Annotated in this window: 52 protein-coding genes and 1 tRNA gene (1 of these 53 running past the window's edge); 18 read left to right on the forward strand and 35 right to left on the reverse strand. The window is 46.0% G+C overall.

From position 1 onward, the window contains the following. Positions 1–162 precede the first annotated feature (162 nt). The 3 genes from M1P97_RS13925 to M1P97_RS13935 all read right to left on the reverse strand — a co-directional run bounded on the left by M1P97_RS13925 (position 163) and on the right by M1P97_RS13935 (position 2,944). Positions 163–1,383 carry a site-specific integrase gene (locus M1P97_RS13925; RefSeq protein WP_249389397.1) on the reverse strand — a complete coding sequence of 407 codons (1,221 nt, stop codon included), beginning with the start codon at positions 1,381–1,383 and terminating at the stop codon, positions 163–165. A 242-nt stretch (positions 1,384–1,625) separates the two neighbouring features. Continuing rightward, positions 1,626–1,698: transfer RNA gene (locus tag M1P97_RS13930), tRNA-Lys, on the reverse strand. 115 nt (positions 1,699–1,813) lie between these two features. Further along, the gene (locus M1P97_RS13935; protein ID WP_195373226.1) at positions 1,814–2,944 is read right to left on the reverse strand and encodes an AI-2E family transporter; all 1,131 of its coding nucleotides are present in this window, start codon (positions 2,942–2,944) and stop codon (positions 1,814–1,816) included. A gap of 59 nt (positions 2,945–3,003) precedes the next feature. On the opposite strand from M1P97_RS13935, the gene dacB reads away from it, so the two are divergent. After that, the gene (gene dacB, locus M1P97_RS13940; RefSeq protein WP_249389398.1) at positions 3,004–4,479 is read left to right on the forward strand and encodes a D-alanyl-D-alanine carboxypeptidase/D-alanyl-D-alanine endopeptidase; all 1,476 of its coding nucleotides are present in this window, start codon (positions 3,004–3,006) and stop codon (positions 4,477–4,479) included. Between the two features lie 117 nt (positions 4,480–4,596). On the opposite strand, the gene M1P97_RS13945 is transcribed toward dacB, so the two are convergent. From M1P97_RS13945 to queC, 9 genes are all read right to left on the reverse strand, one after another. Then, a complete protein-coding gene (locus tag M1P97_RS13945; RefSeq protein ID WP_195373228.1) occupies positions 4,597–5,343 on the reverse strand; it encodes a LytR/AlgR family response regulator transcription factor in 747 nt (248 codons plus the stop codon). Continuing rightward, positions 5,340–6,434, reverse strand: coding sequence for a sensor histidine kinase (locus M1P97_RS13950; protein ID WP_195373229.1), 1,095 nt, complete (start codon positions 6,432–6,434; stop codon positions 5,340–5,342). The genes M1P97_RS13945 and M1P97_RS13950 overlap by 4 nt, the downstream gene beginning before the upstream one ends. A 36-nt stretch (positions 6,435–6,470) precedes the next feature. Next, on the reverse strand, positions 6,471–7,691 hold the full coding sequence (locus tag M1P97_RS13955; RefSeq protein WP_195373230.1) for an ABC transporter permease: 1,221 nt from the start codon (positions 7,689–7,691) through the stop codon (positions 6,471–6,473). Positions 7,692–7,693: 2 nt separating this feature from the next. Continuing rightward, entirely contained in the window at positions 7,694–8,434 is a 741-nt protein-coding gene (locus tag M1P97_RS13960; RefSeq protein WP_075560142.1) for an ABC transporter ATP-binding protein, read from the reverse strand. Between the two features lie 34 nt (positions 8,435–8,468). Further along, a complete protein-coding gene (locus tag M1P97_RS13965; protein ID WP_249389399.1) occupies positions 8,469–9,680 on the reverse strand; it encodes an efflux RND transporter periplasmic adaptor subunit in 1,212 nt (403 codons plus the stop codon). A gap of 35 nt (positions 9,681–9,715) precedes the next feature. After that, complete coding sequence (locus M1P97_RS13970; protein WP_249389400.1) at positions 9,716–11,071, reverse strand: TolC family protein; 1,356 nt, start codon at positions 11,069–11,071, stop codon at positions 9,716–9,718. Between the two features lie 202 nt (positions 11,072–11,273). Beyond that, complete coding sequence (locus M1P97_RS13975) at positions 11,274–12,059, reverse strand: 3-keto-disaccharide hydrolase (protein WP_195373233.1); 786 nt, start codon at positions 12,057–12,059, stop codon at positions 11,274–11,276. Between the two features lie 89 nt (positions 12,060–12,148). Then, positions 12,149–12,613: a preQ(1) synthase gene (gene queF / locus M1P97_RS13980; RefSeq protein ID WP_075559093.1), complete on the reverse strand. Its 465-nt coding sequence runs from the start codon at positions 12,611–12,613 to the stop codon at positions 12,149–12,151. Between the two features lie 4 nt (positions 12,614–12,617). Next, positions 12,618–13,283, reverse strand: coding sequence for a 7-cyano-7-deazaguanine synthase QueC (gene queC, locus M1P97_RS13985; protein ID WP_249389401.1), 666 nt, complete (start codon positions 13,281–13,283; stop codon positions 12,618–12,620). 236 nt (positions 13,284–13,519) lie between these two features. Here queC and M1P97_RS13990 point away from each other — a divergent pair, with 236 nt between their 5' ends. Then, positions 13,520–14,899, forward strand: coding sequence for an OmpP1/FadL family transporter (locus tag M1P97_RS13990; RefSeq protein WP_075559091.1), 1,380 nt, complete (start codon positions 13,520–13,522; stop codon positions 14,897–14,899). A gap of 223 nt (positions 14,900–15,122) precedes the next feature. On the opposite strand, the gene M1P97_RS13995 is transcribed toward M1P97_RS13990, so the two are convergent. From M1P97_RS13995 to M1P97_RS14015, 5 genes are all read right to left on the reverse strand, one after another. After that, the gene (locus M1P97_RS13995) at positions 15,123–15,464 is read right to left on the reverse strand and encodes a hypothetical protein (RefSeq protein WP_195373236.1); all 342 of its coding nucleotides are present in this window, start codon (positions 15,462–15,464) and stop codon (positions 15,123–15,125) included. Positions 15,465–15,551: 87 nt separating this feature from the next. Next, the gene (locus M1P97_RS14000; RefSeq protein WP_195373237.1) at positions 15,552–16,466 is read right to left on the reverse strand and encodes a ribonuclease Z; all 915 of its coding nucleotides are present in this window, start codon (positions 16,464–16,466) and stop codon (positions 15,552–15,554) included. Positions 16,467–16,770: 304 nt separating this feature from the next. Then, positions 16,771–17,925 carry a cytochrome d ubiquinol oxidase subunit II gene (locus tag M1P97_RS14005; RefSeq protein ID WP_249389402.1) on the reverse strand — a complete coding sequence of 385 codons (1,155 nt, stop codon included), beginning with the start codon at positions 17,923–17,925 and terminating at the stop codon, positions 16,771–16,773. Between the two features lie 11 nt (positions 17,926–17,936). Further along, on the reverse strand, positions 17,937–19,502 hold the full coding sequence (locus M1P97_RS14010; protein ID WP_249389403.1) for a cytochrome ubiquinol oxidase subunit I: 1,566 nt from the start codon (positions 19,500–19,502) through the stop codon (positions 17,937–17,939). Positions 19,503–19,513: 11 nt separating this feature from the next. Beyond that, positions 19,514–19,741, reverse strand: coding sequence for a DUF4492 domain-containing protein (locus tag M1P97_RS14015; protein ID WP_195373240.1), 228 nt, complete (start codon positions 19,739–19,741; stop codon positions 19,514–19,516). A 288-nt stretch (positions 19,742–20,029) separates the two neighbouring features. Here M1P97_RS14015 and M1P97_RS14020 point away from each other — a divergent pair, with 288 nt between their 5' ends. The 5 genes from M1P97_RS14020 (at position 20,030) to M1P97_RS14040 (ending at position 23,868) form a co-directional block, all read left to right on the forward strand. Then, complete coding sequence (locus M1P97_RS14020; RefSeq protein WP_249389404.1) at positions 20,030–21,517, forward strand: Gfo/Idh/MocA family protein; 1,488 nt, start codon at positions 20,030–20,032, stop codon at positions 21,515–21,517. A gap of 21 nt (positions 21,518–21,538) precedes the next feature. After that, positions 21,539–22,393 carry a 3-keto-disaccharide hydrolase gene (locus M1P97_RS14025; protein WP_075559084.1) on the forward strand — a complete coding sequence of 285 codons (855 nt, stop codon included), beginning with the start codon at positions 21,539–21,541 and terminating at the stop codon, positions 22,391–22,393. 164 nt (positions 22,394–22,557) lie between these two features. Continuing rightward, positions 22,558–22,923, forward strand: coding sequence for a DUF6249 domain-containing protein (locus tag M1P97_RS14030; RefSeq protein ID WP_075559083.1), 366 nt, complete (start codon positions 22,558–22,560; stop codon positions 22,921–22,923). Between the two features lie 10 nt (positions 22,924–22,933). Continuing rightward, positions 22,934–23,497, forward strand: a complete 564-nt coding sequence (locus M1P97_RS14035) for an RNA polymerase sigma factor (RefSeq protein ID WP_075559082.1) — start codon at positions 22,934–22,936, stop codon at positions 23,495–23,497. Further along, on the forward strand, positions 23,494–23,868 hold the full coding sequence (locus tag M1P97_RS14040; RefSeq protein ID WP_249389405.1) for a hypothetical protein: 375 nt from the start codon (positions 23,494–23,496) through the stop codon (positions 23,866–23,868). The genes M1P97_RS14035 and M1P97_RS14040 overlap by 4 nt, the downstream gene beginning before the upstream one ends. Positions 23,869–23,944: 76 nt before the next feature. Here the strand turns inward: M1P97_RS14040 and M1P97_RS14045 are convergent, their stop codons facing one another. From M1P97_RS14045 to surE, 6 genes are all read right to left on the reverse strand, one after another. After that, complete coding sequence (locus tag M1P97_RS14045) at positions 23,945–25,021, reverse strand: hypothetical protein (protein WP_195373242.1); 1,077 nt, start codon at positions 25,019–25,021, stop codon at positions 23,945–23,947. A gap of 12 nt (positions 25,022–25,033) precedes the next feature. Then, a complete protein-coding gene (locus M1P97_RS14050) occupies positions 25,034–25,579 on the reverse strand; it encodes a hypothetical protein (RefSeq protein WP_075559079.1) in 546 nt (181 codons plus the stop codon). A 1-nt stretch (position 25,580) separates the two neighbouring features. Further along, on the reverse strand, positions 25,581–26,111 hold the full coding sequence (locus tag M1P97_RS14055) for an RNA polymerase sigma factor (protein WP_195373243.1): 531 nt from the start codon (positions 26,109–26,111) through the stop codon (positions 25,581–25,583). Between the two features lie 134 nt (positions 26,112–26,245). Further along, complete coding sequence (locus M1P97_RS14060) at positions 26,246–26,989, reverse strand: NigD1/NigD2 family lipoprotein (RefSeq protein ID WP_249389406.1); 744 nt, start codon at positions 26,987–26,989, stop codon at positions 26,246–26,248. An 81-nt stretch (positions 26,990–27,070) separates the two neighbouring features. After that, the gene (lpxB, locus tag M1P97_RS14065) at positions 27,071–28,204 is read right to left on the reverse strand and encodes a lipid-A-disaccharide synthase (RefSeq protein WP_249389407.1); all 1,134 of its coding nucleotides are present in this window, start codon (positions 28,202–28,204) and stop codon (positions 27,071–27,073) included. Beyond that, positions 28,201–28,965, reverse strand: a complete 765-nt coding sequence (gene surE, locus M1P97_RS14070; protein ID WP_249389408.1) for a 5'/3'-nucleotidase SurE — start codon at positions 28,963–28,965, stop codon at positions 28,201–28,203. Before surE ends, lpxB begins: the two co-directional genes overlap by 4 nt. Positions 28,966–29,779: 814 nt before the next feature. On the opposite strand from surE, the gene M1P97_RS14075 reads away from it, so the two are divergent. From M1P97_RS14075 to M1P97_RS14110, 8 genes are all read left to right on the forward strand, one after another. Continuing rightward, complete coding sequence (locus M1P97_RS14075; RefSeq protein WP_249389409.1) at positions 29,780–32,950, forward strand: DUF6383 domain-containing protein; 3,171 nt, start codon at positions 29,780–29,782, stop codon at positions 32,948–32,950. A gap of 410 nt (positions 32,951–33,360) precedes the next feature. Next, positions 33,361–34,125: a ParA family protein gene (locus M1P97_RS14080; RefSeq protein ID WP_028727261.1), complete on the forward strand. Its 765-nt coding sequence runs from the start codon at positions 33,361–33,363 to the stop codon at positions 34,123–34,125. 9 nt (positions 34,126–34,134) lie between these two features. Further along, entirely contained in the window at positions 34,135–35,019 is an 885-nt protein-coding gene (locus M1P97_RS14085; RefSeq protein ID WP_195372410.1) for a ParB/RepB/Spo0J family partition protein, read from the forward strand. Between the two features lie 21 nt (positions 35,020–35,040). Beyond that, complete coding sequence (locus M1P97_RS14090; protein WP_229058459.1) at positions 35,041–35,760, forward strand: DUF5683 domain-containing protein; 720 nt, start codon at positions 35,041–35,043, stop codon at positions 35,758–35,760. Between the two features lie 6 nt (positions 35,761–35,766). Further along, on the forward strand, positions 35,767–37,293 hold the full coding sequence (locus M1P97_RS14095; RefSeq protein WP_195372411.1) for a lytic transglycosylase domain-containing protein: 1,527 nt from the start codon (positions 35,767–35,769) through the stop codon (positions 37,291–37,293). Between the two features lie 92 nt (positions 37,294–37,385). Beyond that, complete coding sequence (locus M1P97_RS14100; RefSeq protein WP_195372412.1) at positions 37,386–39,665, forward strand: RelA/SpoT family protein; 2,280 nt, start codon at positions 37,386–37,388, stop codon at positions 39,663–39,665. A gap of 99 nt (positions 39,666–39,764) precedes the next feature. Next, positions 39,765–40,274, forward strand: a complete 510-nt coding sequence (gene fldA, locus M1P97_RS14105; RefSeq protein ID WP_249389410.1) for a flavodoxin FldA — start codon at positions 39,765–39,767, stop codon at positions 40,272–40,274. Positions 40,275–40,317: 43 nt separating this feature from the next. Next, positions 40,318–40,683, forward strand: coding sequence for a DUF2023 family protein (locus M1P97_RS14110; protein WP_075559068.1), 366 nt, complete (start codon positions 40,318–40,320; stop codon positions 40,681–40,683). Between the two features lie 158 nt (positions 40,684–40,841). Here the strand turns inward: M1P97_RS14110 and M1P97_RS14115 are convergent, their stop codons facing one another. The 5 genes from M1P97_RS14115 to M1P97_RS14135 all read right to left on the reverse strand — a co-directional run bounded on the left by M1P97_RS14115 (position 40,842) and on the right by M1P97_RS14135 (position 46,066). Beyond that, complete coding sequence (locus M1P97_RS14115; protein WP_249389411.1) at positions 40,842–43,151, reverse strand: TonB-dependent receptor; 2,310 nt, start codon at positions 43,149–43,151, stop codon at positions 40,842–40,844. A gap of 216 nt (positions 43,152–43,367) precedes the next feature. Further along, positions 43,368–43,718 carry a hypothetical protein gene (locus M1P97_RS14120; protein WP_195372415.1) on the reverse strand — a complete coding sequence of 117 codons (351 nt, stop codon included), beginning with the start codon at positions 43,716–43,718 and terminating at the stop codon, positions 43,368–43,370. Positions 43,719–43,858: 140 nt separating this feature from the next. Next, on the reverse strand, positions 43,859–44,188 hold the full coding sequence (locus M1P97_RS14125) for a DUF6686 family protein (RefSeq protein ID WP_249389412.1): 330 nt from the start codon (positions 44,186–44,188) through the stop codon (positions 43,859–43,861). Positions 44,189–44,308: 120 nt separating this feature from the next. After that, positions 44,309–45,589: a phosphopyruvate hydratase gene (gene eno, locus M1P97_RS14130; protein WP_075560139.1), complete on the reverse strand. Its 1,281-nt coding sequence runs from the start codon at positions 45,587–45,589 to the stop codon at positions 44,309–44,311. A 90-nt stretch (positions 45,590–45,679) separates the two neighbouring features. Then, the gene (locus M1P97_RS14135) at positions 45,680–46,066 is read right to left on the reverse strand and encodes a thioesterase family protein (protein ID WP_195372417.1); all 387 of its coding nucleotides are present in this window, start codon (positions 46,064–46,066) and stop codon (positions 45,680–45,682) included. Between the two features lie 114 nt (positions 46,067–46,180). Here M1P97_RS14135 and M1P97_RS14140 point away from each other — a divergent pair, with 114 nt between their 5' ends. Beyond that, on the forward strand, positions 46,181–47,335 hold the full coding sequence (locus tag M1P97_RS14140; protein ID WP_249389413.1) for a DUF362 domain-containing protein: 1,155 nt from the start codon (positions 46,181–46,183) through the stop codon (positions 47,333–47,335). Beyond that, the gene (locus tag M1P97_RS14145) at positions 47,332–48,096 is read left to right on the forward strand and encodes a DUF6599 family protein (protein ID WP_249389414.1); all 765 of its coding nucleotides are present in this window, start codon (positions 47,332–47,334) and stop codon (positions 48,094–48,096) included. The genes M1P97_RS14140 and M1P97_RS14145 overlap by 4 nt, the downstream gene beginning before the upstream one ends. A 42-nt stretch (positions 48,097–48,138) precedes the next feature. Here the strand turns inward: M1P97_RS14145 and M1P97_RS14150 are convergent, their stop codons facing one another. Genes M1P97_RS14150 through M1P97_RS14160 form a run of 3 tightly spaced genes read right to left on the reverse strand, consistent with a single transcriptional unit; the run spans position 48,139 to position 51,895 of the window. Next, a complete protein-coding gene (locus M1P97_RS14150; RefSeq protein ID WP_249389415.1) occupies positions 48,139–49,869 on the reverse strand; it encodes an ABC transporter ATP-binding protein in 1,731 nt (576 codons plus the stop codon). Between the two features lie 13 nt (positions 49,870–49,882). Further along, positions 49,883–51,679 carry an ABC transporter ATP-binding protein gene (locus M1P97_RS14155; RefSeq protein ID WP_249389416.1) on the reverse strand — a complete coding sequence of 599 codons (1,797 nt, stop codon included), beginning with the start codon at positions 51,677–51,679 and terminating at the stop codon, positions 49,883–49,885. A 12-nt stretch (positions 51,680–51,691) separates the two neighbouring features. Then, positions 51,692–51,895 (reverse strand): hypothetical protein, encoded by a 204-nt coding sequence (locus tag M1P97_RS14160; RefSeq protein ID WP_195372550.1) that lies wholly within the window; start codon positions 51,893–51,895, stop codon positions 51,692–51,694. 102 nt (positions 51,896–51,997) lie between these two features. Between M1P97_RS14160 and M1P97_RS14165 the strand changes: the two genes are divergently transcribed. Beyond that, positions 51,998–53,002 (forward strand): helix-turn-helix transcriptional regulator, encoded by a 1,005-nt coding sequence (locus M1P97_RS14165; protein WP_249389417.1) that lies wholly within the window; start codon positions 51,998–52,000, stop codon positions 53,000–53,002. 5 nt (positions 53,003–53,007) lie between these two features. Here M1P97_RS14165 and M1P97_RS14170 read toward each other — a convergent pair whose 3' ends face one another. The 4 genes from M1P97_RS14170 to M1P97_RS14185 form a co-directional block, all read right to left on the reverse strand. Next, on the reverse strand, positions 53,008–55,563 hold the full coding sequence (locus tag M1P97_RS14170) for a DUF5686 family protein (protein WP_249389418.1): 2,556 nt from the start codon (positions 55,561–55,563) through the stop codon (positions 53,008–53,010). A gap of 61 nt (positions 55,564–55,624) precedes the next feature. Further along, positions 55,625–56,773: a PepSY-associated TM helix domain-containing protein gene (locus M1P97_RS14175; protein ID WP_249389419.1), complete on the reverse strand. Its 1,149-nt coding sequence runs from the start codon at positions 56,771–56,773 to the stop codon at positions 55,625–55,627. Continuing rightward, complete coding sequence (locus tag M1P97_RS14180) at positions 56,770–57,600, reverse strand: alpha/beta hydrolase (protein WP_249389420.1); 831 nt, start codon at positions 57,598–57,600, stop codon at positions 56,770–56,772. Before M1P97_RS14180 ends, M1P97_RS14175 begins: the two co-directional genes overlap by 4 nt. 18 nt (positions 57,601–57,618) lie before the next feature. Next, positions 57,619–57,671: the final stretch of a DUF4374 domain-containing protein gene (locus M1P97_RS14185; RefSeq protein WP_249389421.1), read on the reverse strand. 1,363 nt of this gene lie beyond the right edge of the window; 53 of the gene's 1,416 nt are visible here — the last part of the coding sequence; the start codon falls outside the window, past its right edge — the gene reads right to left on this strand; it ends in the stop codon at positions 57,619–57,621.

Below are 57,671 nucleotides of genomic sequence, written 5' to 3' on the forward strand. Positions count from 1 at the left end.
ATCAACCCATATGGAACTGGGGACTGATTTTTAATCAGTTTTTGACTATATTTGAAAACCGAATCCGGGTTTAAACCCGGATTCGGTTCCTGTAGTTTTGAATTTACACAAAATTGTGGATAGTCCCTCCCAATCCTTTTTCTATATTGGCTGCTACCTTATTTATATTGCCAATTCCGATAAACAGCTATTTACTTTCTGCATATCCTTTAAAATATTCTGATCCAGCACCCGTGCATAGTGTTTTGTTACGCTGGTATCGGCATGACCTAACATCTTGGCTACGTTCTCCATGCTTACGCCATTCGCTAGGCATATAGAGGTGGCGTAGGAGTGCCGGGCTGAATGTGTGCACAGATTTTTCTGTAATCCGCATACATCTGCAATCTCTTTCAAATAACTGTTCATGCGTTGATTGCTTAATACTGGCAATAGTTTTCCGGTACATTCTGCCACATCCTTATACTTTTCAAGAATAGAAGCAGCCACAGGCAAGATAGGAATATTACACATGATTTTTGTTTTTTGGCGGTTCTTTCTTATCCAAAGCTCACCTTTGTTATCTCTTACTAAATGTTCAGGAGATAAATCTTTCACATCGCTGAAAGCCAAACCTGTAAAAATGCAAAAAACAAAAATATCCCGTACTTGCTCTACTCGCTTAATAGTAAACTCTTTGGCGAGAATGATTTTAATTTCATCCATTGTGAGAAATTCAGGATCAGTTTCTTCCAACTTAAAGCGATAGTAAGCGAATGGATCTTTTTTAATCCAATCGTTTTCTAAAGCAATGCGGATAATCTTCTTCAAGTTCTTCAATCGGGTGATAGCGGAGTTCTGCGCACAACCTTTTTCAATCTTCAAGAAAGCGTCAAACTTAGAAATGAAGTTTGCTTCCAAGTTATTCAGGGGAATATCCGATAGCTGATATTCTTTCTTGATGAATTCCTCCAAATATCGGGTAGTGGTTTCATACCGTTGCACGGTCTTACTAACAAAGTCTTTCCCGATCAACTTACGGCTTTGCTCATTATGCTCCCTGAATACCTGCAATAGTGTTTTGTTATCTTCGTCCACACCATAAAACAACTTTTTTACCAGATCGACATTGATAACCTTGTCGGAAGTTTCCAGTTCCCTATAAATTTGGTGTATGCGTGAACGTGTGATTTCTAAGTAGTGGTTCAGTTCCACCGACATACGGTCTTTGCCTTTTGAATTCTCTTTTGCCTGATTCCATAGGTTTACGGGACAGCTTCTTTTGATAGAAATATCTACCATACAACCGTTTACGGTAATTCTCATGCACACGGGTGCTTCACCGTTCTTTAATAGTTTGCCTTTCTTGATGAAGAACAAAACAGAAAATGATTTACGAGCCATTTTTACATCGTTTTTAGAGTTACAAAACTATGTATTCTCTTCCAAAGTAGTGCTGTGCAAAACACTATGAATCAGTGAGAAAGATGCAAATTCGTGGGATTTTTTTCGATTAAATTTTAGTCCCACGATTTATCCACCGATAATATGCTTGAAACGGCTATTTTCTGCCACCTGCTAGAAAAAAGAAATCCCCGATAACACTTGATTATCAGGGATTTGCTTGATTTTTCTTTTGTTTTCAGTGATCCGCCTGGGGTTCGAACCCAGGACCCCATCCTTAAAAGGGATGTGCTCTACCTGCTGAGCTAGCGAATCATCATTTGAATACTCTGTATCGCGGTATGCTTTACTTCTGTATTGCGGGTGCAAAGGTAGGGTTTATTTTTGAATTTGCAATAGTAGGGCTAACTTTTTTTCAAAAAAAGTACATTTATTTTTCTTCTGAAGGTTGATTATCGGCAGGAGGTGGTGGGGTAGTGTCCTCTTCCATTAAGATAAAACGCTTATAATAAGACAGACAGAGGGTTGTGAGCGGCAATGCGATGATCAATCCGATAAATCCCAGTAAAGTTCCCCAAATGGAGAGAGAAAGAAGGATGATGGCCGGATTTAGTCCCATCGCTTTTCCCATTATGCGGGGGGTGAGATATAAATCTTGAATGCACTGTACGATTCCGAGTATCAACAAACCCGATCCGAAAATGAGCCAGAAGTTTTGTCCCGTTTCCGCTGATTTAAGTAGACTGAGGATTACCATTGGTATCAAGCCGATGGCTTGCAGGTAGGGGATCAGGTTGAGGACGCCGATAAATAGTCCCAATGTGACGGCCAGCGGGAAACCTACGATCTTGAAGCCGATAGCCAGCAAGACACCTACGCATAAGGCGATCAACGATTGCCCTCGGAAATAGCGGTTCATACTCTGCTCCACATCATCGGCCAGTCCTTTTACGAAAGTACGCTGGCGGGCGGGAATCAGGTTGATCCAGCCGTTCGCTATCTTTTCGTAATCGAGTAGGATAAATATGAAATATAAAAGTATCACAAAGACGATCGTTATGCTGAACAGGATGGAGAACGTGTTCGACAGGATGTTCCAGACTTTGGGGGCCAACTGTTTGATTGCATTCTGTATGTTTTCGCGGCTGAGGAGTTCCATCAGCTGGTTGATATCGACGTTGTTTTCCAGATATTCGATCCACGATTCGGGAATGAGCGGAATATGCCCTTCACCTGGGTTATGCGTGCGCATCAGGCTGAGTGTCCTGTCTGCCTCCTGGGCCACCGACGGGACAACCAGCGTAGCTGCCAGGCCAATGATCAGCGAAGCGGAAAGGATAACCGCAACGATAGCCAGAATACGGCTTTTCAGTTTGAGCTTGTATTGAAAAAACTTGACGAAAGGCTGCATCAGATAGGCTAGCAACCACGCGATCAGGAAAGGAAGCAACGCGTTTCGCAGGACTGCGATCAGATAGAGCAAACCGCTGATGATAACGATACTGAAAACAATACGGGTTACCCGGTCGAATGTAAATGGTCTTTCAAACAATGAGTTCATATTTTAATTTTTATCTTTGCCTGCAACAAAGATAGAATAAAGTAGAATAGGACAACAAGATGATAAAGAAAATATTATGTGCCGCCCTGATGCTATGCTGCTCTTGGCAGCCCCAGGCACAAACTCCCCAGCCAGTAAAGCAACTATTGAATGCTCCTTACATGAAAGGAGCTACCTTTTCGATTGTGGTGAAAGACCTGCAGGACGGGAAGACTTTGTATAGTTATGATACAGACCGACTGGTGTCGCCTGCCTCAGTGTTGAAGACGGTTGCAACTGCAACGGCCCTGGAGATACTGGGAGAGGATTTTTGCTACGAAACTTCCCTGGAGTATGACGGGACGATAAAAGAAGGTGTGCTCAACGGAAACCTTTATATAAAAGGAGGTGGCGACCCATCGCTTGGCTCGTCCCATTTTGCACCTGACAAAAGTACGTACCGGCCTGCGCAGAATACCTTCATGCCTGAATGGATAGTGGCATTGAAAAAGGTCGGCATACGGAAGATAAACGGGGCGGTAGTGTCCGATGAGAGTATTTTCGATACCGAGGGTTCGTCCATCAAATGGCTGCGTGAGGATATGGGGAATTATTATGCACCGGGAAGCTATGGCCTTTCTGTATTCGACAATATGTATAAGTTAGCGCTGAAGACGGGGGCTCCCGATACCCGTCCGGTGGTAAGGGGAACTGATCCGGCTTTGCCGACCGTTCATTTTGTCAATTACCTGAAAGCTGCTCCGGTAGCTTCAGACAGTGCCTATATTATCGGTGCGCCGCTGTCTGACGAACGTTATTTGTATGGCGTTCTCCCTTCCAACCGTGAAAGTTATATATTGAAAGGGGATATTCCTGATCCGGCCCTGTTCCTGGCTCGCTACCTGACTGCCGGACTCGAACGGGAAGGCATCGAGGTGACGGGTGAACCGAGCTGTTTCCGTATCGAGTCGGAAGCCGGAAAATGGAAGGAGAGTGAAAGGAAAACAATCGTTACTACTTATTCGCCGGCCTTGAAGGAGATTGCGAGTGTCACCAACCATGTCAGCCATAACCTGTTTGCCGATGCGTTGCTCAAGACGGTTGGATTGCAATATCAACCACGGCGGAACGAGGTAATCTCTTCCTTCGGACGAGGTGTGCAGGTGGTTGCCGATCATTGGCGGAAGAAAGGACTGGATGTTTTCCCGTTGCGGATGAACGATGGAAGCGGACTGGCTCCGGCTGATAAGGTTTCGGCCGGCTTTATTGTGGATATGCTGGTGTATATGGCCACGAAATCGGATGCGTCGGAGGCTTTTATCGCTTCGTTGCCGGAAGCCGGTGTGGAAGGTTCGGTGCGGAACCTGCTGAAAGGGACTAGACTACAGGGAAAGGCCCGCTTGAAAAGTGGCGGTATCACTGGTGTGAGAAGTTATGCCGGATATATAACCAAGGATGGCAAGACGTATGCTGTCGCCGTTTTCTCCAACAACTATTCCTGTAGTATGGGGGAAATGACGAAGGCGTTGGAAAAGTTGTTGTTACAACTTTTCTAATTGAAAGTTGAAAGTAGAGAATCGAAAATTAAGAGTCAGGAACTATTTCGGCTTTTATCGATTTGTTCACTGAACGCGAAGCCTAATTCTCAATTCTTAATTTTCAATTTTCAATTATTAAGGCAGTAGCGACCTCTGTGCCAGGAATTCCATGAATTTCTGCTTATAGTTGTCGGAGATCGGGATGTATTCTTTACCGAAGACGATACGGTTGCGTTCGATCACTTTGATTTTTTCCGGCTGTACGATGAAGGAGCGATGCACGCGGATAAAGCGGTTCGCAGGCAACATGTCTTCCATTGTTTTCATGCTTACGAGGGAGAGGATGGGATGCGGTTCGCCTTCTACAAATATCTTGACGTAGTCTTTCAATCCTTCGATATACAGGATTTTACGCAATTCGATCTGCATCAGTTTGTATTCCGTTTTGATGAAGATGCTTTCGATTTCATTCTTCTCTTGTACGGGTGGGACCACTGCCGGTTCCATCGTGTTGTTACGCAGTAATTCGTACCATTGGAGCGCTTTGTTGGCCGATTTAAGGAAGTCGGGATAACTGATCGGCTTTAACAGGTAATCGAGTGCGTTTACTTTATAGCTATCGAGTGCGTATTGGCTGAAAGCGGTGGTGAAGATGATCCGCGTATCTGCTTCCAGGATGCGTGAGAACTCCATACCGCTGAGTTCAGGCATCTGAATGTCGAGGAGAAGCAAGTCGACCGGCTCCTTGCTTAGGATCGGGAGTGCGTTGACGGCACTGTTGTATTTTCCCGCCAGGCAGAGGAAAGGCGTCTTGTTTACATAACTTTCCAGCAGGCTGATTGCCAGTGGTTCGTCATCGATGATAGCACAGGTCAGTTTCATACGCTTTCATTTTTAGGTTCGTTTATGAGTTGCAGTTCCAACATGCTGTAATAGCTGTCGCCGTCTATTCCGCACGAGAAGATATGCCGGTTGGGATAGAGCAGGGCCAACCGTTTTCGCAGGTTGCTGATGCCTATGCCCGAGCCGCTTTTGTCCTGTTCTGCATCTTTGGGGAAATAACTATTACGCAGGTAGCAGACAACAAGGTCGCCGGTCTGGTGGATATCCAGATGGATGTACGACGGTTTGTTATTGCTTACGCCATGCTTGAAGGCATTCTCGATCAGCGAAATAAACAGGAGCGGGGCTATTTCGGCATCCGGGCGGACGGCGGATATTTCTGTTTTCAGCTCCACATTTTCCGGCAGACGGATACGCATCAGTTCCACATAATTGCGGATGAAGTCGAGTTCCTTTTCCAATCCGACGAGTTGTTGGCTGCTTTCGTAGAGTACGTAGCGGAGCAGGCGGCTCAAATCGTGCACGGCCTCCTGTGCCCGTTCGGGACTGAAAGCGATCAGACTGTAGATATTGTTGAGCGTGTTGAACAGAAAATGCGGGTTAAGCTGGCTTTTCAGGTTTTGCAGTTCAGCTTCGGCACGGCTCTTCTCCAGTTCGCGGCGTGCCGACTCGACTGCATACCAGCCGTTCGTCATCTTGATGGCTACACTCAGGCCGGCCACCAGCCCGTAAAGCAATGCGTTGACGAAGAAAAAGCCGATTACTTCCTGCCATTCCTTTTCCGGACGCATACGGTGAAACTCCGGTGGTGGCAACAGGTGCATCAATAGGTGCACCAGGACCATGGCTGTCGCGATCAGGATCACGTTGCTGAGGAAGAACTTCCAGGCGTGTTTGGAGAACAGGTAATGCTTCACCAGGAAGAAGTAATTTATATAAAACACCACCATGAAAGAGAGCGGAACAATAATAGACCGTATATAACTTTCTACGGTTATCTCCTGCGTCTCCCTGCCTGTAAAGAAAAAGGGGAGCCCGATCAGGATGCCCCAAGCAACGATGTGTATGAGGCTACCCATTCCCCGGAAGGGGGGAGATACGTGTGTCGGTGTTGTTCCTGCTGTATTCATATTTACAAAGATATTAAATTATTGACAGCTGATATATTATTCGTAGCGTATTGCTTCGATCGGGTCGAGTTGGGCTGCTTTTTTAGCCGGATACCATCCGAAGAATACTCCGGTGACGGTACAGACGGCAAACGACAGCATCACACTCCACGGTTGTATATAGATCGGGAAATGGGCTGCCACATTGACCACCAGGGCCGCTCCTACGCCCAATACCACACCTATCAGCCCACCTGTTACGCTGATCAGGATAGACTCGATGAGGAACTGCGCCAGGATGTCGATTCCTTTGGCACCGATACTCATGCGCAGGCCGATTTCGCGGGTACGTTCCGTGACGCTGACATACATGATGTTCATAATTCCAATACCACCCACGAGTAGCGAAATACCGGCCACAGCCGCCAACAACACGGTCATCATGTCCGTAGTACTTGTCAACATCGTGCTCAACTCCTGCTGACTACGGATGGTAAAATCATCATCGTCACTTTCCTTCAACTTATGGTTGCGGCGCAGTATTTCGGTAATCTCATCGATGGCTTGGTCGGTGTATTCCTCTTTGAGGGCCGAACAGGTGATGCCTTGCAGATGGGTGATGGCCAGGACTTTTTTCTGAATAGTTGTGTATGGAGCTAAGATTAGGTCGTCCTGGTCCATTCCCATGCTGTTGTATCCTTTACTTTCCAATACACCTACGATGCGGAAAGGTAATTTCTGAAAACGTATGACTTTGCCTACGGGGCTTTCGCCACCCGTGAAAAGGTTGTCGACTACGGTTTTGCCGACCACGCATACCTTGGCAGCTGTCTGGATGTCCTGTTCGGTGAACATTTCTCCGTCACCTACTTTGTAACGGCGTATTTCCAGGTAATCCGGGCTGATACCGTAAACCGTTGTCGGAGCATTATTGGCTCCATAAATGGCCTGTCCGCTACTGTTGACCGATGGGGAAACCGCTGATATGTAACGGGTTTCATCGACAATGTTCTGATAATCCTCCAGTTTCAGCGTTTCCATGGCCGATGCATCCTGGCGTACACCGCCGCGCACGTCGGCTCCCGGATGTATCATGATCATGTTGGAGCCCATCTCGCTGATCTGGGCTTGTATGCTCCGCTTGGAGCCTTGCCCGATGGCCAGCATCGTGATCACCGAAGCTACGCCGATGATGATGCCGAGCATGGTCAGGAAACCGCGCAGCTTGTTGTTTGCAAGGGCACGGAGGGCTATTTTTATGAGGTTTGTTCCGTTCATTGTTAATCGTCGTTTTTAGGCAGTTTGGCCAGAGCCTCTGCCGCATTCAGGATATTCGTATTGACCGTATCTGCCGTGACATGGCCGTCTCTCAACTGGATGTTGCGGCTGCTGTATTGGGCGATCTCCGGGTTATGCGTTACGAAGATGATGGTACGTCCTTCGGCATGCAGCTTCTGGAAAAGTACCAGTATCTCGAATGAAGTGCGTGTATCCAGGTTTCCGGTAGCTTCGTCGGCCAGGATCACGGCCGGATCGTTCACCAAGGCACGGGCGATGGCTACACGTTGCATCTGTCCGCCGGACATCTGGTTGCTCTTGTGCATCAGACGATCGCCCAGTCCGACAGCCATCAAGGCTTCGACGGCTTTCTGGTGGCGGGCGGAGGCACTGTAAGAGGGATTATACATCAGTGGAAGTTCCACGTTTTCAACAGCTGTTGTTTTGGGCAACAGGTTGTAGCTCTGGAACACAAAGCCGATCTTCCGGTTGCGCAGTGTAGCGCGGGCGTTCTTTCCCATCGTGCGGACTGAAACGCCATCGAGGTAGTATTCGCCTTTGGTCGGTGTGTCGAGACATCCCAACGTATTCAGTAGCGTACTTTTCCCGGAGCCGGAGGTTCCCATGATGGTGACGAACTCGCCTTCATAAATAGTGAAGCTGACGCCTCGCAAAGCATGGACGGTTTCGTCGCCGACTTGGAAATCGCGCTTGATATTATCTAGTTTGATGATCTCTTTCATTACTGTCAGGTGATTTTCAATTCTCAATTTTCAATTACTTCTTCTTGCTTCCCGGAGGTCCTGGCATGAACGGGCTTTTTTCTGTTGTAGCGGTTACCTGAGCAGGAGCATCGGAAGTCAGATCTACAGCTATCTCCTCACCTTCGGTCAATCCTTCGGTTACCTCGATCATATTGCCGCTGGTCGAACCTACGGTGATCACTTTCGGATGGAGTTGTTGTCCTTCTTTAACCCAGACGATACGTTTGCCGGTTGGTGCTTCCTGTGCACTGTTGTCGGCGGTCAGGCCGGTGCCTGTCAAGAGTTCTTCTTCGGGAACGAAACGCAACGATTTGGTCGGGATTGTCAGCACATTTTCACGCTCGAGCGTGTAGATGGTGATGTTGGCCGTCAGGCGCGGCTTCAGTTTCAGGTCGGGATTGTCGGCGGTGATAACCACTTCATAAGTCACGACGGTAGAAGTGGAAGTCGACGAACTGCTGCTGCTACTGCTGCTGTCGCCCAGGCGGATCTGCCATACTGTTCCTTCGAATACGTCGTTCGGATAAGCGTCGACGGTAAAGCTGACGCGCTGTCCGTTTTCTACATTGCCTATATCGGCTTCATCCACGTCGGCAATCACCTGCATCTTCGTCAGGTCGGCTGCGATGGTGAACAGGGTCGGGGTTTCGAAGCCGGCAGCCACTGTCTGTCCTTCTTCTACTGCACGGTTGATGACAACGCCATCGATCGGACTGGTGATGGTGGCGTATTCAAGGTTACGATTCACTTTCACCATCGAAGCCTGGCTTTGCTCGTATGCAGCTTTCGACTTCTCATAGTTGTAAGTGGCTGTTTCGTAATCGGAATCACTAATCAGTTTCTTGTCGAAAAGTACTTTGCTACGTGCATAATTTTTCTGTTGGTATTCATATTCGCTCTTGCTGCTGGCCAACTGTGCCTGGGCGGAAGCGAGTTCGGCTTTCAGGTTGACTTTATCCATTTCTGCGATCAGTTGTCCGGCTTTTACTACGTCGTTGTAATCGGCGTACAGCTTGTCGATGATACCGGACACCTGTGTTCCGACTTCGACTTCTGTAACCGGTTCAACTGTTCCGGTTGCCGTCACTGTGTTTGAGATGGAACTGCGGCCCACTTTGGCTGTTTCGAGCCTGATGCCGCCTTTCGTCGATTTGCCTGTGAAGAACCAGATGCCTCCGGCTACGACCACCACGGCTATTATACCGATAATAAGTTTCTTGTTCATATCTTTATCTGTTTTTATTCGTTCCTGGATATTTTTTAGAGCAGATTGATCTCTTCTCCCTGGTAGAAGCGCAGCAATCCGGCATTGAGTATAGCTGTGTATTTTGCCTGGAGCGTTTCCTGTTGTGCGCTCAGCAGGTTGTTCTTTTCGGTGAGTAGTTCAACGGTGTTCTTCATGCCCAGGTTGAACTGTTCGCTGACGAGAGCGTAGCTGGCTTGTGTACTTTTCAGTTTTTGGGTGGCCGCTACATATTGCTGTTGTGCGCTGTTGGCACTGAGCCAAAGACTTTCGATCGTCTTGTAAAGCGTTTTCTGTTCGTCCATCAGGTCCAGTTGGCTGGTCTGCCGCTGTAATTTAGCCTTATTGATCGCACTTTTGGTCTGCCGCTTGTCGAAAATAGGGATGCTTAAAGTCAATCCCAGTGAGTTGTTCCAGTTCTGTTTTACTTGCTCGCTGAAACTGAAATCACTACCGTTGGCATTGGTCGTTCCGATTCCTGCGCTGAGGCTGAGGGTCGGGATGTATCCGGCACGTGCAATCTTGATATTCATATCCGAAGCTTCTATGTTCAGCTTACCTGACTCTATTTCGGGACGCAGGTTAAGAGCAGTCTGATAAACATCGTCTTTGGTAGGAAGCGGGATTAGTACACTGCTGTCGTCCAGTTGCGGCAGGTAAAGGTTCATTTCGAAATCACCGTCCAACTCGAGGAGTTGTTTCAGTTGCAGTTTGTAGTTCTGAAGGGTGGTCTGTGAAGTAACTAGCAGGTAGTTGTCGTTGCTCACCTGTGCCTCCAGTTGGGCAAGGTCGCTCGAAGCAATGCTTCCGGCGTCGAATAATGCCTGTCCGCGCTCGAACTCTTTCCGGCTTACTTCCAGGGTCGACTCGTTCACTTTTACTGCTTCAGCAGAATACAGTATTTGTACGTACAGCTGGGTGATACTTTCCTCGATGGAGTTTTCACTCTGGTCGACGGTAAGTTCGGCCATGCGGGTGTTCAACTGTTGTTGTTTGACAGTGTTCACGCGCTTGCTTCCGTTGTAGACAGTCCAGTTGGCATCGATACCGTAGCTACCGTTGTACGAGGTTTTGCTTTCACTGGTCGTGATGTTATCACCACTGATGATGGTTCCGCTGGCACTGTTCGGACGGTTTACGATACGCTGGCTGACGTTTCCGCTCAAAGAGGGGAGAAAATCCGCTTTCGCTGTCTTTACGTCTTCCTGCGTGCTTTCGACATTGATACGGTTACGACGGATAGTGATGTTATGCTCCAATGCATAATCAATACAGTCGCGAAGCTTCCACTGCTTCGGCATGTCGTCCTCTGCTTTCATTCCGGCAGGCAGAAGAAGCAGGCAGGAGAGGATGATTAGAGATACTTGTTTCATAATGCTTTCGTTTTGCGACCTAAACAATCTTTTTACCTTTATTTTCTGAAGCAAAACTACTTCGCATTAAATTCCTATACAATTAGAATAGAAATAGAAGGTTGGTTCATAGACGAAAGTGAGGATTTTACCGATAAGTGGAAAATGACAAAGGCAGGTCTTAACGGCCTGCCTTTGTGTATTGTGAATAAGTTCGTATTTCTTACATTTCTCTCAGCCAGATATTCCGGAAGCTGATCGGTTCGCTGGGGTCGCCATGGCTTTGCAGGACGATCGGGCCGGCTCCGTGGGGAACGACTTTCGGGAAGCCGATATATTCGGTTGTTCCGAGGATTGTCGTGTTATTCTGCAAAACGATACCATTCTGGATAACGGTGATACGCGGAGGTACTCGATAAGTCCCGTCTTCCTTGAATATCGGAGCAGTGTAGATAATATCATATACATTCCATTCTCCCGGCTTGCGCATAGCGTTTGCCAATGGAGGTGTCTGTTTGTAGATACTTCCGGTCTGTCCGTTCACGTATGTTTCATTGTTATAGCAGTCGAGCACCTGTACTTCATACATTCCTTGCATAAAGATACCGCTGTTGCCGCGTGCCTGACTTTTTCCGGTAATATTTTCAGGAACGCACCATTCGATGTGCAGTTGATAATTGTTGAATTTTTGCTTGGTCTGGATATCGCCTGTTTTTTTGTTTACAGTGAATACACCGTCGTGAACGGTCCATTGCGCCGGTTCGCCTTTAGTGTTTTCCCAGGCAGAGAGGTCTTTGCCGTCGAACAGGACGATTGCATCCGATGGAGCCGAATTGGTCTTGATATCTCCCGGTGTAACGATCTTGGGCTGGGGAGTCCAGTATTCCGACATGCCCGGAGTCATCTTTTCGGGTTGCGGATACTCTTTCTCTTGTGCACTTAGATTAACACAAGCTGTACAAGCCATTGCGGCCAGTACAGCCTTGATAGTAATGTCTTTCTTCCTCATGGTCTAAATAATTTTAGGTTTACAATTAAGTAATTGCAAAGCTACGTAATTATTTGCCACGTTGTAATCAGTTTGCCTGAAAAACTGACTTATTGATTATGACAAAAAAGGCGTTTTTCAGCCAAAGCTTCGTATTTTGTTCCCGGCCGTCCGTAGTTGCAATACGGATAAATGCTGATGCCGCCCCGCGGGGTGAAGATACCTGTTACTTCGATATACTTCGGGTCCATCAATTGGATCAGATCTTTCATGATAATGTTTACACAGTCCTCATGGAAAGCACCGTGGCTGCGGAAGCTGAACAGGTATAATTTCAAACTTTTGCTTTCAACCATCTTTACATCGGGGATATAATCGATGTGTATCGTGGCAAAGTCCGGTTGTCCTGTGATCGGGCAAAGGCTCGTGAATTCAGGGCAGTTGAAACGCACCCAGTAATCGTTGCCGGGATGTTTGTTGGTGAATGCTTCGAGCACTTCAGGGGCATAATCCTGTTTATATTCGGTAGAACCGCCCAGCAGGTGCAGTTCGTTTTCTTCTTTTCTTGTATCCATAATTTTATTTCTTCTTCTTCTTTTTTAGGTATTTCTCCAGTCCTTCTTTGCGCAACTTGCAAGCGGGGCAATGGCCGCAACCATCGGCAGGGACTCCGTTGTAGCAGGTCAGTGTCTGTGTGCGAACCAGGTCGAATACGCCCAGTTCGTCGGAGAGTTGCCATACTTCGCTCTTATCGCGGTCCATCAGCGGTGTGTGGATCACGAACTGTTCGTCCATGGCAAGATTGAGCGTCACATTCAACGATCGGACAAAGGTGTCACGGCAATCCGGGTATCCACTGAAGTCAGCTTCCGAAACACCCGTAACGAGGTGAAAGATGCCTTTGCTTCGTGCCATAATGGCGGCGAAGGTGAGGAATACCATGTTTCTGCCGGGGACGAATGTGTTCGGATAACTGTCGGCGGGTTTGTCTTCATCCATCGTGATAGAAGTGTCTGTCAGCGAGTTGGGAGCCAGTTGGCTGATCAGGGAAACGTCTAGTAACTGGAACGGGACGTTGGCGTCTGTAGCAATCTTGCGTGCAATATCGATTTCGAGAGAGTGTTTCTGACCGTAAGTAAAACATACGGCTTCTACACGTGTAAAATGCTTCTTCGCCCAGAAAAGGCAGGTCGTGGAGTCTTGTCCACCGGAGAAGCATACCAAAGCGGCTTCTTGATGTTTCATATTTTTCTTGTTTTATACGTGGTTTAGCAAGCACACGGTAAAGGAAACATTCCTTTACGCTGCAAAGATACTTTTTTAATTGAAAATTGAGAATTGAGAATTGAAAATTGAGGGGGATAATTGGAGTTGTTGCACAGAAATGATGTAATTGTGCGGCACATTTTCTTTAAAAGTGTGCAATGTTGAAGAAAAGTATTTATCTTTGCTGCCGTTTTTGTAATAAAGAAAAGTAAAATATGAAAAAAGTATTATTAGGTGCGGCATTGATGATGATGCCTCTGCTTTCTTTCGCTGGTGGATATTTGACAAATACTAATCAGCATGCAGCCTTTTTAAGATCACTTTCGCGAGGTGCTGCAATTGATATAGATGGTGCTTTGTCTAACCCGGCGGGCCTTTCTTTCTTGCCGACAGATGGTTTTCGTGTAGGCGTGAGTATACAGAGTGCTTTCCAGACTAGAGATATCGATGCCTCTTTTGGCACATATAATGGCTTTGATCCGGTAAATAAGGTTCCGACAGTAAGTGATGTTCCCTATAAAAAGTATTACAAAGGAAAGGCTGCTGCTCCCGTCATTCCGAGTGTTTTTGCGGCTTATAAAAAAGGTGACTGGACTATTTCCGGATTCTTCGCCATCACGGGAGGAGGAGGTAAGGCCTCGTTTAACGATGGTTTGCCCATGTTCGAATCGGCTGCTATGGCTGGTATATTCAAGGAAAGTTTGACGAACTATATGAAGACAGGCGGTAAAAGTCCTATCGTCACTCCGGACATGTATACTATTAATAGTGCAATGGACGGTAAACAATTTATTTATTCTCTACAACTTGGTTTGGGATACAAAATCACGGATTGGCTTTCTGCCTTTGCCGGTGGACGAATGAATTATTTTTCAGGAAATTATGACGGTTATCTGAATGCAAAACTGAAGCAGAATTTGGGTGGTGACGAATTGATGGCACTGGCCTTGAATTGCGATCAGACTGGTTGGGGATTGACGCCGGTTTTGGGTGTTGATGTGAAATACGGCAAGTTTAATTTCGGTGCCAAGTATGAGTTCAAAACCAACTTGAACATTGAAAACGATACAAAGAAGTTGGATTATCCCGAAAGTGCGGAAGATTTGGTTGGTGCTTACAAGCATGGTGTAAATACGCCGAATGATATTCCTTCCATGCTTTCTGTGGCTGCCTCTTATCAGTTTTTACCCATGTTGAAAGCCTCTGTTGAGTATCACTTCTTCGACGACAAGAAAGCCGGAATGGCTGGCGGAAAGCAGAAAGCGCTGGAGCGAGGCACGAACGAATACCTGCTGGGTATCGAATGGGATGTGATCAAGCGATTGACTATTAGCGGTGGCGCTCAGATTACAGATTACGGTTTGGCTGACGAATTTCAGAGCGATACCAGCTTCTCTTGCGACTCTTACTCATTGGGCTTCGGAGCCAAAGTGATGTTGAGCGAGAAGATGGCTTTGAACGTGGGTTATATGTGGACAACCTACCATGATTATACAAAAAAATCGAACGATTACAGTGGCACGGGTCTTCCCGGAACTAACGTATATAGCCGTACCAATAAAGTATTCGGTTTAAGTCTGGATTACGCTTTTTAACCTATACATATATATATATAATTATCAAAAGAGAGGACTCGTCTTGATGGCGAGTCCTTTTTTCTTGTCCTGATCGAAAGTTTACTGTTAATTCCCCACTATTTTGACATGTGTGGGGAAAAAGTCCCACCTATGTGGGGAGGAATACCCATTGCAGTGGGGAAAAATACCCATTATAGTGGGAATATTATTGTGGAGAAGTCCTGTAAAATAAAAGGAAGTCTTAGCGGATAGCTACTTTGCGAACGGTGTCGCCGATACGGATGATATAGTAACCTTTGGCAATGTTTACAGTATATTCGCCATCAGGTTGTTTCATTTCAAATTCTTTTACGCGGATGCCGACAACACTGTAGATTTCGAGTTTGCTTCCGATAGGAGCATTCTTTACAACGATCTTGTTGTCATAGGCACTGATCGAAACGGAATCGGGTTTTGCCTGTGGCGTAGCTATCTGGGAAGCAGCTACAGCGCGCGTCGAGTCGGCCGCCTGCTGTGCCTTCACAGTGAGCGAGTTACCAACGTAAACGCTGATCAATAGAATTATGGAAAATAATATTCTCATATTCGAAACCCTAAATTCGTACAAATGTATGAATAATTTTGAATATGGGTGATATTTAGTCGTTATTATTTGAGAAAAGCCGCTTCATTAGATGGAAAGGACCATGCCTTCGTTTCCCAGAATGGTGTCGGGATATATCTCTCGGGCTTCCTTATGAAGTACGGCAAGATCTTCGTAACGCGCGGAATAATGTCCGATAACTAACCGCTTGACACCGGCCTTGAGAGCAATCTCTGCTGCCTGGCGGGCGGTAGAATGGAATGTCTCTTTGGCACGTGCCTTGTCGCTTTCCATGAATGTCGCTTCGTGGTAAAGAAGATCTACTCCTTCGATAATCGGGATAATGGAAGGCGAATAGGCAGTATCTGAACAATAGGCATATCGTTTAGGAGCTACCGAAGGGCGTGTCAGCCGTGAGTTGGGAATGATTTCGCCTTCCGGTGTGATATAGTCTTTCCCTTGTTTGATGTCTTTCATCCATTTGACGGGCACTTGGTAAAAGTCGGTCATCTCGCGGATGATATGTGCTTCTTTCGGCTTTTCGGCAAACAGGAATCCACAAGTCGGTATCCGGTGTTTCAGCGGAATGGAGTAGACCGAGAGGGAACGGTCTTCCATGATCAGCGAATGGCTGTAAGTGTCTATATGATTGAAGCGGACTTCATAAGGCATTCCTTTGCAAAAGGTGTCGAGCACAGGGCGCATATAGTTTTCGATCTCCTTCGGAGCATGGATAACCAGGTCGCCGGTACGTCCCAGCATACCGAGCGTAGAGAGCAGGCCGGGCAAACCGAAACAGTGGTCGCCATGCAAATGAGAGATAAATATATGGTTCAAGCGGCTGAATTTGATACGCATATTACGCATCTGCACCTGGGTGCCTTCGCCACAGTCTATCATATATAATTTATCCCTTAAATCTACCACCTGAGAAGTTGCCAGATGCCGCGTGGTCGGTAACGCAGAACCACATCCTAAAATGTTTAAGTTAAAATCAGCCATAAAGGAATACCTTGGATATTTGTTTGCAAAGATAATACAAAAGCATCTGTGTTCTGTGAAAAATAGCAAAAAATGCAGCTCGATTGTTCGTAAGATGAGTTGGATTACATATATTTGTTTGCTGTCCTAATGGAAGCAAAATATTGTAAGCGAAAAGACTTAAGATATTTTATTCTAAGCCTTAACTAACTTTTTCTTTTTGTTTAAAACGGTTAAATGTAGAAACGGCCAAGCGTGAGCTTCGCCGTTTCCTTTGTTTTATAGGGGAGGTATCTGCAGGGGCGGTTCGCGAACCGCCCGTACATTAATAGGTATGTCCGTCTTTGTCTTCCATTTCTTGTGCGTCGATCTTGTGAAGGTCGAGCGAACGCCATGCATAGAAGATGTAAGCCAGAACGAAAGGTACCAGGATTGATACATAACTCATCACTTTCAGCGTGAACGGGCTTGACGAGCTGTTCTGGATTGTCAACGAACTTTGCAGGTCCGTGATGGACGGATAATAAGCCGTGTTGTTCCATCCGGCACAAAGCAGCAACGCCAATACGGTAAGGACGGTTCCTGTTCCTGCAAACCAGATCCCTTTCCGCCAGGTTGTCGACAAGATTGTTTTGATAATACCGGATAAAACAAGTACGACACCCGCCAGCAGAACCACCAGTACAGCCGGCATCTGGATCAGGTTAATGAAATATTTATAGGGTTGCATAAACACTTCCTGTGTTTGAGGATCTACTGCGAAACCATCTGCCAGCAATAAACGTACAAGGAATATCAGGAAGAATACAAGGAATAAAGCAGTCTCCGGGATCAGGCGTTTCCGGCAACGGGTCACTATATCTTTATTATCAATATTGTTGATGAAATAAAGTAAAGCCTGTACGCGTGCCAGGAAGAATACAGCCAGTCCGAGGCAAACATTCCAGAATACAAAGGCCGCTTCCAATCCATGCAGTGAGTTGTTCCAGGTGGAAATAACCGGCATGGCGATATCAGTCATCTGTCCTTTATTAACCGAAAATTCTGCTCCGTTGAAGAAAGTCCCGACAGCAGTTCCCAGCAGGATCGGTCCGACTACACCATTGATGATCAGGAATATCTGATATGTTTTCTTTCCCAGTAAATTTCCTTTCTTTGCCTGGTATTCATACGATACGGCTTGAATAACGAAACAAAGCAGGATCAGCATCCATACCCAATAGGCACCGCCGAAACTGGTAGAGTAGAACAAGGGGAAAGAGGCAAAGAACGCACCACCGAAAGTAACCAGTGTCGTAAAGGTGAATTCCCATTTACGTCCGGTTGAGTTGAGTAACATCTTTTGTTCCAGTTCCGTTTTTCCAATCGAGAAAAGCAACGACTGTCCTCCCTGAACGAAAAGCAGGAATACTAACAGTGCTCCCAGCAGGGAAACGAGGAACCACCAGTAATGTTGTAATAATATATATGTACTGTCCATGGTGTATGTTTTTAGTTATCATTGTTAGTAGATACGGCAGGGCCTTTCTTGATCGCTTTCACCATGATTCCGACTTCTGCGATCAGTAAGATCGTAAAGAGGATCAGGAAAAGGAAGAATGTAATTTGAACTGACGAAGTAGCCAGTTTCGAGATAGAGGCACTGGTCGGCAGAATGTCCTGTATCGCCCAGGGTTGGCGTCCCACTTCGGCAACCACCCATCCTGCTTGTCCGGCTATATAACCGAGCGGTATCGACCAGAGACAAACCCATTGAAGCCAGCGGGTGTCTTTGAACTTATCTTTTTTGCTCCAGATAAGGGCGACGATAAAGAGCAGGATAAAGTATCCGCCCAGAATAACCATGATCCGGAACGAGTAGAAGGTCATTCCTACATGAGGAACCAGTTCGCCCGGATCTTTGATATATCCGTAACCGAAATAGGGGAAGTTTTCATCGAGCGTTGCGCGGTATTGTTTGGCGGCAACCTCGTCTTTCTCTTTGACCGCTTTGCGGTAGTTGGCCAGTGACTGGATAGCCAGTTGGCCTTTGGCAATCTTCTCGGCTGCCGAAAGAGCCGGAGTGCCGTCGGCAGTAGGATAACCTCCGTCGATCAGGTTGGTGATGCCCGGCACGTAGCCGTCCATTTTGCGTTCTGCCAGCAACGATAGCATCTTTGGGATCTGTATATTGAAGATGAATGGTTCTACATTATCATTATAGCTAGTCTTTTCCGGGTTCAACATCCCGATGCCGACCAGGCCGACACCGTTTCCTCCTTCATAAAGGCCTTCCATGGCGGCAAGCTTCATCGGCTGCTTCTGAGCTACCTGATAAGCCGAACCGTCACCGGTCCAAAGGATCAATAAGGAAGCGACCAGGCCGAATATGGCTCCGATCTTGATACTTTCCAGTGCGAAACGGGTTTCCCGCTTTTTCAACAGATACCAGCTGCTGATACCTATCACAAACAAAGCGCCTACGATCCAGCCGGATAAAACCGTGTGGAAGAACTTATTGATGGCAACCGGCGATAAGGCAACCGCCCAAAAGTCGAACATCTCGTTACGGACCGTGTCGGGGTTGAACTCCATACCTACCGGATACTGCATCCATGCATTGGCAATCAGAATCCAGAGAGCAGACAAAGTGGCTCCGATAATGGTCAGCCAGGTAGAAGCGAGGTGGAAGCGTTTGCTCACTTTATCCCAGCCGAAGAACATGACTGCGATAAACGTAGCTTCCATAAAGAAAGCGAGGATACCTTCGATAGCCAGTGGCGCTCCGAAAATATCACCGACAAACCAGCTGTAATTCGACCAGTTCGTCCCAAACTCAAATTCAAGGATAAGACCGGTGGCAACACCGATTGCGAAGTTAATACCGAACAGCTTCATCCAGAACTGAGCTGTTTTTTTCCAGAATTCGTCACCTGTTTTGTAATAAATGGTTTCCAGTATTGCCTGGATCACGCCAAGCCCTAAAGTAAGGGGTACAAAAAGCCAGTGATACATGGCCGTGAGAGCAAACTGAGCCCTCGACCAGTCAATCAAAGAAGTGTCAATGCTTGCGATCATAACTATATTAATTAAGGAGTTATTGCCCGTTGGATCAATTCACCTGATACGTGTTCCTCTTTCTCGGAATCATTATCAAATTTTCCGAGGTAATTAGGAAAGAAAAACAGTTTTAATATAAAAAACATGATGAATAGTTTGACCAAAATAATCAGCCATAGTGTCTTACCCAGTTTCATTGATCGAAATCCTTCCAGGTAAAAATGGTAAATTCGAATGAGTATTGGTTCCTTTTTCATGTTTACGTCTTCATTTATATAACAGATATAAGGTAAATATGTTTTCTGTAAGACAAATATAACAGAAAGGGTGACTTTTCCAACCCCTAACTATATAGATAATATTTATGAAAAAATAGACATTGTCTATAAGCTCTGTTAAAAAAAACTATTTTGAAAAAGAAAGCCGGATGTACAGGCTTGTTGTTCTTTTGGCATTGGTTATATTTGCGACAGTTTGTGTTTTTAAGACGTGACATTTTAATCGAAATATTATTATTAAGTGCTAATCTATAAAAAATTATTACTATGTCAAACATCACTAGAAGATCATTTCTTCAAAGAGGCGCAGCAGCTGCTGCAGCTTTGACCATTGTCCCCGGTTCCGTTCTTGGAAAAAGTCATGGACATATCGCTCCAACAGATAAATTGAATATTGCAGGCGTTGGTATCGGCGGTATGGGTAATGCTAACTTGAAGAATGTTGAAAAAACAGAGAACATCGTAGCTCTGTGTGACGTGGATTGGAAGTATGCGAAACCGGTTTTCGACCGTCATCCGAATGCCAAGAAATATTGGGATTTCCGCAAGATGTATGATGAAATGGGTAAGTCGATCGATGCCGTTATCTGTGCAACAGCCGACCATACACATGCTATCGTTACTGCCGATGCAATTACGTTGGGTAAACACGTATATTGCCAGAAGCCGTTGACTCACTCTGTTTATGAATCTCGTTTGCTTACTAATCTGGCTAAAGAATATAATGTAGCAACACAGATGGGTAACCAGGGTTCTTCGGATGAAGGTACCGATTTGGTTTGCGAATGGATCTGGAATGGTGAGATCGGTGAAGTGACAAAGGTGGAATGTGCTACCGACCGTCCTATCTGGCCACAGGGACTGAATGCTCCTGAAAAAGTGGATAAGATTCCTTCTACATTGAATTGGGATTTGTTCTCTGGTCCAGCACAGGTTCGTGCTTACAATAAAATCTATCACCCATGGAACTGGCGCGGATGGTGGGCTTATGGTACAGGAGCATTAGGTGATATGGCTTGCCATATTATGCATCAGCCGTTTAAAGCTTTGAAATTGGGTTATCCTACAAAGGTTCAGGGATCTTCCACGCTGTTATTGCAGGATTGCGCTCCTAATGCACAGCATGTTAAGTTGACATTCCCGGCTCGCGACAATATGCCTAAACTGGCTTTGCCGGAAGTTGAAATTCACTGGTATGATGGTGGTATGATGCCGGATCGTCCTGCCGGTTTCCCTGAAGGAAAACAATTGATGGGGCCTGGTGGAGGTCTGTGTATTTTCCACGGTACAAAAGATACGCTGATTTGCGGTTGCTACGGTCAGCAGCCTTGGTTGTTGTCAGGACGTGTTCCTGCTGCTCCTAAAGTTTGCCGTCGTGTTCCGAATGCAATGAGCGGTGGTCATGAAATGGATTGGGTTCGCGCTTGTAAAGAAGATGCTTCCAGCCGTGTGAAGACTAAATCAGATTTCTCAGAAGCAGGTCCGTTTAACGAAATGGTTGTAATGGGTGTATTGGCTGTTCGTTTGCAGAACTTGAACAAAGAGTTACTGTGGGATGGTCCTAATATGCAGTTCACAAACATCAAGGATGATGAAATGATCAAGATTCTGATTAAGGATGATTTTAAGATTGTTGATGGTGACCCGAAATTCAACAAGATCTGGACTGATCCTATCAATGCTAAACAGTTTGCAAACGAACTGATCAAGCACAATTATCGCAATGGTTGGAAATTGCCAGATATGCCTAGATAACAGTTTTAAACTTACATAAAAATGAAGAAGTCAGTATTATTTGCAAGTGCCGCGCTGATGATGTGTTATTTCACATCTTGTGGCGGTGGAAAGAAAACAGAAGACGCTGCTGCCGATGCAACAGCCGAAACAAAAACAGAAGCAGCCGTGCCTGAATACACATTATTAGATTTACCGACTGTAGATTTATCTACATTCCCGAAAGATGCCGACGGTTGGATTACTATGTTTGATGGTAAAACATTGAATGGCTGGAGAGGATATGACCGCGAAGATGTTCCTAATGCTTGGGAAGTAAACGACGGCGCAATCCATATTAAAGGATCCGGTGCCGGTGAAGCTGGTGCAAAAGACGGTGGTGACCTGGTTTTTGCTCACAAGTTTAAAAACTTCGAATTGGAATGGGAATGGAAAGTGGCTAAAGGCGCCAACTCTGGTGTATTTATCCTGATCCAGGAAGTAGAAGGCCAGCCTTCTTATATCTCTTCTCCTGAATATCAGATCCTGGACAATGCAAACCATCCGGATGCCAAGTTGGGTAAAGATGGTAACCGTATGTCTGCTTCCCTGTATGATATGATTCCTGCTAAACCGCAGAACTCTAAACCGTTCGGCGAATGGAACAAATCAAAGATCATGTGTTACAAAGGTACAGTTGTTCATTATCAGAACGATGAACCGGTTGTTGAATATCATTTGTGGACTCAGCAGTGGAAAGAAATGCTGGATGCAAGTAAGTTCAGCAAAGACAAATGGCCGTTGGCTTACGAACTGCTGTTGAACTGTGGTGGACCTAACAAAGAAGGTTTCATCGGTTTGCAGGATCATGGCGACGACGTTTGGTATCGTAACATCAAGATCAAAGTATTAGACTAATTTCGTAATTTACGGATAACTAACTTATTAATACCCGGAATCGGCAATATGCCCGACTCCGGGTATTTTTTTCCAAAAAAGTTTCTTTATCTTGTAACCTTTCCTCCGGAGTGTTAGTCTTATCTGTAAACGAAACAATTAGAAACATTTTAAATATTGAAATTATGGAAGAATGGTTAATTCCTTTGGTTGCGATTATTTGTGCGGTTGGTCTGCCTGTACTGTTGCTTATGATACTTGTCATCAGAACAACCCGGACAAAGCATGAAGAGCGTATGGCTATGATCGAAAAGGGTATCGTACTGGAAGAGCCTGAGCGGAAGGTAAATAAATACAATGCTCTACGCAATGGTTTACTGATGGTCGGACTTGCATTGGGCGCTATGGCTGGTATTTGTTTGGATGATACGATGCCGAGTGACTGGCAAGGTTTTTCAGTTGTTATCTTTACTGTTTTGGGTGGAGGTCTTGCCTATCTCATTTATTTCTTCATCGTTTTGAAGATGATGGAAAAGGAGAAAGAACAATAAAACCGGATTGATGGACGAACAAAAGTGGATAAAAAGCATTCTGGCAGGGGATACCAAAAGTTTCTCCTGCCTCGTCGCGAAGTACCAGCAGATGGCATTCAATATTGCTTTCCGTATACTGGAGAATCGCGAGGAGGCAGAAGAAGTCGTGCAGGATGCTTTTGTGAAGATGTATCGTGCGCTTCCGTCTTTCCAGTTTGGCAGTAAGTTCTCTACCTGGTTCTATAAAATAGTTTACAATACTGCAATAACGGCGCAAAGAAAGCAATCTCTTTTCGAGAGTTACGATGATGCCGTTGCAACCGATCTGACAACCAGTGAAGTGGATAGTGCGACTGCTATCCTGGAACGGGAAGACCGGAAAGAAATAATTGCCCGAGTACTGAAAAAGTTACCGGCTGACGAAAGCCTGGTGCTTACTCTCTTTTACCTGGAGGAGTGTTCTATTGCTGACATCGGTCAGATCACGGAAATGACTCCTTCCAATATTAAAATAAAATTGTTTCGCGGACGTAAACACTTCTACGAAACCTTGCAGTTGATGATGAAGAATGAAACAGCGTATGTGTTATGAATAAGTCGGATAAAGATATAAACCGTTTGACCAGGAAAATCCTGAAGGAAGGAATGGTCGAACCGTCTCCGGATCTGAGCCTGAAGATCATGGACCTGATTATGCAGGAAGAGCCTCTGAAAGTGCCGGAAGTAAAGAAGGTAAAGTGGCATTCCGGGATGTCGCCTTTTATAATAATTGGTATAATTATTGTGTATCTCGTGGCATTTGCCGGATTATTGATGCTTGTCGGTCGGCAACCCGAAGGAAACGTTAACCATCTGTTGACTGGTTTAAAAGAAAAGTTGCCGTTTATCCTGACGGTGGTGGCTATCGTCGGGTCGTTGATATTTTATTCTACTTTGGACAAGGTCTTGGCGTTACGGTATTGATGGGATGTAGTGTCGTTTGTAGGGGCGGGGTTTGCCCGCCCCTACAAAACCTGTTATTTGGGTTCAATATTTTCTATTATAACGCCTTTACACTTATATTGCTATAATTATTCCCGTCGAAATAAATGCGTCCATTGTTTCCGCCATTGATTTCATAATAATGGTTTGTCTTATCCTCTGTTGAAGTTTTGGTGACATTGAAACCTTTGACATTATGGTTGCCATATTTCATGTTTTCGGCAGCCACTTTGAAAGAAGCTTTCGAAGGGATATTCACATTCAGGTTACCGTAGCGGGCATCTATTGTCAGGCTTTTGAAATTAGCAGAAAGCTCTTTTATGTTTAGTGAGCTGTAGGCCAATTCGCTGACATCCAGTGACTCCTTGACGGAACCAATCGTCGCTTCACTGTATTTGATCTCCATATTTCCCCTGTCGAGACTCTCTATCTTCACATTTCCATATTTGTTTTCCAGGTTGAGTTGTGAGCAATTCTTGATCTCCATATTGGAATACTTGTTATCTGCGTTCAGTAGGTTGGCATTTCCGACTGATACCTTACCGCAATAGCCAAAATCCAGATTAGCCTTCGTTACATTATTAATATCCACATTTCCATATTTCACTTCCAGGTTAAGAAGTTCTGTGAAGCTACCTGCATTCAGGTTGCCATATTTCACCTGTATGGTGCTTTTGCCTTCATTCTTATCCGGCAGGTTGATATTTCCGTATTTCTGTGACAGATTGATTGCCAGCTTGGAAGGAATACTGATGTAATAATTGATTGTGAAACGTTCGTTGTTGTTATTGCTCGACCGCTGTTCTTTGAGCGATGTAATGGCAGAAACAGTATTTCCGTTCTTTTTCAACTCGATCTGGACACGGTCCAGAGTAGCTTGTGCAGCCTCTTCGGTCTCCGCTTTCGCCTCTATTTCGACGCGGATAAGTGCTTCATTCTTATTCCAGTGCGTTACGGTGATGTTGCCGTAGCGGTTATCGGCAAGCAGCAGGTCGCTCAAACTGATACTGAATGATTGACTGATCTCTTTCTTCTTGATCCTCTCCGGTTTTCCGGCCCGGCCGCAAACGGTACTTACGATAAGCAACATCGCCAGAAGTAATAGTGAACGGCTTTTTGTTTGTTTTGTATTCATGATGTATCTTATTTATTTGTTGTCGTTTTCATTCTCTGTCGTTACCCGCTCCATCTGTTCCAGCATGAAGTTCAGTGTCTCGATACTTGTGCTGTAATGCTGGTTCATGGCAAACAGTGCATCGTTTGAGCAGGGCAGCGTAGGTAGGATTGTCTTTTCAAACATATAATTGTCTTTGAGTATCTTCCTGCTTTCCTGTAACAGACCGGCTGCGCCCGGAGCTTGTTCTTTTTTATACAATGTCTCCATCTGTGCCAGGATATCGTCTATCTGCATATTGTAATAGACACGCAGTTCGTTGATCTCCTCCTGTGCCTTGCAGGTTTTCTGAATGGCTGCCTTCTGATGGATGGGGGCAGGCGTACCGCCCGGCATCCGGAACAAAAACAACAGGGCAATAGATGCTGCAGCAGCAAAAGCGCACAAGCTGTATAGTTTGAAACGGTTCTTACGCGCAGGAGCCAGTTTCTTTTCGAAGCGATCGAAGTGACCTTCCGGCAGAAGGTCATCTTCAAAAGCTTCTCTATTGGTGTCTATGAAATTCTTTAACTTGTCCATGTCAATTGACTGATATAATGTCTAACAATTTGCGCTTTGCCCGCAGATACTGACTGCGTACGCTTGGCGGCTGAATATTCAGGATAGAGGCAATCTCTTCCATATCATACCCCTCAAAGAGGTAAAGAGAGAGGATCACACGGTAACCGGCCGGCAGTTTGGCAGTCGCTTCTTTTATCTGCTTTACCGAATACTGTATATCTTCCTCGCTGGGTTCATCGGATTCGGGATCGGCATAGTTGTCCGACAATTCGTCCCATTCCGGAGTCTGGCGGCGAACATAATCAATGGCCGTATGGACTGCTATCCGGTGCATCCAGGCTTCGAAACACAGATTGTCTTTATACTGATCGATGCGGGTGAAGATTTTCAGGAACGCATCCTGCATGGCTTCTTCCGCTTCTGAGGTGTTGCCGACGATACGCAGGCAGGCAATGTACAATCGCTGTGCGAATTGTTTGTACAGGGCCAGTTGCGCGCTTCGCTTTCCGTTTCGGCAACCTTCTATCAGTTGTTCTGTAGTTTCGTTCATTTGTTTATATAAACGGAGGGCAAGTTGCAAACGTTGCATCTCCGGCTGCGAATTTATACAAAAAAAAGAAAGACATCATCACGATGTCTTTCTCCCTGAACTAAATGATAAAAATAAAAGTTATGTGGGAAGGTTTAATTTGTCGTTTGAAAATCCTCAGTTCCCATCACCGGGGCTCTCCCCGTTGCCGAACCGGATTTGTATTTAAGTTCAATCGTTTCGTCTCCATCATACGATTTGTACTTGATTTTCATCGTCACTGTCTCACCTCCTGTTTCCGGCAGACTGTTCAGTCTGAATGAAGCTAATCCCCAGCCTTCGGCGCCTGACAGGCTACCGTTTGCATTATGGCGGAATTCCAGTTCGTATGTATCGGAGTTTTCCATTTTTACGAGATTCATAAAATGTTTGCTTCCGTACTCAAAGTAAGTGGCAAACTGGAAGTTTATATATCCGTCTTCAATCCATACTGACTTCATCGTCACCGGATCTTTACCGTAATATTCATCGTTTTTATCTCCCAGGTCTGGTGCGATCGATTTGGTCAGAACTGTATCTATCCTGTTCAGGCGGATCACATAATCCTGTTCGATGTTCATATCTTTACCCGGTCCGAGTAATGTAAAGTTGATGAATGCTCTTCTTTCTTTACTTACATCGAAGTTCGGAGTGGTAACACCGGCTGCCGGCCAAAATGAAATAGAATCGTCCCACTGGAGATAATATGAGTTGTTGCCAAGCGGTTTGACAGTTGCTACACCGACACTATATTTATCGAGAGAATAGCCGTCATCATCCAGGCAAGAGTATAATGTAGAAGATACCAAAACAGTACCTAATACCAATAAAAAAGTCTTCAACGTCTTCATAGCTTTCATATCACATTGTTATTTCCCATTCTATATTAAGCTAGATGGGAGAAATTTACGAAATGCTGCAAAGATGTATGATAAAAGATGTTAATCTCTCAGTGACTGGTAGATAAGTTCGGCCGTGCGACGGGAAGCCCCCGGTTTTCCGAGCAGGTGGATCACTTCGTCGTACCCTTCAAGCATCTGATTGCGATAGGCTGGATCGTTCAGTATTCTATCCAGCTCTTCATGGATTTGGCGGGTAGAGAAGCGGGCACCGAACAATTCTTGTACCACTTCGCGGCCGGCAATCAGGTTGACCAGTGAGATATATTTGGTATGGAAGAAATTGCGGAAGATAAAGCTTGCCAACCGTCCGGCTACCACGTAGTAGCACACTACCTGCGGCACACGGAACAGGGATGTTTCAAGCGTGGCTGTTCCGGAAGTGACCAATGCGGCGTGGCTGTGTTGCAACAGGTCGTAGGTCTTGCCGAAGACGATCCGGGCCTGATGGTTACCGATATATTGTTTGTAGTATTCCGGCTCGAGTCCGGGTGCTCCGGCAATAACCGGTTGATAATCCGGATAGGAGGTGGCTACTTCGAGCATGGTCGGGAGATTGTCTTTGATCTCCTGCCGGCGGCTTCCGGCAAGGAGGGCGAGGATTGGTTTGTCAGGCAGCCCTTCGTCTATTATAAATGTATCGGGTCCGGCGGCTTGCTTCTCTTTATATTGTGCAACTGAGTCTACCGAAGGATTTCCTACATAGTCCACCGAGTAGTTCAGCTTGTGGAAGAATTCCGTTTCGAAGGGCAGGATGCAGAACATACGGTCTACGTAACGGCGGAAGTCCTTGATGCGGTACTGTTTCCACGCCCATATCTTCGGCGATATATAATAATAGACAGGCAGGTGTAATACCGTCTTTACGAATTTGGCTATTTTCAGATTAAATCCCGGATAATCGATCAGTATGACTACGTCCGGCTGATATCTGCGGATATCTTCCTCGCAAGTCTTCATATTATTCAGGATTGTACGCAGGTTGAGCAACACCGGGATAAAGCCCATAAAGGCCATTTCCCTGTAATGCTTTACTAAAGTGCCGCCTACGGCCTGCATCAGGTCTCCCCCGAAGAAGCGGAAATCCGCTTCCGGGTCTTTCTCTTTCAATGCAGCCATCAGGTTCGACGCATGTAAATCGCCGGAAGCTTCACCTGCGATCAGAAAATATTTCATAATCCCCAATCGTTATATTTGTTCATCCAATCGTAATCCGTCACGTCTAGTTTGCAGGGGACCAGGGAGGCATATCCGCTGTCGAGTGCCAGTGTATCGTTGTCCGGGTGTATCGGTTTGGCATTCTCGAAAGAGCCGGTCAGCCAGAATACAGGTTTCCCGCTTCCGTTTTCCGAACGTTTAAATTCCTTTACCCATTTCCCGGCAGCCTGGCGACAGATCTTTATCCCCTTTACAGCATCGGTCTTTGGTACGTTCAGGTTCAGGTAAGTACCTGCGGGCAGTCCTTCTTTCAATACACGACGGGCCACCATACGTCCAAGCCGGCAACATTCCGTAAAGTCGGCATCCTCATGATGATCAAGTAGAGATACTCCCAGGGAAGGGACACCGAACACACAACCTTCGGCTGCTGCTCCCATTGTACCTGAATAAAGGACGCTGATAGCCATATTTCCCCCGTGGTTGATACCCGAAACCAATAGGTCGGGCTTGCGTTCGAGAACTTCGTTGATAGCCAGTTTCACGCAATCGACCGGAGTGCCGGTACATTTATATACCGTCAGTCCTTTTTCTTTCTTCACCAATGAATAGCGGAGAGGATTCTCTGCCGTGATAGCGCTACTCATTCCCGAACGGGGACCATCGGGAGCCATAACAATCACTTCTCCCAGGTCGAGCAGGCATTCTATTAACTCATTAATTCCTTTGGCGTTTACGCCGTCATCGTTTGTAATCAGGATAAGCGGTCTATCGTTCATCGCGTACTTATTTTTATAATTACTTCTACAAATGTAACGATAATCTTTTGATGGCGGATGCTTTTAATTTATTCTAACGTTCGATGTGGGTGTTCTGCTCTTGTTATATGGCCCTCTGGTGATGCTTGCGTACAGTAAGGTTTTTCATTAGCATATCTAAGGCCGGAATATAGCATAATTAAGGTGAAAGGTCAGTAATATCAAAAACGTAAGGCATAGAATACAAATATGTAAGGCATACCTTTCAAAAAAGCAAGGCTTGCCTTACATATTTGTAATCATAGCCTTTCTTTTATAAAAGTAGGGAGGAAAGGGATAAATCATTAGGTACTTTCGGATTAGTTATCTTAATGAAAGAACTTAGTTGTTTAGGGGAGATAAATCGTAGTTATGGAGGGTTGAGGTCAGAGTATGAGAATCCGAAATTCGAGGTATATATGAGGTGGAATAATAATGTACGCGTGTACATATAATATATAGGATCTGTTTTTTTTGAGGGATGACTTATATAATATGGGTTGCAGGAATCGTAGGAGTGACGAGGAAAAACGATCGTTTATTCTCGTCAACAAAAGTAAGCATTTGTTTCATTTCTGCAATTCTTTTAGGTCGTTTTTTTTCAATGTTATATGCTTTCTTATCAATAGAATAGCATAGTTTGTATGAAAATGCATATTTGGAGGACGAACACAAAATCAATGACGAGAAAAAACGATCGTTTTTGCTAGTCATAGGATAAAGTAGTATACAAATGTAGCGATCGTGTTGAATAAGAACTTATTACACTTTAGTATTAATATTAAATTTTAGAATTATGAACAAAAAGTTTTCTACTTTGGTAGCCAGCTTGTTATTTGCATCTGCTTTTAGTACTTATGCAGGAACAGCGGCTTCAATGCCTGCAGTACCTACTGCGATCGAAACTAGAGCAACGGCTAATGTATTAGACATTAATACAACAGCTCCTACAGCTGCTTCTGCAGTTCAGGATTTATTGTTGTCTGAATTTAAAGACAATTCCCGTTTACTCGTGTTTTCTAATACAGCGAAAAATACTTGGACTCAAGCTTCGGCAAGTTCATTTCTTATGTTTGATGGTGCTGGTATTCATTTGGCTGACTACATGGGTGGATCAGTAACTTCAGTCCCTTCTAACGCTTTCTACTTTAATTACACTAACAAGCAGCTTGAAACGAAAGCTGGTTTAGTTTTGAATTTGGCAGGTTATTCAAAGTTTGATATTGTACCTGTAACTTTTAATGGAAAGTCTTCTAACTTTTTCGTGTTGAGAGCTTGGTATGATGCAACAACACCAGTGTATATTAACATGACTGGAAGCTTGAGCGCTGGTACTAATATTACTGTTGTAAATGATGTAACAACGGCAGCATTATTTGCATCAGCAGAAACTGCATTTGCTACAATTGCAGCAGATGGTGGTGTTTTGAATAAAGAGTTGAAAAATGGTTTTGAACTGACTATTTCTTCTGCAAAAGGTGGTGTGACTGTTACTGGGGCAGAGGCATTTGCTGGTAAACTGACAGCAATGAAGTATGATGCAGGTGCTATGCACGTAATGAATGAAGGCGATCTTTATCCTTATGTGTTGAAGAATAAAGATGGTAAATACATCTATTGGGATGCTGAAACAAATAAGGATTCAGATAAGCCAGGATCTTTCAAATTGACTTCAGAAGCTGATGTTATAAAAGCTTTTGAAAGTGGAGAAGTTGCGAATTATGATCCTTATCGTTTTACGATCTACGCTGCTGATAACGGCTCTAAGGCTGTTCAGGTAAATGTTGATGCTACGGCTTCTAAAAGATTATATATCAACAATACAAACAACGAAGGTCGTCTGACTGCTTTTGATGCAACAGGAACAGTAAGTAGTGCTGCTAACTGGGCTGTTACCTCTTTGGGTAGCTCAAATAAAGTTGACTTGACTCAGTTCTTGACTGGTCAGTTTGTAAAAGTAAACTATGTAGCCAACGGTGAAGAAGGAGCTTCTAATACATACAAAATTGACGGTGTTTTGACAATTGCAGAAGACGGTATAGAAGAAGACTTTGCTAAAGCTAAAAGCTTCGTAGCAGAAGACCCGGCAACTCATTGGGCTGTAACTACCGCAGACAGAGGTAAAACTATTAAGTTGACTAACCGTGAAAATCCGAGTATTGAGGTTACTCTTGGTGAATTGCGCGGTACTAATAAAACAGGTGTTTATGAAGTTGCTAAAGTGACAGCTGCTAACTTGGCGGTAGACGAACTGATTACAATCACTCCGGTTGCAACAGTTACTCCGACTGACGGTTATATGGTAGAAAATGAAAACGTATTGCGTAACACTTCTTACTATTTGGCTCAGTCTCGTCAGAATGCAGATCAGGATATTCCTGCTTATTGGGCAGAAAACCATAGCATGTCTCACCAGATCGGTGCTACTGTAAATAAAGATGCTGCAACTAAGTGGAATCTGGCATTCAAGGTAAAAGGCGGTGACAAAGCTTGGAAGAATGAAACTGACTCTGTATTGATTGTTAGCACATTGCACAAATGGAATGCAACAGCTAAAGATGTAGAAGAAATAAAGAGTACATTGGCTATCCTTCCGTATACATTCCAGAACCGTGAAAACAATGAGTTCGTTAAGAACTACAAATACACAAATTTGGAATATTATATCTGCGACAAGGATAACAACGAAGCTGCTGATAACGGTGCTGCTCAGAAGTTTGCTTTGAAGAAGAAACCGGGTAATACTTATAACTATGTAACGCTAGGTGGAACAAATACATATGTAACTGATAATGGTTATGTGAATGTATCAACAGGCAAATCTGTTTTCACTCTTGCTGGAGATAAGCTGTTCTTAGGTAATAGCCTGGAAAATGGTTCTTGGGAAGAAATGGATTTGTATGCAAAAGATAACAACTCTTTGATGCTGGTACAGCCTTCTGACGATCCTGAATACCACTTGGTAAATGATGATGTATTGGCTTGGGGCGATACTATTAAATTGTATCGTGATGAAAATGCAAATCAAGCTCTTTACGAAAAGAGAGATAACAAGTCTGTTGTTGAAAACGATACTTTGAGTTTCTTGAATATTGATAATATTTACGATCCTCAGTTCAAATTGAACCCGGCTATCTTTGTGGATACAGCTTATGTAAATCGTGAAAATAACACTTGCTGGCAGTATCTGTTGGCTGTAAATGTGGATAACAGCGTTAAGACTTATTGTCCGGATGATCCTAAACACAACGATCCTGAATGGATTAAGGAACACGGTGTATGTCCTCATGCAGAAAAGACTCCGATTGTAAAAGGTCGTTTCTTAGTGAACTTGATTGACACAGCTAATATCTATGGAGCTACTCACCTGCATACAAATCCGTATGTAAACAATAATGAAGCTGGTGAAAAACGTGCTAAATTGTCATTCGTACCGGGTATGCACATCAAGGATACATTGTTCTTGTTCACAAACGATGATACTGTAAAAGTAGAACTGGGTACTCCTGATTTCAATGTGGCTAAGTTTGCATTCCGTTATGAAAATGCAGCTGAAGGTACATTCAAGATCCAGAATATGTGGAAGGCTTATGACCCTGCACAAGCTGTTAAAGATGACTCTAAAGTATCATCTAATAACGAAGGTTACTTGAAATGGATCAATGGTACTGTTGTTGTAGAAAATGGTTACAATAAGGGTGACTTGTTTAGAATCGGAGAAGGTTACGAAGGTACTCCGACGGCAAACGAAGAAACTCCTGAAGTATCTACAATCTCTGTAATCGCTACAGACGGTGGCGTTATCATCTCTGGTGCTCAGGGTAAGAAAGTTACTATCAGTAACGTTCTTGGTCAGACAGTTGCTAATACAGTAATCGCTTCTGATAAGGCTGAAATCGCTGCTCCTGCTGGTGTAGTTGTTGTAGCTGTTGAAGGCGAAGCTGCTGTTAAAGCAATCGTTAAATAATAAATGACTTATTTATAAAGGAAATTTATAATCAAAAATTGTCTTTCATGTGATGGTTCTCCTTCGGGGAACCATTAAGTAACCTGCGATTGGTGAACAGGTGAATGACGAAATATTAAGTAATAAAATAAAGTTCATCTGTTAAGTACTCCTGCGAAGGAGGAAAGCAGATAAAAAACAAACCTCTCCGGTTACGACCGGAGAGGTTTCGTTTTTTTAAAACTACGTTATCATTTCCAAAAAAACGATCACATACTCCTCATTTGAAACAAGTTATTAAATATTCTGTTTATATTTGCAAGTTATCAACAGTTAGGGCGACTTTTCAACAAAACGAGCATTGTTTTGCAAAAACCTAATATCGTTAGATTTTTAATGTTTAGTTTTGCCTCTGAATTAAAAGACAAAGTATGGGAAAGATTATCGCTTTAGCAAATCAGAAAGGTGGGGTTGGTAAAACAACGACCACGATAAATCTGGCTGCATCCCTCGCTGCCCTTGAGAAGAAAGTGCTGGTTGTTGATGCAGATCCGCAGGCAAATGCCTCTTCCGGACTGGGTGTGGATATTCGGAGTGTCGAATTGTCCATCTACGAATGTCTGGTGAATGGAGACGACCCGAAAGGAGCCATTATCCCAACCGAGGTGGAAGGACTGGATATTATCCCGTCTCACATCGACCTGGTAGGAGCGGAAATTGAAATGCTGAACATGGAGAACCGGGAGCAGATCCTGAAACAGATGCTTGTCCCCCTTAAGGATATGTATGATTTTATTCTGATTGACTGTTCTCCCTCCTTAGGGCTGATCACTGTGAATGCACTGACTGCAGCCGATTCGGTAATGATCCCCGTTCAATGCGAGTATTTTGCACTGGAAGGTATCAGTAAACTGTTGAATACGATAAAGATTATTAAATCGAAGCTGAACCCGGCTTTGGAAATTGAAGGATTCCTGTTGACGATGTACGATTCGCGTCTTCGCCTGGCCAACCAGATTTACGAAGAGGTGAAACGACCGTTCCGCGATCTTGTTTTCACAACCGTTATTCAGCGTAATGTGAAACTGAGCGAAGCTTCTAGTTATGGCAAACCCGTAATACTTTACGATGCCGAGTCGAAGGGAGCGCTTAATCACATGCAGCTTGCGCAAGAGCTGATAGACAAAAATAAATAAGGACAAATTATGGCAGTAATGAAAAGATCGGCACTTGGCCGTGGATTAGATGCTTTAATCACGATGGACGACCTTAAAACCGGAGGTTCGTCTTCTATCAGTGAAATAGCACTGAGTAAGATCCAGCCCAATCCTGATCAACCCCGTTCTATATTTGAGGAAGAAGCATTGGAAGAACTGGCTACTTCTATCCGTTCACTGGGTGTTATCCAGCCGATAACCTTGAAGGAGATCGGTACGGAGAAGTACATGATTATTTCCGGTGAACGCCGTTACCGGGCATCGCTGATGGCCGGTCTGGAGCAGATCCCTGCCTATATCAAGACGGCGGCCGACGAGAATGTAGTCGAAATGGCGCTGATTGAAAATATCCAGCGCGAAGACCTTAACTCGATAGAAATTGCATTGGCTTATCAGAAACTGATAGACAGCTACGGCCTTACCCAGGAGAAGCTTAGCGAACGGGTAGGGAAGAAGCGGGCTACTATCGCTAATTATCTCCGCCTGTTGAAACTCCCGGCAGAGATACAGATGGGACTGAAAGATAAGAAAATAGATATGGGACATGCACGTGCCTTGCTGCCGGTGGAAGATCCGGAAGTGCAGTTGGCCTTGTATGAACAGATACTGGCAGAAGGCCTCTCCGTACGTAATGTAGAAGAGATCGTACGAAACGGGGCGGAAGCAGTTGCGCCGGAAAAGAAAGAGAATACAGCCGGACGTAAACCGATGCTTCCTCAGGAATTTAATCTGTTGAAGGATCATTTGTCCCGTTTCTTTAATACGAAGGTACAACTGGCATGCAACGAGAAGGGAAAAGGACGCATCACGATTCCTTTTACCTCGGAAGAAGAACTGGAAAGGCTGATCGGCCTGTTGGATAAGTTGAAATAAGTTGACGCTAGATTCGTGAGGATGAAATTAAAAATAAGCAGGATACTATGCTTGCTGGTAGTACTTGCCGGTATTTCCCTGTATGCGAAAGCACAGGGACAAGCAGTAATACTTGATGCTGATACGGTAGTGGTGGCACCACCCGATTCGACAGTGCAGGCTGTACTTCAGGCTGCCGACTCGGTACCGCAACCCAAGTTTAAGGAAATAAACATGAAACCGTTTAAGCCGAATCCGACAAGGGCCGTTCTTTATTCGTTCGTGCCGGGGTTGGGGCAGATATATAACAGGGCATACTGGAAGTTGCCGATCGTATATGGCGGTTTTATGGGATGTATCTATGCTGTTACCTGGAATAACCGTAACTATAAGGATTATTCGACAGCTTATCTGGATTTGATGAACGATGTGAAGGATCATCCGAATGATCCGAAAGCCTGGAGCAGCTCCTGGGTGGATATTGCCAAGAAGAATGGGCGTGATCCGGCAGAGTTCATAACTAATACGAGGTTGCAGGATAACATAAAGAGTCGTAAGGACTATTTCCGTCGTTACAGGGATTTGAGTATTATCATTACGGCTGGAGTATATGCACTCTGTATGATCGATGCATATGTGGATGCACAGTTGTTCGACTTCGATATTTCGCCGGACCTGAGCATGCGGATAGAGCCTGCGGTAACACCGAAGACCAGTTTCAGTGATCGGTCGTATGGCCTGAATTGCAGTATAAAATTCTAATAACACATGAAATATTTACTAACATTACTCTGTCTCTGTTGTCTTTTTACTGTTGTCCGTGCACAGGAAGCAATAACCGACAACGAAGAACCTCAGTATTCGAACCTTTCTGCCGACTCGTTATCTGTAGATGTCGGTCTGATTCCGGAAAGTCTGGATGCTGATGTAGACAGCCTTCTTCGCTCGTGGCACGTCCAATATTTCTCCAAGAGAGATGAATATTGCCATGACGATGATGCTAATGTATACTTCCCTGACTCTGTCTATCGGGAACGTCTGGAAAGATTGCCGCGCGTTATTTCTTTACCTTATAATAAGGTAGTACGCGATTGTATCGATTTATATGCTGACCGCCGCCGTAACCTTGTACGATATATGCTGGGTATGGCGGATTTTTATTTCCCCATCATCGAGCAGGTTCTTGATGAACACGACCTGCCTATCGAACTGAAGTATCTGGCTATTGTGGAAAGTGCCCTTAACCCTGTGGCTCTCTCCCGTGTGGGAGCTTGCGGTCTGTGGCAGTTCATGCTTCCGACCGGAAAGATCTACGGTTTGGAGATCAACAGTCTGGTAGACGAGCGTCGTGATCCGGTGAAGGCCACTCATGCTGCTTGTCGTTACTTTAAAGATATGTATGCCATTTATGGCGACTGGAACCTGGTATTGGCTTCTTACAACTGCGGACCGGGAAATGTAAATAAAGCAATACGCCGTTCGGGAGGTAAAACGGATTTCTGGGATATCTTCCCTTATCTGCCCAAAGAAACCCGTTCGTATGTGCCACTCTTTATCGCGGCCAATTATATTATGAATTACTATTGCGATCACAATATTTGTCCGATGCAGACCAGTATGCCGTTGGCAACGGATACAGTGGTAGTAACGAAAGCTTTGCATTTGGAGCAGGTGGCTGATGTGTTGCAGATGGATATAGAGCAGATCCGTGCCCTGAACCCGCAATACAAACGTGATATTATTCCCGGAAATGCAGAACCATCCGTTTTGAAGCTTCCGGTCAATCAGACCTATGCTTTTATTGACAAGGAGGACACGATATATACCCATCGGGCAGAAGACCTGTTGGCCGGTTGCCTGGCCTATAATACATCCGAAACAGACAAAGGAAGTACTTCAAATCGCGAGAAGATCACACATCGTGTAGCTTCCGGCGAGAATATTTATACGATATCTGACCGTTACGGAGTAACTCCAAAAGAAGTTCGTTCCTGGAACGGCCTGAAATCTAACAGGCTGGCCAATGGACGGCGTCTAACGTTGTATGTAGACAATGGCGGTGTGGCATTTGCTTCCGCTTCAAAAGCAAAGACGGCAACAAAGACGACTTCTTCTTCAGAAATCGTTGAAAAGCAAAGCAATGGCTTTGTCTCTTACCGTGTTAAATCGGGCGATTCTCTATATACTATATCCAAAAAGTATCCCGGAGTGTCGGCCACATTGATCCAGAAGGCCAATGGATTACCGAATGCAAATATCCGTCCCGGACAGGTATTGAAGATTCCTGTGGGATAAACTCGCTATTTTCCTGGCTTCCTTATTGATTTTTGACGAATATTTGTATATTTGTGGTTACAGACGTTATATAAAAAGAAGAGGTTGTAACCATGAGCGATACGATAGACACAAAAGACACAAAGGAAGCCGGTGACATGTTACCGGCCATGTCGGCAGATGAGAAAATGATCCAGGATGGGTTTAATGAACTGCTGCAAGACTACCTGAATTCAAATCATAGACGAAAAGTCGAGCGTATCACAAAGGCGTTCAACTTTGCTAATCAGGCACATGCAGGGGTAAAACGTCGTTCCGGCGAACCCTATATTATGCACCCTATTGCTGTGGCGCGTATCGTTTGCCGTGAAATGGGATTGGGTTCAACCTCTATCTGTTCCGCTCTCCTCCATGATGTAGTAGAAGATACTGAATACACTGTACAGGATATTAGTGATATGTTCGGTCCGAAGATTGCACAGATCGTGGACGGTCTAACCAAGATATCCGGAGGAATATTCGGGGAACAAGCCTCGGCACAGGCGGAGAACTTCCGTAAGTTATTGCTCACCATGAGTGATGATATCCGGGTGATCCTGATCAAGATTGCCGATCGTCTGCATAATATGCGAACTCTGGGGTCCATGCTTCCTGCTAAGCAATTTAAGATTGCCGGTGAAACCCTTTATCTTTATGCTCCACTGGCACATCGTCTGGGCCTTTTCACGATCAAGACAGAACTGGAAGACCTGAGTTTCAAATACGAACATCCTCATGAATATGATTTCATCGAGAAGAAGTTGCAGGCGACGGAAGAAAGCCGGAATAAGCTTTTCGAACACTTTGCAGTCCCGGTTGATAAGAAACTGAAAGAGATGGGCTTGCATTATGAAATGCAATCCCGCGTGAAGTCCGCTTATTCCATCTGGAACAAGATGGAAAGCAAAGGGATTACTTTTGAAGATATTTATGATTTATATGCTGTTCGTATCATCTTCGATCCGCTGCCGGGGGTGGATGAAAAGAATATGTGCTGGGATATCTATTCTGCTATTACGGATATCTACCGTATTCGTCCGGACCGTATCCGCGACTGGGTGAGCCGTCCGAAAGCAAACGGTTATCAAGCATTGCATCTTACCGTAATGGGACCTGACGGGCAATGGGTGGAAATACAGATCCGTAGCCGTCGTATGGACGACATCGCCGAGAAAGGCTTTGCCGCTCACTGGAAATATAAGGAACATAGTGTAGAAGAAGATACGGAGCTGGACAAATGGCTTCAGACTATTACGGAAATCCTGGAAAGTCCGGATCCGAATGCACTTGACTTCCTGGATACGATCAAACTGAATCTGTTCACTTCCGAAATATTTGTATTTACTCCGAAAGGAGATATCAAGACACTTCCGCAGGGAGCCACAGCACTTGACTTTGCTTATGCCCTGCACACCAATATCGGAAATAAATGTATCGGAGCGAAGGTTAATCATCGCTTGGTTCCTCTCAGTCATCCGTTGGCAAGTGGTGACCAGGTTGAGATCCTGACCTCCCGTTCGCAGGAACCGCAGGCGGAGTGGCTTAACTTTGTCACGACAGCAAAGGCGAGAGCCAAGATCGATGCCGTATTGAAACGTGCCCGTAAAGATGCGGCTAAGCTGGGAGAAGAGAAAGTGATCTCTGCATTCAAACGCTCGGAGATGGAAGCAAGTACGTCCAATCTGGATAAACTATGTATGTATTTCGGTTTCTCCAAGCGTGAAGAATTCTATTATGCCGTAGAAAAAGGAGATGTGGTACTTCCTGAGAATATCAAGAAGTTGCTGAAAGAAAAGACGGATAACCTCTTGTTTAAATACGTAAAACAAGCGTTAGGTGTCGGCTCTAAAAAGACGGAAGAGGAGAAGCCGGAAGAGAAACCTAAGACAAAATACGATAAATCGAAACCTTATATCCTTCGTGAAGAAGCATTCGAGCGTAATTATGTGATTGCCGACTGTTGTAAACCGATCCCGGGCGATGATGCGTTAGGCTTCATCAACGACGACGGAAATGTAGTGGTCCATAAACGTTCCTGCCCGATTGCCATGCGTCTGAAGAGTAGTTTCGGCGAGCGTATCCTGAATACCGAGTGGAGCAGTCATAAGAATGCCTCTTTCGAAGCTACGCTGGAAGTGAAAGGTATCGACTCGATCGGTGTGTTGAATACGATCACCAAGACGATTGCCGATGATTTCAATGTGAACATTATGCGTCTGTTGATCGAAGCGAAGGACGGTGTGTTCGAAGGCCGGATCAAGATGAAAGTGCATGATGTGGAAGACATTCAGAAGATGTGCGTGACACTCTCCAAAATCAAGAATATTAAGTCGGTAGGACGTGTAGCCGATTAGCCGGTAGGTATTTTCGGCCTGCAAAATACATATTTATAGGTATTGCCTTTGTAACCGGGATATCTGACCTTTGTCTTCATCAATTAAATAATAAAACAGATGAAGACAATAGGTATTTTTTACGGTTCGTCAACCGGAACGACAGAGGATATTGCAAAACGTATAGCAGCCAAGTTAGGTGTGGATGCTTCTAACCTGTATGATGTGGCGAAGGCTTCTCCTTCGGATCTGGGTAATTATGAAGTATTGATTCTGGGTAGCTCTACCTGGGGAGCAGGCGATTTGCAGGATGACTGGTACGATTTCCTTGCCAAAGTAAAGAAGCTGGATTTATCCGGTAAGCTCGTAGCTATTTTCGGTTGCGGTGATTCTTCCTCTTTCAGCGACACGTTCTGTGACGCGATCGGAACAATTTATACAGATCTTCAGGGTACAGGATGTACGTTTATCGGGTCAGTTCCGACAGATGGTTATTCGTATGATGACTCGACAGCTGTTGCTGACGGTAAATTCGTCGGACTTCCTTTGGATGAATTGAATGAAGACGATCAGACCAACCCGCGTATCGACCAGTGGATCGAAACGTTAAAACAGGAAGGTCTGGAATAAGCATTTTCGTATTGTAGTTTTTAAGATAATATCAGCAGGCAAGATGGTAACAACCAGGAACAGGATACCCGGAGAAGTGAAAGTCTTTCTTAATCATATCTATGAATATAAGAAAGGGATACGGAGTATGGTTTTATGTACGATCAATAAATCGTATGAGCAAGTCGTTACGGACCGTTTGGAAAGTCAACAGATTTGTTATGTAAAGCAGGATGCAGGAGAGAGAAGTGTCAATATTTATTTTGGAAGACCTGAATGCATAGAAGCTATTCGTTTATTGGTGACCCGTCCGTTGAACTTACTTACGCCGGAGGAAGATTTCATTCTTGGAGCTTTACTTGGGTATGATATCTGTATGCAATGCGAACGTTTCTGCACAAGGAAAAAGCAGCGGTTAACGTCTGCCTGATCGATATGGTTGTTTAATGTTTTCCCTAAAGTTGTTTATTTTCCCCGTTATCCAGGAAGGATAACGGGGTTTTTCTTTTGTTTTTAAAGGACTGGGGTTGCCTTGCCACGCAAGAGGTCTTTGCCTTACCACCAAGACCCTTTGTCGTAAAAAGTATCTTAGTAACTGATCTTGATACCGGCGAAATAACTTCTCGGTGTTGCCGGTCCGTAGATGTAGGCAGAGTCACGGTTCGGACCCTGGTCGAAGTCGGACTGGTAGGCTTCGAAGATGTTCTGTACGCCGGCGTTTACTTCCAGGGTGATATCCTTGTAGATATGGAAGTCATACGCCAGTTTGATATTCATGTCGAAGAAGTCCGGTGTATTGACAGCTTTATCCATAGGAATATAACCCGCCAGATGCTGAACCAGCATACTTCCGGTGTAAGTGCCCGACAGGGAAGTCGTGAAATGTTTCAACGGAGTCAGTGTCGCGGTAAAGTAACCGTACGTATTGGGTGTGCGGAACATCTTCTTTTCGGTCGGCACGTTCTCGTTTTCACTCCATTTCTCAGGTTCGTTATAACGGCTGCGCTGCAAGGTGGCTCCTGCCTGTAACGATAACCAGGAGGAAAGGATGCTTTTTCCTTCCAGGGTCAGTCCCATCACTTTTGCTCCCGAACCGTTGCGACGTTCTTTGATGATATTGCCCTGTTCGTCTTTCCCGATATCTTCCAATACGAATACATCGTTCAGACTTGTATAAAAACCTTCCACTAGGAAGTTTACCTGGATACCGTTCTTAAAACGATGATAAAAGTCGACCGATGTGCTGAGGCTCTGCGATTTCTCTTCTTTCAGGTCTTTCGCCCGTCGTATCATTGCTATCTCACCTCCGACGGCAGAGATGTGCATGTCTTCGTCGAAAGCCTGCGGAGCACGGAAGCCACTGGAATAGCTGGCACGTATATTGATATCCTCCGTCGGATTGAAACGAACGTTGGCACGTGGACTGAATACCACATTGTCTATCATGTTGTGCTTGTCCATACGCGCTCCGACCAGGAAGCTCCACCGTTTGTTTTTCCATTCGTTCTGCAGGAAAAGGCTTTCGATATGGACCTTCTGGTTGGTGTAGCGGTTATAACCGATCATTTCGTCTTTCAGATGGTCGTAGTTGTATTCCAGTCCGGCGGTCAGGTCTGACGGCATAAAGAGGAACTGGTCGAAGCTGTACGAATATTGTGTCCCGGTCATAAAGGTCAGGTCGGTTGTCTTACCGTACGCATTCGGGTCTTGTCCTGTGCCGTAATAGCTGTCGCGGTCGGTATTCTGGGCGGAGGTGAATACGCTGAGACGATGCTTGTAGTCGGTAGAGAAAAGATCGAATTTCAGGCCGCCACCATCGATAGAGTGTTCCAGTTGTTCGGCAATATCCGCTTCATGGGGTGGACGGTCAAGCATGTTTCCGCCACGACGGTATTCGTTCATGTGATGATATTCGAACGTCAGCTTGCTGTACGTGCTTGTTTTCAGATAGGAGCGGAAACCTACCGTCTGATTCTTCAGCTTGGGTAGTTCGGTATACCCGTCATTATCATAGTCGTAGCCGGAACGGTGGCGGTTCTGTCCGAAGATATACATGCCGGCCTTCCCGTTTTCCGTTACCAATGAAGCATTCAGCGTCGTATTATTGTCAAAAGAAGAACTTCCTCCGATAGAAGACAGGGTATGTGTCAGCTCGCCCGAGTTACGCAGTGGCTCCTTGGTAATGATATTGATCGTCCCGGCAATGGCAGAAGAACCGAACAATGCCGAACCACCGCCACGCATCACTTCCACACGGTCGATCATATTAGCCGGAATCTGTTCCAGCCCGTAAACACCCGAAAGTGCACTGAATATGGGACGCGAGTCGATCAGTATCTGCGTATAAGGTCCGTCCAGCCCGTTGATACGTACCTGCTGGAAACCGCAATTCTGGCAATTCGTCTCTACACGTACACCCGGCTGGAAGTTCAGTCCTTGCGCCAGGTTAACCGCACTGGTCGTATTAAAGACTTTCGAGTCGATCACATTTACCAGCGTAGGAGCCAGGCGGCGCGATGTTTCACTCCGGTTAGCCGAAACGACCACACCGTCCAGGGCGATGCGATCTTCTTCCATCTCTACATTGACTTCCTGTGTTTTTCCTTTCTCCAGTTTCACATCCCGGGTGATGGTCTTGTAACCGAGATATTTAAATTCGAGGGTGAACTTACCTTCCGGCAGGTTCTTCAGGAAATAGTGACCGGAGTTGTCGGTTGTCGTTCCGATGGTTGTTCCTTTTAGTATAACGGTGATAAATGGGAGATGCTCACCGGTTTCTTTATCCAATACATGCCCGAATACATTTGCATCCGATGCGTTCATTTTCTCTTCTTCAGTGGCCCATGCAACCGTAAGGGTACAGCAAAGGCATAGTATAAGTATTATAATCTTATTCATATTGATTTAATCTGATAAATAGGTAGTACAATAATTGAATGCCCGGTACTTTCCGGGCTTCTTCTTCCCAATCGAATAATTTGCCACAAGCATGGCATAGTTTTGCCAAAGGCATGGCACGACTCTGTCACAGGCATGGCATAACTTTGCCATAGGCGTGGCACAACTTTGCCAACGTGATGAAAAAAGTTGGCAAACAGTATGGGTACATATTTATCAGGCTACAGGAGGGGCGCGAAGAGACGGTTCTCCTTGTATGGGAACCAGATAATCCGGGTAGACCGGATTGCAGGATAATCTGAATAATAGGGTGAGGAACGCGGCAAGCAATAAAGAGACAAATGCAGCACCGCTAATCTGAATAGTCGATAGTTGATGAAGTAACTGGAACTCCGCATAACCGTGTTCATGGTCCGGACGTCCGTCGTCTGTCTTGTGGTAAGGGTGCGAATGGACGATCGTTACCCCATTCACGATATGAACGTGGGTAAAGGCTATCAAACATCCCAGATATGCAATGAATAATGCCGGGAGTGCAATTCGCAAATATTTCCTATACTTCTCCATCACCTTTTGCAAATATAGGGCATTTTATTGTATTGTCAGATAGGTGGGATATTAAATCTGTATTAAATACCTATTGATGGGTACTATACTTTTGTTGCTAATAAACACTCGGAAAGGAAGTGTTTGTTTGAAAGAAGAGTTCAATTCAACGAGTAGTTCTGTGCCAGATAAGGGGACTTCTTTTTGTTTCTTTTGGCGGAGAGAAGTTCTTTCAGTTCTTCCAACTCCATTTTGTTGAGGCAGAAATAAATGCTTTCGGATTGTACTTTGATACATATTTTGCGGTTGGAGGCGAAATGTTGGTTACGTTGTTCCGACAGGTCACCGTCGATGTTGTTTATGTACTTGCGGAAGCCCTGGAAGCCTGCTTCCGTAAAGCAAAAGAAGAAGTTGCCGAACTCCAGGCTATAAGTGTTACAACACTTGCAGAAGGAGAGCTGACCGTTGAATGTCTTATTTATTATTGTCATAATGGGTAAATGAGATGTTCTGTTTTACTGTTGTAAAAGGTAAAAGCCTCTCCTCACGGGGAAGCTTTTATCTAAAAATTAGCTTTTAGCTTGCAAATTAGCGATTATGATTTTGTGAGATTATTTCAATCTTTTGTAGCCGTATACCGCTTTGTTGCCCAATTCTTCTTCGATGCGGAGCAACTGGTTGTATTTAGCCATACGGTCTGAGCGGCTCAGTGAACCGGTCTTGATCTGTCCGCTGTTGGTAGCAACGGCAATGTCGGCTATCGTTGCATCTTCTGTTTCGCCGGAGCGGTGAGAAGTGACGGTCGTGTAGCCGTGACGGTGAGCCATCTCGATCGCATTCAGCGTTTCTGTCAATGAACCGATCTGGTTAACCTTGATCAGGATCGAGTTGGCGCAACCTTCCTGGATACCTTTCGACAGGAAGTCGACGTTTGTAACGAACAAGTCGTCACCCACCAGCTGGCAACGGTTACCGATACGGTCGGTCAGCTTCTTCCAGCCTTCCCAGTCGTTTTCGTTCATACCGTCTTCGATAGAGTCGATCGGGTATTCGTTGATCAGTTTTTCAAGGTAATCTACCTGTTCGTCCGAAGTACGTTTTACGCCTTTGTCACCCTCGAACTTCGTATAGTCGTAGATACCGTCTTTGTAGAACTCAGAAGAAGCACAGTCCATACCGATCATGATGTCTTTGCCCGGTTCGTATCCGGCAGCCTTGATAGCGGCAAGGATCGAGTTCAAAGCATCTTCTGTTCCTTCCAGCGCAGGGGCGAAACCACCTTCGTCACCTACGGCAGTGCTCAGGCCACGGTCGTGCAACACTTTCTTCAATGCGTGGAATACTTCGGCACCCATACGCAGACCTTCCTTGAAAGAAGAAGCACCTACCGGACGGATCATAAATTCCTGGAAAGCGATCGGAGCGTCACTGTGTGAACCGCCATTGATGATGTTCATCATCGGAACCGGCATCACGTATGTGTTTGTTCCGCCGATATATCTATATAAAGGAATATCCAGATAGTTGGCAGCAGCCTTGGCAACTGCAAGGGAAACACCGAGGATGGCGTTTGCGCCGAGGTTTGATTTGGTTTTCGTTCCGTCCAGTTCGAGCATGGCCTGGTCGATACCTACCTGATCCAGTGCTGACATGCCTTTCAGGGCAGGAGCGATTATCTTGTTTACGTTTTCAACAGCTTTCAGTACACCTTTACCGCAATAGCGTTTCTTGTCACCGTCGCGCAGTTCCAGTGCTTCGTGTTCGCCGGTCGATGCACCGGAGGGGACAGAAGCTCTGCCTGTTACACCTGATTCCAATAATACATCTACTTCTACGGTAGGGTTACCTCTTGAGTCGAGGATTTCACGTCCTGTAATCTTTTCTATTTTCATTGTTTGTTCATTTTTAAGACGGAACAAATATAGAAAGAGATCGGGGAACGTGAAATCACCATAAATGGGCATTCTGTGCCCGTGAAATACCTATTTGTCGGTAGGGTAGATCTTGGAGAGGAACTTCTCTTTGTCTACGATGAAACGGATATGCGTTCCTTCGCCGATCGTTCCTTTGGAGTCTTGTGCCACAACGCTGAAAGTGAGTTTGCGGCCATCTGCTTCCTGTAAGGTTGCCGTGGCGGAAATTGTTTCTCCCAGTGGGGACGGTTTGATATGTGACGTGTTCATTTGTGCACCTACGGTTGTCGAGCCTTCCGGCAGTCCGGCGGCAACAGCCAGCATGGCTGCGTTTTCCATTAAAGCCACCATCGACGGTGTGGCAAATACATCCAGGTCACCCGATCCCATGGTATGGGCTGAGTTAGCGGCACTGACTACGGTACTGCTTGTGTGTTGTAATCCTTTTTCCAGCATATTTATTGAGTTCTCGAATTGTGTCGCAAAAGTACAGGAAATAACCGGAAAAAAAGACGGAAGCCCCACAGGATTTTAATATCTTAGCAGCCTGAAGACGTAATCAGTAATACCATGAAAAGAAGAAACTTTTTCCGTTCGCTGGCCCTCGGTGGAGCAAGCGTTGCTTTTTCTCCCATCGTGAAGGCTGCTCCGGCGGTGCACGCAGATAAAGAGAAGCCGGCAACCAATATAAAGGATGCCCTGGCCATTCCCCGGAACGAACATTCCATGCCGGGTAAATATCCCGGAAAAGTAGCCCGTACAACCCATCCGGGCTGTATTGTCGACGGACAGCCTTCCGAAGGGATCGCCTATGAAATGCTCCGGAACAGTATATTGAATCTGACAGGGAAAAGTAACCTGAAAGAGGCGTGGCTACAGTTTGTCGGTCCCGATGATGTGATCGGGCTGAAAGTAAACCCGATTGCCGGTAAGCTGTTATCAACTTCGCACGCTTTGACGCAATCCATTATCAACCAGCTGGAAGAAGCCGGTATCCCCCGAAAGAATATCATTATCTGGGACCGGCGTGAAGCGGATTTGAAGGAGTCGGGCTTTACCCCTGAGAACTATCCGGATATAAAGATCATCGGTACGGAATATCCCGATGAGAACGGCAGTTACATCAATGCCGAAGGTAAGTTCTACGGCGAAGAGCGGATCGATAAGGAGCAGTATTTTTCCGTCGACATCGAAGGAGAATATGACGCTTACACCATGCCTTTTATGATTAATGGCGGAAAGAACTCTTATTTCACGAAGATATGTACGGAGATGGTGACGAAGATTATCAATGTTCCCGTTTTGAAGAATGCTGGAACGACGATCACCTGCTGCATGAAGAACCTGGCTTTCGGTTCGATTACGAATACCGCCCGGCTTCATGGTCTGATGTGGCATGATACCTGTGCTTCGGTTTGTGCTTTCCCTCCGTTGCGGGATAAGGTGGTGTTGAATATTGTCGACGGAATGATCGGTTGCTTCGATGGCGGACCGGCTGCCAATCCGCAGTTTATCTGCCATTATAATACCATCCTGGCGGGAAGCGACGCGGTGGCAGTCGACCGTATCAGTTACGATATAGTGATCGCCAAACGTATCGAAGAGGGGTTGCAGGAAGAAGAGAAAGCCGGAGCACGTACCTTTATGGATATGGCGCAGGAGTTTCAACTCGGTGTAGCCGATAAGGATAAAATCGAACTGATAGAAACAACGTTGCAGGCATGAAACATTTTATACGATGGGCAGGTTTCCTATTGTTGATCCCCGCCTTTCTGGTTGCGCAGGAGGTCGAAGTGAAAAGGGAACGGGTGTTTACAGGTTCGGGGCTCTACGGTTTTATGAATGGAGGAGCGGAGCAGTTCCTCGAATATGGTGTCAGTAAGCTGACAGCCCGCGATGTCGTTTATGACGGGCAGGAATATACGATCGAAATTTATGAGATGCCGACACCCGAGGATGCTTTCGGTATCTATTCGCTCCATGTGTTCCGGTGTCAGCGGGCGGATACGCTGGGTTGCATCGATTGCCTGTCGCCTTACCAGTTGCAGGCTGTGGCTGGCGATAAATACGTATCGGTGGTTTTCCCTTCCGGCTCGGCTGCGGCAAAGAGTAAGGTGGACGAGTTGATCCGGCAGTATCTTCCGATGGACGGGAAAGATAATCCGGAATTTCCGGTATTATTAAAGGAACTGTCTCCCTGGTCGGGCAAACTAAAGTTTTTCCGTGGACCGATCGGTATCTCCGGTGTTAGTACTTCATTGATGCATTACCTGGAAGAGATTGCTTATACCGGAGTTTGGTTTATCGCAGATAAACCTTCGAAAAGTTACCGTGCTTTGGTCTGTGTGAAAGAAAAAAAAGAGTTGGAGAAGCTGAAAGAAAAAGTTCCCGCCTCCGATATTATTCAGAGTGGGAACGATTTTATCTATATACGTGGTAATGAAAAAGAATCGGAAGAAGAGGATCACGGAGGGTTTGGCTTTTAACTTACGCGCCTCCGGTTCCTCTCGGGAGGGGAGAAGATACTCTTAGAGTTTCCACCCGATCGTCTTCTCCTGTATCGACCATAGTTTATGATATAATCCTTGATTGCGAAGCAGTTCGTCGTGCGCACCTTGTTCGGCGATATGGCCGTCTTCCAGTACGATGATCTTGTCGGCATTGCGGATTGTCTTTAGCCGATGGGCGATGACGATGACTGTGCGGCCTTCGATCAGGGTGTTGATGGCTTTCTGCACTTCCACTTCGTTTTCGGGATCGAGAGAGGCGGTAGCTTCATCCAACAGGACGACCGGAGCCTCTTTCAGTATGACGCGGGCGATGGATAGGCGTTGCTTTTCGCCACCAGACAGGGTACAACCGCCTTCCCCCACCATCGTATCATAACCACCCGGCAGACGCATGATGAAGTCGTGGCAGCAGGCTTTACGAGCGGCGGCTTCTATCTCGGCTTCGGTTGCATCGCTTCTGCCGAAACGGATATTGTTCCTGATCGTGTCCTGGAAGAGGTAGACATCCTGGAAGACCATCGATATATGCTTCATCAATGACTCGGGTTCCAGTTCCTTCATATCCTGTCCGTTCAACAGTACTTTCCCTTTCTGCGGATCGTAGAAACGGGCACATAACTTCATCAATGTGCTTTTACCGCTTCCCGACGGACCAACCAATGCCGTCAGCGAGCCTTGTTTCAGCGTGAGCGATACATCGTGCAATATCTCTTTCTCGCCGTAACCGAAAAAAACCTTTTCGAAAGTAATATCCCCATGTTCCGGACTTTCCTTTTTTCCTGTCATCTCCGGTTCACGCATCAGGTTGAGGATACGGCCACCGGCGATGGAGAAATAGCGAAACTCAGCGAAGTTGGTCAGTGCCGAGGTCAGCGGGTCGAAGACGCGGGAACCGACGATCAGGAACATGACGAAAGTAAGCAGGTCGAGCTGCCCGCCTACCAACAGATAGGCACCGCAAAGGATCATCAGAGTCAGTCCGGCACGTACCAGGGTGATAGACAGTAGGATGAACGGTCCCATCAAGGCTTCCAGTCGCAAGCTGGCGTGACGCAGGTCGGCAAACGCTTTTTGCAGGCGTTCGAATTTGCCCCCCAGCAGGTTGTATGCTTTTATGACGCGGATGCCTTGCAGGTATTCTTCCAGGCGGCTGCCCGCATTCACTTTAGCTTCGATCTGTTTCCGGCTCAGGCTATATTGTATCCGGGTACTTCCCGTCAGAACCAGGATCGCCAGCGGAAGAGCGATGAACATGGCTACCGACATCCGCCAGTCGATCCACAATAACCCGAAGAAAGCGAGTATGGGCATAACCAACGCACCCATCAATTGAGGAAGATGGTGGGAGATACCGGTCTCCGCCAATGTAAAGTCACTGATCATCATGCTGGCAAGGTCGCCCGGATCATGCCGGAAGAGGGAGCCTAAGGGCAAGCGGCGCAGATGTTCGGCCAACCGTATCCGGCCGTCGGCACTCATTTCGTAAGCGCCCCGGAAGTTATGCCGGTACGACTGGCGTTCGGCAACGGCCATCACCAGCATATAAGCTACGAGGATGCCGAAGATAACCCACAGGCGGGTTGTGTCGAGTCCGCTGCCACTGCCGTCGAAGGTTTTAAAGATGATGTTCACAGCTTCTATCGAAAGCATGAAAGGAATGATATTGACCAGGTTGGCCAGGATGGTGAACCCGACCGGTTTCCTGAGCCGTTCGGTATGACCGATCGTTATATTTTGAAGTGCATTCATTTTTGTTGTCTCCTTATTTCTTTAATGTCCATTGAAAAGCGTCGGTATAGGCATCCCACATCTGTTTATAGAGTCCGTCGTTTACTGAAAGTTCGCTGTGGATGCCTTGCTGGGCGATCTCTCCTTCTTTTAAAACAATGATCTGGTTCGCCGAAATGATCGACGACAGGCGGTGGGCGATGATGATGACTGTCTTTTCCCTGATCAGTTCCTGGATGGCGAGCTGCATCTTGTATTCATTTTCCGGGTCGGCGAATGCGGTAGCTTCGTCCAGTACCAGGATCGGGGAGTTTTTCAGGATGGCACGTGCCACGGCTACCCGTTGCGCTTCTCCACCGGAGAGGTAAACGCCGCCTTCACCGATTAGTGTCTGATACCCTTGTGGTAACCGGCGGATGAAATCGTCGCATTGGGCAGCACGGGCAGCGGCTATCACCTGTTCCTCGGTGGCATCGGGTTTACCGACACGGATATTCTCATATAAGGTATCGAAGAAGAGGAAGGTATCCTGGAAAACGAAAGAGACCTGATCCATCAATAGTTCGGAAGGGATATTCCGGATATCAGCGCCACCGATCTTGATCGTCCCTTCGGTAACGTCCCAGAAACGGGGAATCAGGTTGGCTATGGTGGATTTACCGGAGCCGGAAGGACCGACCAAGGCGGTTATCTCGCCGGCACGGGCGGTGAAGTTAATATGTTTCAGTGCTTCGGTGCGGGTCTTCTCCCGGGTGTTTTCGTAGGAGAAGCTGACGTTTTCGAAACAGATGTCATGTCCCGTCGGTTGTTGAGGATTGGCGGGTTCCGGTACGGGTTTCTCGGCAAAGATAGCGTCGATACGGCTGACACCTTCGTCTATCTCCCGCGTGTTCGATGCCAGGAATGTCAGTCTATAAAAAGGGGAGGCAACGCCCGGCCCTAATACAATGAAGAAGAGATAGACGGCTGCCAATGCGATATTCCCCGGCTGACCGTCCAATAGTAATAAGCCGACAGGAATAATAAAGGTAACGATCGAGTTCAATAGAACGATGAATGTCACCATCCCCGGTTGATAAGCATCGCAGACATTCAGCGCATATTCCTTAAACCGGTAGATCGATTTGCTGAACTGGCGGAACGACTCTACCGTCTGCCCGAATATCTTCACTACAGGCATCCCCCTGACATACTGGACGGCTGAGGCACTCATCTGCTCCGATGTATCGAAATACATTTTGAAGAACTCCTGTGCTTTCTTGCCGAACATCATGGAGAACTGGACGGATATACCGATCACGATCGCCAGCAGGCAGACTGCCGCCATCCAACCGTTCAGGCTGAAGAAGATGGCAAACATAATGATAACGGTCGTTGCCGCATTCACCAGGTCGGGGATGGTATGCGCCACGAAGTTCTCGATCTTTTCCACATTCTGCTCCAGGGCTTTCTTGATCGCTCCGGTCGACGTGCCGTTCAGATAACCCAGCGGCAGCCGTCCGATATGTTCCGATAGCCTGACACGCAAACCATAGAGGATGCGGAACGCTGCCACATGCGAAGCCATCAGTCCGCCGTAGAGTAACAGCAGGGCGGCAGCCAGCCCGATAAAGGCGATCCATGCCCAACGGATCATGTATCCGCTATCCGAAGCCGTTACGTTACCGGCATTTTTCAATAACTCATCCAGTACCTGGTAAACCGACAGATAAGGAACCAGCATACAGCAGGCACTTAACGCCGACAGGAAACCAGCCAGGATCAATAGTCCTTTCTTTTCGCCTGCGATCTCAAACAGGCGCGATAACCCTTTTTTCTTTTGCTCTTTCATATTGTTTGTTCTTTATTCAGCTTTATAGCCTACGATCCCGAACGATTTATGGAGGGCGGGGATCAGCCACATAATCAGTCCGAAATGGAAACGGGCTTTCGTACGTTTCACCGACTCGTGTTTATCTTTCCGGCGGCTTTCATAGGCGCGTGAAAGTAAGGGGATGAATAAGGTTTCTGCAACGTTGTCCTTTATCCCGGGTTTTATTTTATTCATAATATACCTACTTTTAGGGATTGATTATCTGATACAAAGGTGGGATATTTGCTATCGAATTATTTACGCAAGAAGGAATTGCATTTTAATCTGACGGAAAAAATGATACACATCGAACTTTCATCTCGCGGAAGAGACACGATCGCCCTGGAAATGCCGGATATAAGTTACTTTTCCACCAATGGTTCCGGCAGGCTGGAAGAGAGTAGCTGGAATATGGGGAACGAGTTGCTTGCTTATACGATCTCCGAGTTTAAATGCAGGGATTTCAATGTAGCGAAGTACCGGATATACTGTAAGGAAGATTGTTGCCTGCGCTCCCGGAATACGGATTGTTCTTTTATGGGGCTTTCTTTTGTCCATCAGGGGAAGGTCGAATGCTTTATGTCAGATACGCGGGACAGGCGGGTCTGGGCGGAAGGGCATACGAATATCATGGTCAGTTCGGGTATCAAGGAAGAGCGTAATCAATTCAGCAAAGGGGAGACTTTCGATATGACGAATGTATTGGTGTCGCCCGATTTCTTCCGCCATCTGTCGGAGCGTTATCCTGAATATTTCGAGAAGGCTTACCAGCGGCTCGGCAGCGGGGAGACTTTCTTTATGGCTCCCGAGAATATCCCGATCCCTATAACGCTGGATACGGCATTGAACGATATCGAGTTGTCGCGGATGATGGGAAATGCTTCGCCGATGTACCTGGAGGCGAAGGTGGTCGAATGCCTGTCGCTCTTTATACGGGAGACGGAAGGGAAGGAAGAGGCGAAGGAGAAACCGGTATCCGTATCCGACCGGGATAAGATTTACCAGGCGCGGGATATTATCTGCACCGAGTATCTGAACCCGCCGTCGTTGCGTGATCTGGCTTTGCGCGTCGGGACGAACGAGTGTACGTTGAAAGCCGGTTTCAAGCAGGCGTTCCAAACGACTGTCTTTAATTATTTGTTCGATTACCGCATGAATATGGCAGTTCATTATCTGTTGGATACCAATAAGACCATAGCCGAGGTAGCCAGCCTGGTCGGGTATGACTACCAGGGACATTTCTGTACGGCGTTTAAACGGAAGTATAATATCGCTCCTTCGGAATACCGGTTAAAAGCATAGAGACCTTATTTTATGCCCATCGATTTCAGTACCGGCAGGCTGATCGTGAAGCCGACGGCATCGTATTTGCCTTTCTCCAGGCCGACAAAGACACCGATCCGTGCAATATTGCTGAATCCGACAGAATATCCGAACTCGGAATAACTTTTACCGGGTATCCAAAGCGTACGAGCATGGAGCGCTTCATTGAACATATACTTTTGCAGGAAAGGCAACCGCTTGAACAGCAAATAATCGGACGTGTAGTTCAAATGAGCCTGTAACCATTGCTTGTCGGTAGAATAAATATAATTGTCGAACAAACAGAAACTGTTATCCGGCGAGCTTCCGGTAATGAACAGTTCGTTGGTATCGAAATGTTTGAAGTCCGGGAAATAGACCCGTTTGTCGGAAAGGAACTTCCCACCGTTGACAGTATAACCGATCCTGTCGAATTCACTTATCTTTATTGTCTGGCTGATATTGCCTTCCAGTTTGTTGAAAGAGGCGGACTCTTGGGAGCCTGTGGGTATTCCGGTTTCATATTGTATGGAGAAAGTAGGATAGTCGGAATAGATATACATCTTCTTTCCCCGGTGTTTCCAATAGTGGTATTGAGGCGTATAAGCCAGCCGGATCTTTACTTTCATCGCTGAATTATCCGGCATAGGCATTAATTGGCCGTTGGGTAAATTGGATGAAGGGGTATTCCCGAAGAAGTTGTAGGATTGACGGTTGTGTAATGCGTTGCGTTTCTCGTAACTGATACCGGTGGTCAATGGCAGGCCGTTAGCCAACTCGACAGTATTGGATAGGGAGACGAATTTCTTTTTGTAGAACTTCACCGGATTTTCACCGAAGAATAGGGACGCGATGGAATTGATCGCCAGGAGTGTTCCGCTTTCCCCGTTGTAATCGGCTGTAGTCTGTCCTCCGGAGAGGGATACGTTGCCCCGGCGCATGGGAGCATACTGGTAACTTCCGTCGATTTGCCAGTTTATGCTTTTTCCTGCTGTGGTATAATAGAGGGAAGGGGAGACGGTTAATGACCGGCTTTCCGTAAAGTTGGTGCGCAATGTGAATTGTTGCCCCAACCAGAAACCATCGACGAAATTATATTGCGGGCACGCCTTGAGCAATCCGCTATATCCGAACTGGATCTTCTTATTTAAAGGGAAACTTTCGCCGGTGATCAGTTTACCGATCCAATAGGCTGGAGTGCGGTTCTGTAAAGAGTCCTTGCTCCGTAGGGTTTCCATTTTTGTTTTCAGACTGTCTCTGACCTGATAGCTTACGATTTCATCTTTCTTCAGCGGCTGCTTGCGGATCGTTTCCCAATAGGTAGAATCGCGGGTTCCTGCCAGGGTGTCGACTGTCACTCTGATGTTTGCATTGCCCGGATTGATTTCGAGCGACTCCCGTTCTTTCTTTGTTTCTTCCGGTTCGGTCGTCTCTTTCATCAGCTTCGCCATTTTGTAGGCTTCCCGGTTACTGAGTTCTTCTTTGGCGGCTAACGTATTCAGTTGTTCCTGTGATTTGGGGCTGGCGGCTTGGGTTGCTCCGCTGAGTTCGACGGTTTTGTATTGGACGGAGGAATAATATTTGCCGGTGGCTTTTACTCCCATGGCATCTACTTTCATGTCGATGTCGTAGGCGGTGGGGAGAAAGGCGGAAGGTTTCACTTCGTTGTAGGTGGCGGTGAAACGGATGGTGACACCCAGTTCGGTAGCACTTAAATCGGCACTTTGCACATTCCAGCTGTTTTCGATGATATATAACCAACCGCTGACCAGCTTGGGGTTGTTCTTTTTAGGTTGTACATGTATTTTGTTGATCATATGTTCTCCTTCCATATTTATGCCTTCCAATGCAAACTTGTAGTATGAGAAGGCTCCCGGGGCTAAAGGGGAGATCCTGCCGAAAGCGTTCGGGTCGTATATGTTGGTTGTCATGACAGACATGACCTGTCCGGCATCGATATCGGCGGGAAGGGTGGAGGAGAAGGCAAGCACTTTCTGTTCATACCGGTTGGGGGAAGTGAAGCTGACTTCGTTTTGTGACTCTATTAAGAAGAGCTTGTTGGTGAGGTTCTTTAGCTTTTTTCCGTTTGAACCGAAAGTCATGAGCCGGGGAATCTTTTCAACCTTTACGCTCCCTTTTACGTAGATGGACGACTCGTATTTCTCTATTTGGTGGAGATAAAAAGGAGCCATGCCGATCGCTTTCCGCATGATGGCATAAGCCGGGTCTTCACGGTTGGCGGAGATAATGACCTCTTTCAGGGCGTAGACTTTCTTTTCCAGGGCTACGGAGAGGTACGTTTCAGCTTTGTCGATTGTCAGAGGAAGAGTTTTTCGCTCATATCCCAAAGAACTGAAGTCGCAGGTGTAGGAACCTTTCTTCAGGGAAGCCTGGAATTCGCCGTTGTCATCGGCAGTAATCCCCAATGCCACTTCACGGATGTATAAAGTGGCATTGGGGATCGCTTCTCCCGACACATCTGTTATCTTGCCTGTCAATAGCTGGGCAAACAGATGCATGGGTAATAAACAACACAGGACAATCAGCGAATAAACTTTCATCAAATCAATGTATTAATATACAAATGTAGGATTGATCCGCGAATAATCGCCCTGCAACAGGTTACTTTTTCTTTCGGAGTTTCTTTTTGATCCAGAAATAATAACCGGTCAGGGCAAATACCGCTCCGAGGAAGGAGACGAGACAAGACAGTATACGGGTAGTCATGCCGCCCCATGATCCAACGTGTACGGAATAAATCCATCCTCTTATCTTTCCGGACTTGGGAAGATCTTTGTATAGTTGCACATCCGTGATTTTCCCGTTTGCCGGATCGAAAGTATAACGGTCGCTTCCCCGGGTATTGCCGTATTGGGCGGCAGATACGGTGGCTGAACCATCCTGAATGGTGATGGAGTTATATTTCGGATAACGGCTTTGCAGGTCGGCTAAGACCGTTGCCCATTGGGTATAATCGGTTTCTGCACGATTCTTCTTTTCTCTTTCATAAGAGTGTCCGCCTTTGCCTCTTTCTTTAGACTTCCCTTTGGAATCAGACGGGGCGGGAGCATGTGCCTGCGGTTGGGTAGTTTCGACACCGAAGACAGTATAGAAAGCATCGCGGTACCAGCCGAAAGACCAGGTTAAACCGGTCAGCGTCAGGATGAGCAGGAGCAGGGTGGCGTAGAAACCACCCGAGACATGCAGGTCGTAGAAGAAACGATACCAGCCGGATTGGGTTTTTATCTTCAGACGGTTCTTCAGCACTTTCTTATTGCGGGGATACCAGATCACCAGGCCGCTTATCAGAATGATAGCCATTACCAGTGTCGCATAGCCTACAACGGCTTTGCCTAACGAGAAGCTGCCGTCGCGTTTGTAGGAGTCGAGCAACCAGCGGTGCAGGCGCATCATTTGCATAAAGAAACCTTGTCCGTCATCGATGTCGGTGATCTCTGCAGTATAGGGATTGATGAAAGCGGCTGCTTTTTTACCGGGCAATACCACCTGCCAGGTACGTTTGGGATCCTGCGAAACACGGATACCGTTTATTTGGATGGAATCGGGCAATTGCCGGCGTGCCGAACTGAGCAGGGCGGCAGGCGTAAGCGGTTCCCCTTTTACCTCTTTGACGAAATAACGGGAAGGATAGCACACTTCCAGTATCTCCGTTTCAAATACCAATATTGCACCTGTCAGGCAGACAATCGCGATGATGATGCCAAAAGGTATCGATAACCATAAATGTATTTTTGCAAATAACTTTCTCATTTACCATATAATTGTTTGATCCCGTCGTATATTCCCGGAATAGCGACTGTTCCGTGGTTCTCTTCGGGGAATGATTTACTAAAGAAACGCAGGTTCCTCGCCTGCGGCAAAACCTCTTTCAGGAGGTGGTTTACTTTGTTGAAGTGGATATCCACCCGATCGGTACGTTTCTTGGAAGCGACACCGATATACAGGCTTTTCCCTGTGAAATCTTTTCCTGCGATCAGAGAGGCGGCTTCTTCCGACAACTTGCCCCGATCCCACCACAGGCTCGGATCGACAGCCAGATAGGTGTCGAACAGGTCGGTATGATGGAGGAATGTGTTGAGGGTAAACAGTCCGGAATAGGAATGACCTATCAACATATTCTTTCCGTTGGTGCGATAGCTGTTGTCTATTACATTGCGAAGCTCTTCTGTCAGAAAGTGGCTGAAGGGTTCGCTTCCGCCACCCTGGGGAACGGCATCAGGAGCGATCTTTCCATCCCGGCCTGCTGCCGAAGCGGTAGGTGTCAGGTCGCGTGTACGGTCGACGTTCAGTACGCCGACGATGATACTCGGGGGAAGATGCCTGCCTTTGACCGTGGTGAATGTCCGGCTGATGCCGACTACCGAATGGAAGAATGCATCTCCGTCGAGCAGGTAGATCACCTGATAGCGTTGCGTTGTATCCCGTCCGTAGCTGTCGGGCAGGTGTACCCAGTAGTTTCGCTCTTCCTGTAAGACCGTGGAGTAAAGGCTATGTTTCTTTCCTATACAAATATCCTCCTGGCTCCGCATGGTTAGCGGGAGCAGGAGGAGTATAAGAAAGATGTGAATACGAATCATCTTTTATCTTAATCGTTATTATTTAGCGACTGTCAGTTTGCCGACACCGCTCACCTGAGTGGCTTCGATTG

The organism is Parabacteroides leei (assembly GCF_023369805.1).
Classification (GTDB): domain Bacteria; phylum Bacteroidota; class Bacteroidia; order Bacteroidales; family Tannerellaceae; genus Parabacteroides; species Parabacteroides leei.

Coding starts and splice junctions, on each gene's coding strand:
- M1P97_RS13925 (WP_249389397.1), bottom strand. CDS start 1,383: ATGGCTCGTAAATCATTTTCTGTTTTGTTCTTCATCAAGAAAGGCAAA.
- M1P97_RS13935 (WP_195373226.1), bottom strand. CDS start 2,944: ATGAACTCATTGTTTGAAAGACCATTTACATTCGACCGGGTAACCCGT.
- dacB (WP_249389398.1), top strand. CDS start 3,004: ATGATAAAGAAAATATTATGTGCCGCCCTGATGCTATGCTGCTCTTGG.
- M1P97_RS13945 (WP_195373228.1), bottom strand. CDS start 5,343: ATGAAACTGACCTGTGCTATCATCGATGACGAACCACTGGCAATCAGC.
- M1P97_RS13950 (WP_195373229.1), bottom strand. CDS start 6,434: ATGAATACAGCAGGAACAACACCGACACACGTATCTCCCCCCTTCCGG.
- M1P97_RS13955 (WP_195373230.1), bottom strand. CDS start 7,691: ATGAACGGAACAAACCTCATAAAAATAGCCCTCCGTGCCCTTGCAAAC.
- M1P97_RS13960 (WP_075560142.1), bottom strand. CDS start 8,434: ATGAAAGAGATCATCAAACTAGATAATATCAAGCGCGATTTCCAAGTC.
- M1P97_RS13965 (WP_249389399.1), bottom strand. CDS start 9,680: ATGAACAAGAAACTTATTATCGGTATAATAGCCGTGGTGGTCGTAGCC.
- M1P97_RS13970 (WP_249389400.1), bottom strand. CDS start 11,071: ATGAAACAAGTATCTCTAATCATCCTCTCCTGCCTGCTTCTTCTGCCT.
- M1P97_RS13975 (WP_195373233.1), bottom strand. CDS start 12,059: ATGAGGAAGAAAGACATTACTATCAAGGCTGTACTGGCCGCAATGGCT.
- queF (WP_075559093.1), bottom strand. CDS start 12,613: ATGGATACAAGAAAAGAAGAAAACGAACTGCACCTGCTGGGCGGTTCT.
- queC (WP_249389401.1), bottom strand. CDS start 13,283: ATGAAACATCAAGAAGCCGCTTTGGTATGCTTCTCCGGTGGACAAGAC.
- M1P97_RS13990 (WP_075559091.1), top strand. CDS start 13,520: ATGAAAAAAGTATTATTAGGTGCGGCATTGATGATGATGCCTCTGCTT.
- M1P97_RS13995 (WP_195373236.1), bottom strand. CDS start 15,464: ATGAGAATATTATTTTCCATAATTCTATTGATCAGCGTTTACGTTGGT.
- M1P97_RS14000 (WP_195373237.1), bottom strand. CDS start 16,466: ATGGCTGATTTTAACTTAAACATTTTAGGATGTGGTTCTGCGTTACCG.
- M1P97_RS14005 (WP_249389402.1), bottom strand. CDS start 17,925: ATGGACAGTACATATATATTATTACAACATTACTGGTGGTTCCTCGTT.
- M1P97_RS14010 (WP_249389403.1), bottom strand. CDS start 19,502: ATGATCGCAAGCATTGACACTTCTTTGATTGACTGGTCGAGGGCTCAG.
- M1P97_RS14015 (WP_195373240.1), bottom strand. CDS start 19,741: ATGAAAAAGGAACCAATACTCATTCGAATTTACCATTTTTACCTGGAA.
- M1P97_RS14020 (WP_249389404.1), top strand. CDS start 20,030: ATGTCAAACATCACTAGAAGATCATTTCTTCAAAGAGGCGCAGCAGCT.
- M1P97_RS14025 (WP_075559084.1), top strand. CDS start 21,539: ATGAAGAAGTCAGTATTATTTGCAAGTGCCGCGCTGATGATGTGTTAT.
- M1P97_RS14030 (WP_075559083.1), top strand. CDS start 22,558: ATGGAAGAATGGTTAATTCCTTTGGTTGCGATTATTTGTGCGGTTGGT.
- M1P97_RS14035 (WP_075559082.1), top strand. CDS start 22,934: ATGGACGAACAAAAGTGGATAAAAAGCATTCTGGCAGGGGATACCAAA.
- M1P97_RS14040 (WP_249389405.1), top strand. CDS start 23,494: ATGAATAAGTCGGATAAAGATATAAACCGTTTGACCAGGAAAATCCTG.
- M1P97_RS14045 (WP_195373242.1), bottom strand. CDS start 25,021: ATGAATACAAAACAAACAAAAAGCCGTTCACTATTACTTCTGGCGATG.
- M1P97_RS14050 (WP_075559079.1), bottom strand. CDS start 25,579: ATGGACAAGTTAAAGAATTTCATAGACACCAATAGAGAAGCTTTTGAA.
- M1P97_RS14055 (WP_195373243.1), bottom strand. CDS start 26,111: ATGAACGAAACTACAGAACAACTGATAGAAGGTTGCCGAAACGGAAAG.
- M1P97_RS14060 (WP_249389406.1), bottom strand. CDS start 26,989: ATGAAAGCTATGAAGACGTTGAAGACTTTTTTATTGGTATTAGGTACT.
- lpxB (WP_249389407.1), bottom strand. CDS start 28,204: ATGAAATATTTTCTGATCGCAGGTGAAGCTTCCGGCGATTTACATGCG.
- surE (WP_249389408.1), bottom strand. CDS start 28,965: ATGAACGATAGACCGCTTATCCTGATTACAAACGATGACGGCGTAAAC.
- M1P97_RS14075 (WP_249389409.1), top strand. CDS start 29,780: ATGAACAAAAAGTTTTCTACTTTGGTAGCCAGCTTGTTATTTGCATCT.
- M1P97_RS14080 (WP_028727261.1), top strand. CDS start 33,361: ATGGGAAAGATTATCGCTTTAGCAAATCAGAAAGGTGGGGTTGGTAAA.
- M1P97_RS14085 (WP_195372410.1), top strand. CDS start 34,135: ATGGCAGTAATGAAAAGATCGGCACTTGGCCGTGGATTAGATGCTTTA.
- M1P97_RS14090 (WP_229058459.1), top strand. CDS start 35,041: ATGAAATTAAAAATAAGCAGGATACTATGCTTGCTGGTAGTACTTGCC.
- M1P97_RS14095 (WP_195372411.1), top strand. CDS start 35,767: ATGAAATATTTACTAACATTACTCTGTCTCTGTTGTCTTTTTACTGTT.
- M1P97_RS14100 (WP_195372412.1), top strand. CDS start 37,386: ATGAGCGATACGATAGACACAAAAGACACAAAGGAAGCCGGTGACATG.
- fldA (WP_249389410.1), top strand. CDS start 39,765: ATGAAGACAATAGGTATTTTTTACGGTTCGTCAACCGGAACGACAGAG.
- M1P97_RS14110 (WP_075559068.1), top strand. CDS start 40,318: ATGGTAACAACCAGGAACAGGATACCCGGAGAAGTGAAAGTCTTTCTT.
- M1P97_RS14115 (WP_249389411.1), bottom strand. CDS start 43,151: ATGAATAAGATTATAATACTTATACTATGCCTTTGCTGTACCCTTACG.
- M1P97_RS14120 (WP_195372415.1), bottom strand. CDS start 43,718: ATGGAGAAGTATAGGAAATATTTGCGAATTGCACTCCCGGCATTATTC.
- M1P97_RS14125 (WP_249389412.1), bottom strand. CDS start 44,188: ATGACAATAATAAATAAGACATTCAACGGTCAGCTCTCCTTCTGCAAG.
- eno (WP_075560139.1), bottom strand. CDS start 45,589: ATGAAAATAGAAAAGATTACAGGACGTGAAATCCTCGACTCAAGAGGT.
- M1P97_RS14135 (WP_195372417.1), bottom strand. CDS start 46,066: ATGCTGGAAAAAGGATTACAACACACAAGCAGTACCGTAGTCAGTGCC.
- M1P97_RS14140 (WP_249389413.1), top strand. CDS start 46,181: ATGAAAAGAAGAAACTTTTTCCGTTCGCTGGCCCTCGGTGGAGCAAGC.
- M1P97_RS14145 (WP_249389414.1), top strand. CDS start 47,332: ATGAAACATTTTATACGATGGGCAGGTTTCCTATTGTTGATCCCCGCC.
- M1P97_RS14150 (WP_249389415.1), bottom strand. CDS start 49,869: ATGAATGCACTTCAAAATATAACGATCGGTCATACCGAACGGCTCAGG.
- M1P97_RS14155 (WP_249389416.1), bottom strand. CDS start 51,679: ATGAAAGAGCAAAAGAAAAAAGGGTTATCGCGCCTGTTTGAGATCGCA.
- M1P97_RS14160 (WP_195372550.1), bottom strand. CDS start 51,895: ATGAATAAAATAAAACCCGGGATAAAGGACAACGTTGCAGAAACCTTA.
- M1P97_RS14165 (WP_249389417.1), top strand. CDS start 51,998: ATGATACACATCGAACTTTCATCTCGCGGAAGAGACACGATCGCCCTG.
- M1P97_RS14170 (WP_249389418.1), bottom strand. CDS start 55,563: ATGAAAGTTTATTCGCTGATTGTCCTGTGTTGTTTATTACCCATGCAT.
- M1P97_RS14175 (WP_249389419.1), bottom strand. CDS start 56,773: ATGAGAAAGTTATTTGCAAAAATACATTTATGGTTATCGATACCTTTT.
- M1P97_RS14180 (WP_249389420.1), bottom strand. CDS start 57,600: ATGATTCGTATTCACATCTTTCTTATACTCCTCCTGCTCCCGCTAACC.